Origin of the sequence: Arthrobacter sp. NPDC093128, from assembly GCF_040683875.1 — a bacterium.
Lineage (GTDB): Bacteria > Actinomycetota > Actinomycetes > Actinomycetales > Micrococcaceae > Arthrobacter.
In genome coordinates, this window is record NZ_JBFBEY010000013.1 from 112845 (window position 1) to 168934 (window position 56090).

A 56090-nucleotide genomic window follows, 5' to 3' on the forward strand; every position below is an offset into this window, starting at 1 on the left:
TGAGAGCGGGGTCTGACCGAAGCTGCCTTTGAAATTGGTGGCGAGGTAGCCGCTTATTATCAAGCCCATGCCCAGCGTAGCGATGAACCCGTGCACGTTCAGGCGGGCCACGATGAGCCCGTTCGCGAGGCCGATAACGGCAGCGGCACCCAACGTCAGCAGTACGCCGGGAAGGACGTTGCCCGGGTTGTTCGCCATCACGCCGGCGGCGATGAGGCTGGCCAGGCTGGTTACGTAGGGAACGGAGAGATCCAAGCTGCCGGCCAGGATGACCAGCGTCTGGCCTATTGCGATGAAGCCCAGGACGCTGGTTCCGGTCAGGATGCTCGAGATATTTCCCTGGCTGAAGAAATTCCGCCCGATCGTGCTGACGAGAACTGCACCGATGATTAGCGTCAGCAGCGCCACCAGGTAGACGATCTGGGTGGAGGACAGGCGCTCGACGAGGCTGCCGCGCTGTGTCATGGCCCTCCTTCCGGCGCAGTCCTGGCACCCGTTCCCAGCTGCAGGACGGCTTCCTCGGACGTTCCGGCCGGAAGCTCGCCGGCCAGACGCCCGTCGCGCATGACCAGGATCCGGTCGGACATGCCGATCACCTCCGGCAGTTCGCTGGAGACCATCAGGATGGCCTTGCCTTCGGCTGCGAGCTTGCGCATCAACCGGTACACCGCAACCTTGGCTCCCACATCTATTCCGCGGGTTGGTTCATCCAGCAGGACCAGGCGGGGGCGGATGGCCAGCCATTTGGCGAGGACCACTTTTTGCTGGTTCCCGCCCGAAAGGTACTGCACCTCCTGGTCCAGGTCCCGGGCGACTACTTCCAGGGAGGAAAACACCACCGGGATCTCGGTTCTTACCGCGCCTGTGCGGCGCGGGAAAACTGATCTGATCACGCTTAGCGCGTTATCCAGAATGGACTGGTTCAGGCTCAGGCCCTCAGCCTTGCGGTCTTCGGTGATGAGGGCCATGCCCGCCCGGACGCCGTCCCGCGGCGACTTTGGCAGCAGCTCCCGGCCTTCCACCTTCATCGACCCGCGGTCAAAGGGGGCGGCGCCGAAGATGGCGTGAAGCAGTTCCGTCCGGCCGGAGCCCTGGAGGCCGGCCAGGCCGACAATCTCACCCGGCTGAACGCTGAAGCTAATCCCGTCCAGTTGGCCGTTTCCGGCACCCTGCAACTTCAGGATCGGCTGTGCGGGGAGCTCAGAACCTTCAGCGCCAGGGCCCTCAGCGTCGCTGCCTGCCCGGGGCAGCTTCTCCGGGAAGAAGGCTGAGATGGGCCGGCCCACCATCAGCCGGACCAGACGTGCATCGTCGAGTTCAGAGGCGGGGCCGGTGCTGACCACCCGGCCGTCCTTCAGGACGGTGATGACGTCGCACAGGTCGAAGAGTTCCCGGAGCCGGTGGGAGACGTAGAGGATGGCAGTCCCACGTTCCCGGAGGCGTGACACGATCTGGTAGAGGAGTTCAACTTCGGCGCCGGCCAACGCGGCGGTGGGCTCGTCCATGGAGATGATCCGGGCGTCATAGCTGACCGCCTTCGCAATCTCCACGACCTGCTGCTCAGCCACGGTCAGGCTCCGCACCTGAGTCGTGGGCCGAATGGCGGTGATCCCGAGCGACTCCAGCAACTCCGCCGTTTTCGCGTTCATCATGGCCTTGTTCACCAGAAGTCCGCGGCGCGGTTCCCGGCCCAGGTAGATGTTCTCCGCCACTGTACGGTCGGGAAGCAGGTTGAACTCCTGAAACACCGATGACAGCCCGGCTTCGTGGGCCTTGGTAGGGTGGCTGAAATTCACTTCCTGGCCGTCCAGGAGCACCGTTCCGGCATCCGGCTGGTATACGCCCGCAAGCACCTTCATCAGGGTGGACTTTCCGGCGCCGTTTTCACCCACGAGCCCGTGCACCTGGCTCCGGTGAAGGCTAAGGTGGGCGTCTTCCAACACGGGAATGCCGAAGAAACTTTTGGTCAGTCCGCGGACTTCCAGAAGGGGCGGGGGCGTCGCGGAACCCTGATGAAGCCCACCGGAAACAGACGCCGCGCCAGTCCCGTTGTGGTTCTCCATCGATTCGCCCACGACTAACTGTTACAGGGGCGATTCCGTTCCGTCAAGGGATAAGCGATTGCTCACTACTGGAGGCTATTCGGCCGGGTTTTTCCTATGCCGCGACGTCCTTCAGGTACGTCCTGATGCCGTCGACCACCAGTTGATGGTCGTCGTCGGAGGACAGCCCGGATGCCGTCACTGCGGCGACGACGCCTGTGCCTCGGACGCGGATAGGGAAAGACCCTCCGGCCAGCGTGTAGTCCTCCGGCGCGAGCCAGCCGCCCTGGGTGGGGTCGTAGTCCGTGAACTGCTCTGTGAGCAGCGCCGTGCTGTGCTCAAAGCGCAGGGCGGCGGCCGACTTGCGGCGGATCCATTCCTCCTGGTCGGCCGTGGCTCCGGGCAGGACGCAGCGGAAGAGCACGATGTTGTGCCGGCGGATATCAATGGCAACAGCATGGCCCTCGGTGATTGCGCGGTTGGCGATCAGCGAGCCGAGCCGCCAGGCATCGTGGTGGTCGAAGCTCGCGAAAACGAGCTCTTCCTCGTGCTGCTTCAGTTCAGCGAGGCGGGCAGAATCAGTCATTTCGCGCCAACTCCGTGTCAGCTTCGTAGCTCAACCCGATCTGTCGGCGGATCTCATCCATGGCTGCCATGATGGCCACGCTCTCGCCCGGCGGCAGGATGGTCCCGGACGTGGCTCCAGCCCGGATCAGGCGCTCCAGCTCGGCGGACTGGAACTGCATCCCCCGGCTGTTCACCGGCTGATCAAAGCGCTCCACAACATTGCCATCAACGCCGTAAACGGTAAAGGGCACAGGGTTGTACCAAACGGATTCGATGTCGATCCACCCCTCCGTTCCGATGATGACAGCCCGATTCGCTCCTGCAGCGTCCATCTCACAGTCCACCAGGGCCTGCTGACCGCCGGCATAGTCAAAGATCGCCGCCGTCTGGCCGTCCACGCCTGTCGCCGTCATCGTGGCGCTCGCCTGGATGCGCTCCGGGGTGCCCAGGACGTCAAAGGCGAAAGAGATCGGGTAGATGCCGAGGTCCAGCAGCGCCCCGCCGCCCAACGCGGGGTCGTTCAGCCGGTGGGCAGGGTCCTTGGGCAGGCTCTGGTTGTGGCTGGCGACCACCTTCCGGACCTCGCCGATGGTGCCTTCCTGGATGATCTCGCGAAGACGGACCATGTGCGGGAGGAACCGCGTCCACATGGCCTCCAGCGCTACAAGGCCCTTGGACTCGGCCAGCTCAACAATCTCCTGCGCTTCGCGGGCGTTGATGGTGAATGCCTTCTCCACCAGGACGTGCTTGCCGGCGTTCAGCGCCAGCAGCGCATTCGCGTGGTGGAACGGATGCGGCGTGGCAATGTAAACGACGTCCACCTCCGGGTCCGCAACCAGGGCTTCATAGCTGTCATGCGCGGTGGGAATGCCGAACCTGTCGCCGAACGCCTTGCTCGATTCCAGGGTGCGCGAACCCACGGCCTGCACCGTGAATCCGTTCTCGTTCAGGTCCTGCGCTTGCAGCCCTGCGATGAAGCCGGTGCCGAGGATTCCCCAGCGGATGCTGCCGTCAGAAGTGCCAGTGTTGGGGTTGGTCACGTACTTAGTCCTTTGTATTTTCGGAATCGCTGAGCGGGTACGCGACGTACGCGAACCGGGTGGAATCGGGCGACCAGCTGTTGACGTTGAGCGTACCTTGGCCGCCGAACAGTGGCCATGTGTGCAGTGGCGTTGTCCAGTCATCGGTCGAGACAAGCACGACGCCGACCGGCAGGTCCGCGGGGTGGCCCACCGTGCCGCCGGGGAAGCGGATGTAGGTGGCCAGCTGTCCGTCGGGGGACAGGTGCGGGAACCAGTCGACGGTGTCGGATTCGAGGAGCCGCTCGAAGCTTCCTCCGTCCACTTGGATACGGGCGAGTTGGGCGTGGCCGGGTGCCGACGTAAAGGACTCCGTGTTCAAGTAGAGCCATTTCCCATCGGGCGAATATTCGGGCCCGTCGCAGTGGCCGGCGCCGACGTCGACGGCGGCGGTAGCGCCGCCGTCGGACGCTATGGTCATCAGGCGACCGGGCTGCGTGAAGTCGCCCGCCTCGATGCCCACGTACGCCAGCTGGGATCCGTCCGGGCTGACGCCGTGGAGGAAGTGGAAAGTGCCGTCGTCGTCGGTGATGCGCTTGGCCGGTCCGCCGTCCAACAACGCACGGTAGATGTGGCCGTCATTCGCAGACAGGAAGATGCCGGCGCCGTCGGGTGCCAGGACGTGATCGTTGTTGAGGCCGGGGATGCCGCTTAGCCGGACTTCCGTGGGCCCGCCCTCGGACACGTCCAGCGTCCACAGCTTCCCATCCCCGTTGAGGACGAGTGACGAACCGTCGAGGGTCCAGTTCGGTGCCTCGAGGAGGACGTCATCCGTCCTGTACACCAGCTGCGACTCTCCGGTGACGGACGCAATCCAGACCTCGCAGCGCTGGCCGGGCTGTAGCTCGCGGATCACTCCTGTGCCTCGCCGGACTCGGAGGACAGTTCCTTGATCCGGAGGTTCCGCCACCGGCACTGCGCGCCCTTGCCCCAGCGGGCTTCCCCGAACATAGCGTCGTTGTCGTGCACCTCAAGGGCGATATGGCCACGCGCGCCGAGCACTCCCAGGACAGCCTCGGCGTTGTAGTTGGGCGACTGCAGAGTCGCCGTATCCAGTTCGGCGATCTTGAGGCCGTTGACCCAGGTGGTGATGACGGGCAGTGCCCCGATGCAGCGGATCCGGAGCTCGTTCCAGTCATCCCAGCGCCACACTTTGAGGAAATCCCCGACGTCGGCCGCATAGCTCAGGCGCGCACGCTTCTCTTCCGTGACGGGTTCCACGGAGGTGTCCGGGTTGTCGGCGATCAGCCCGGTTGGTCGGCCGTCCGCGTCCAGGGCGACGTCGGTAGCGAACGGCACTGCCGAGAAGCTCGCCAGTCCATTGCCGAAGAATCCGCCGATTCCGCCGGAAGGCCTGTGGTCCACCAGGACCTGGAAGCCTTCCCACGTATCCGGCCGGCGCCGGATCATCACGCCCGTGTCGGCCGGCCAATCGGGGCGCATTTCCAGCACAAGCTCAAAATCGCCGTACGCCTGCTCGCTCACCAGGTAGCCGCCGTAGCCGCTGCCGGGGGAGTCCTGTTCGCCCACCAGCACGCCATCTTCCACGAACCATTTCGCCGGGTGCTGTTCGGGTTCCACAGGCCGCGCCAAGCCCCGGCTGTCGAACAGCTCAAGGATGCTCGGACCGCCGGGGTATTCCGTCCCGTAGACCCGGGGCACGGCCCGCCACCCGGTCAGGGAGGTACCGTCGAACAGCGGGACGAACCCGCCGTCGTCGTGTTTTTGGGTTTCAGGCATGTACTAGTCCTTGCTGCTGAAGGCGGCGTCGAAGCTGGTCTGCGATGCGGGGAAGTCGAACTTCTTCAGGGCGGCGAGGGCTTCGGGGGCGCCGTGGAGGCGGTCCATGCCGGCGTCTTCCCATTCCACGGAGATGGGGCCGTTGTAGCCGATCGCGGTGAGGGCGCGGAAGGACGATTCCCAGGGGACGTCGCCGCGGCCTGCTGAGACGAAGTCCCAGCCGCGGCGCGGGTCGCCCCAGGGCAGGTGGGAGCCGAGGACGGTGTTCCGGCCGGTGGGGCGGAGCTTGGTGTCCTTGCAGTCCACGTGGTAGATCCGGTCCTTGAAGTCCCAGATGAAGGAGACAGGGTCGATGCCCTGCCACATGAAGTGGGACGGGTCCCAGTTCAGGCCGAACGCGGGACGGTGTCCGATCGCTTCGAGGGTGCGGACCGTAGTCCAGTAGTCGTAGGCGATCTCGGAGGGGTGGACTTCGTGGGCGAAGCGGACGCCGCATTCGTCAAAGACGTCCAGGATGGGGTTCCAGCGGTCCGCGAAGTCCTGGTAGCCGGCCTCGATGACTTTTTCCGGGACGGGCGGGAACATCGCGACGTATTGCCAGATGGAGGAGCCGGTGAACCCGACGACGGTGTCCACGCCGAGGGCTTTGGCGAGCCGGGCGGTGTGCTTCATTTCCTCCGCGGCGCGGGCGCGGACGCCTTCGGGGTCGCCGTCGCCCCAGACCTTGGACCCGACGATCGCTTCGTGCCGGAAGTCGATGGGGTCATCGCAGACGGCCTGGCCCTTGAGGTGGTTGGAGATGGCCCAGACCTTCAGGTTGTACTTCTCCAGGATGGCGAGTTTGGCTTCGACGTAGCCGGGTTCGTCCCAACGCCAGGCGTCCAGGTGGTCCCCGGAAACGGCGATCTCGAGGCCGTCGTAGCCCCAGCCGGACGCCAGCCTGGCGACTTCCTCGAACGGGAGGTCGGCCCACTGGCCGGTGAACAGGGTGTACGGGCGGGGCATGTCAGGCTCCTTCGGTGGTGGTGCTGGTGGAAGTGTTCAGTTGGATCAGTGAGCTTTTGGCGGCCGCAGACTCCTCGACGGCGGCCAGGACGTGCTGGACGTTGAGACCGTCCTCGAACGACGGCGACGGTGCCTGCCCGGCGCTGATGGCCGTCAGGAAGTCACGGATCTGGTGTGTGAAAGTGTGCTCCCAGCCGATGATGTGGCCTTGCGGCCACCAGGCTTCCAGATAGGGGTGTTCGGGTTCGTTGACCAGGATCCGGCGGAAGCCCTGCTCCCGGACAGGCACGGTGGCATCCAGGAAACCGAGCTCGTTCAACGCCTCAAGGTCGAACAGGATGGTGCCCTTGTCGCCGTAGATTTCCAGCTTGAGGGAGTTCTTCTGGCCAGTTGCCACGCGGGATACTTCCACGGAGGCGATGGCCCCGGAGGCGAGCGTCAGCGTGGCCCAGGCGGCGTCGTCGACCGTTACATCCTCCAGGCCGTTCGGGCCGGGGCGGCGGTCCACGAAGGTGTGCAGCCGGCCCGTGACTTCGGTGACCGTGCCGTCCAGGAGGTAGAGGACCTGGTCGATGGCGTGGGAGGCGATGTCGCCGAGCGCGCCGGATCCGGCGGTTTCCTTGCGAAGGCGCCAGGTCATGGGGGACTCGGCGTCGGAGAGCCAGTCCTGCAGGTACGCGGCCCGGACGTGCCGGACCGTCCCGAGCCGGCCTTCGGCGATGAGCTCCTTCGCGAGGGCAAGGGCGGGGACGCGGCGGTAGTTGAACCCGATCATGGACTGTACGCCCTTGGCACGGGCCGCCGCGGCGGCTTCGGTCATGGCCTCGGCCTCGGCCAGCGTATTGGCCAACGGCTTTTCCACGAGGACGTGCTTGCCGGCTTCGAGGGCGGCGATGGCGATCTCGGCGTGCATCCAGCCCGGGGCGCAGATATCGACGATATGGATGTCGTCCCGGTCCAGGACCGAGCGCCAGTCAGTGGCGGACTCCGCCCAGCCGTACTTCTTCGCGGACGCAGTGACCTGCACGGCGTCCCGGCCCACGAGCACTTTCTGCTCGAAGGCCGGAACGTCGAAGTAGGATGCGACATTCCGCCAGGCGTTCGAGTGGGCCTTGCCCATAAACGCATAGCCGATCATCGCCACGCCCAGGGGAGAGTTGTCCGGGTTGGTGCCGTCCGTGCTTTCGGGGGAGTTCATGTGCGTGATTCCTAGAGTGTGGAAGCGGTGGGGTCCCAGTCCTCGGGGAGGGCCGGGGACGCGGGGGCGGAGCTTTCGACGTTAACAAAGGCACCGGATTCCACTGACTCGGAGATCGAGACCATGGTGTCCAGCACATGGTAGGCGAGGTTGCCGGTCGCGCGGTGCGGGACTCCGGCCCGGATGGAACGGGCCATGTCCAGCACACCCATGCCGCGGCCGTTGGACGGGCCGGTGGCGGGGATGACCGTCCAGTCTTCGTCGCCGGCGCGCCAGAGCCTGATGTCGCCGTCGAAATGGTTGGGATCCGGGAGGGAGATCGTGGCTTCCGTTCCGGTGATCTCCACGAAGCCCATCCGCTGCCGGGGCGACTCGAACGAAAAGACGCTGTGCGAGGACTGGCCTCCCTCGAACTGGGCCATGGCGCTGATATGGGTGGGGACGTCCACGGTGAACTCCTCGCCCAGCTTGGGGCCGGAACCGATCACCCGGACCTCCTTGGCTTTGGAGCCGATGGCCGCGACGCGGCGCACGGACCCGAACGTCTGCACCAGTGCGGTGAGGTAGTACGGGCCCATGTCGAACAGGGGTCCCGCACCGTACTGGAAGAGGAACGCCGGATTCGGGTGCCAGGATTCCGGGCCGGGGGTCTGGAATGTGGTCATCGCCGTCAGCGGGGCGCCGATGTCGCCCCGCTCAATCAGCCGCCGCGCGGTCTGCAGCCCGGCGCCCAGGAATGTATCCGGTGCGCAGCCGAGCCGGAGCCCCGCGGCGTCCGCTGCCTTCAGGAGCCCCAGCCCCGAGTCGCGGTCCAGCGAGAACGGCTTTTCGGTCCACACGTGCTTGCCGGCGTTGACGGCGGCGGTGGCCACCTCCACGTGCGCGGCCGGGATGGTGAGGTTGACGATGATTTCGACGTCGGGATGGTTCAGGGCCAGGTCCACGCCGCCGGACTCGGCGATACCGTATTCTTTCGCGCGGGCGGCTGCGGAGTCCTCGAAGAGGTCGGCTATGACGTGGACCTTCAGGTCCGGGAAGACCGTGAGGTTGTCCAGGTACTGCTTGCTGATGTTGCCTGCGCCGATGACGGCGACGCCCACCGGGCCCCGGCGGGAAGTTGTTGCCTCGCTCATGCCCGGGCTCCTTCGCTTGCTTCGGCGTTCAGGAAGGCCAGGCTCTGGGTGATGCCGTCGAAGATGTCGCCGGAGTAGTCGTCGAATTCCACGACGCCCACTTCCAGGGATTTCGCGGCGCCGATGACGTCCCATACGGCGATCTTGCCCTGCCCGGCGGGCTGCTGTGCCTTGGTGTCGGTGTTCAGCGGGCCGTCCTTGATGTGGATGAACTTCACCCGGTCACCCAGTTTTGTCAGGATGTCGACAGGGTCCTGGCCGCCGACGGCAACCCAGTAGGTGTCCACTTCCAGCACCAGCTCCGGGTCCAGGAGATCGGCGAAGTATTCCAGTGCCGTGCGGCCCTCGATGGTGGACTCCAACTCCCAGGCGTGGTTGTGGTAACCGACGCGGATGCCGTATTCGGCGCCCTTCTTTGCTGCGGCGTTGAGCTTGGCGGCGGTGTCCTGGATGTCTTCGGCTTTCTGCCAGTGCTCGGCGGGCAGGTACGGGTCGATGACCGTGCTGATGCCGAGTTCCTTCGCGGCGGCGAAGATTTCGTCCTGGTCCTGGCTGAGCAGGGGAGCGTGGCCGGACGGGGCGGTGAGGCCGTTCTCCTTCAGCGCGGCGCCGAGCTCCTTGGCCGTGGCCACGAAGTTGTAGGGTTCAACCTGGGTAAAGCCGATCTCAGCCACCTTCCGGATGGTGCCGGGCAGGTCCGCCTGGATGGCATTGCGCAGGGTGTAGAGCTGGAGTGAGTAAGACATTTCGTTCCTTTGCGGGAGTTGGTGTTCTCGAAAATCTGTCGGGGCCTAGCGGCCGGCGAGGGATCCGCCGATGCCGCCGACGCTGAAGTATTTGTTCAGGGTGGCGAAGACGATGACGGGCGGGAGCATCATGATCACGGCGAGGGCCATGACTCCGGACCAGTCGGTGTTGTTTTGCTGGAAGAAGGACTGCACGCCCATGGGGAGGGTGAAGATCTCGTTCGAGCGGAGGAACACGATGGCTACGAGGTAGTCGTTCCAGGCCAGCAGGAAGGCGAAGATCGCGGTGGAGAGGATGCCGGGCAGGGAGTTGCGCAGGACGACTTTGGTGAAGGACCCGAAGACGGAGCAGCCGTCGATCCAGGAGGCCTCTTCGAGGCTGATGGGGATGGAGTCGAAGTAGGCGGCCATCATCCAGGTGGCCACCGTCATGGTGGAGCCGACGTAGATGATGGTCAGGCCCATCAGGTTGTCCACCAGTCCCATCGCTGCGAAAAGGATAAACAGCGGGACGACCGAGGTGATGATGGGCAGGGACTGCATGACGAACAGGAGCAGGGAGTAACCGGAGACTGCCTTGCTGCGGCCGCGGGAGAGGACGTAGCCGGCCGGGGCTGCGACCGCGACGGAAACCACCACGGTGGAGAGGGTGGTGATGAGGCTGTTCTGCAGCCAGGTGGCCGCCAGTGTCTTGGAGAAGACGTTGCTGAGGTTCTCGAACGTCAGTCCGGTAGCGGTGCTGTTTGGGCCGGGGGTGAAGGCGAGCACCACGGTGACCATGATCGGTACGAGGACGATCGCGGTGATGACCAGGATCAGCACGAACCGCCACCACTGACCGCGGTGGCCGGCTTCGGAGAGGACGCGCTTGTTCTTGGCCGGGCCGGTGACGCCGAGGGCGGCGCCTGTTTCGGGGTGGGCGTGGAGTACTGCGCTCATTATTCGACGCTCGACTTTCGGATCTGGCGGTACAGGACGACCGATACGACAACCAGGGTGATGGTCATGAGGAAGGCGATGGCTACGCCGGGGCCGGTCGCGAAGTCCTGGAAGACGGTGCGGTAGGCCAGGACCACCAGGGAGGTGGTGGCGTCAACAGGTCCGCCGCCGGTGAGCAGGTAGATGGTGGGGAAGTCGTTGACGCAGAAGATCGTCATGAGGATCCAGCTGATGTAGGTGGACCGGGCGATCAGCGGCAGGGTGATCTGGCTGAACTGCTGGAAGCGGGTGGCGCCGTCCATGCTGGCGGCCTCGTAGACGGTGGTGTCCACGGAGGCCAGGGCAGCCGAGATCATCATCATCATGAAGGGGAAGCTGACCCAGACCTTGAAGATCATCACGGTGACGGCGGCAAGGGTGGGATCTGCAAGGAACAGTGGGGTGCCCAGGCCGAGGTTGCGGAAGATTGACGGGATGAGGCTGTCCGGGGTGGCGACGAGCCAGTTCCACGCGGTGGACGAGACCACGATCGGCACCACCCAGGGCAGGAGCAGCAGGACCTTGAAGGTGCCGCCTGCCGGGATCCTGGTGCGCAGCAGCAACGCCAGCCCGAGGCCGACGGCCCAGGAACCGAAGACACCGACGATGGTGAAGAGAAGCGTGAACTGGGCTGCCTTCCAGAACGCCGGCGAGGCCAGCACGCTTTGGAAGTTTTCGATGCCGACGAAGTCACCGGTTTGGATCAGGTTTCCGTCGTGGGTGGCTTGGATGCCGGCCTGGAAGAGCGGGTAGCCGTGGATCAGGACGAGCAGGACGACCGAGGGCAGCAGGAGCCAGAAGAACGTCCGGCTGGCCTGCGCCGAGAGCTTGCTCTTGCGGTTCAAGGTCTTGGGGACGGGCCCGCCCCCGGACCCGCCGGGGGCAAGCCCCTTGCGGGCCCGGGCGAGGCCGGACGGTGCTGTGGTGGACGACATTCCGGCCGCCTACTTCTTCAGGACGGACTTGAGGCCGGACTCAAAAGCCTGCAGGGCGGACTTGGCATCTGTCTTGCCGGTGAGGATGGTCTGGGTGAACTGGTTCAGGGCCTGGCCGCCGTCCAGGGCAGCGAGGTCGGCGCTGAGGGCCGTGCCCCGGGAAGCGAAGGTCTTGGCGATGGGCACGTATTCCTTGACGATCTTCACGTTGTTGGGGTCGGAGGTAAATTCGGGCATCTCGGTGATGGACTTGAACACCGGCAGGGCGTTCATGAGCTTCTGCTTCCACAGTTCCTTCAACTGGCCCAGGTAGTAGACCACGAACGCTTCGGAGGCTTCCTGCGACGGCGTGTTGGTGTACATCATGATGTTGTTCGGGAAGATCAGCGCGGCCTTGTCCCCGTGCGGACCGGCAATCGGGCTTGCCACCACGATGTCGCCGGACGTATCGCCCACGCGCTCGGGAACCCCCAGCGTCAACATGCCGTACGCGGCCTTGCCGTCCTTCCACTGGGCGTTGAGGTTGTCGGTGGTGTAGCTGACGGCGGCAGGATCGACGATGCCATTGGAGACCAGCTCAAGCATGAACTCGACGGCCTCCACGTTGCGGTCGTTCATGACATCGAGCTGGCCGTCATTGCTGAAGACGCCGCCGCCGTTGTTGAGCATCATCATGATCATCAGGTGGTTGCCGATGTTGTTGCCGGCCCCGGAGCCGGTGGCGAAGCCAACGGCTCCGACGGTCTTGAGCTTCTTGCCCGCCTCAAGGAGGCTGGCCCAGTCCGTGGGGACCTCGACGCCGGCCTTCTCGAACAGGGACTTGCGGTACCAGAGCGGCCGGATGTCCAACTGCCACGGCACTGCCACGTAGCCCTTGTCCGTCTTGAAGGGCTCTACGACGCCGGGGAGGAAGTCGTCGAACTGGCCGTTCTTCTTGAGTGCTTCCATCACCTTGTCGGCGTAGGCAATCTGGCCCTGCTCCTCGAACTGGAATGCCTGGAAGCCGCCGCCGGTGGACACCGCGGGGCCGGTCTTGGAGGCGATGGCCGAGGAGAACGTCTGGTAGAAGTTGTTCCACTGGATGAGCTGGTAGCTGGCCTTGCTGTTGGCCCCGGAGAAGCCTTCCACGATCTTCTTGGCGGCGTCGTTGTAGGCGGGGGTTGCCCACGGCATGTCCCAGAACTTGATGGTTCCAGCCGCACTTCCACCGCCCTGTGAGGCGGAGCCGCCGCCGCAGGCGGCCAGGAGGGGAACGGAGGCCGCGGCTGCGGCGAAGCCCAGGAATCCCCGGCGGGAGAATGCGGAAGATGCGATGGAGGGTTTAGTAGACACGATGGTTCCTTTCAGGGTCCGGAGTGACTGAATGCCCGGGCCCTTCTCGACAATGAGTGGATTGTGACTCTGAAACTGGAAATGCTGGCGGAACGGTGAGGCTTTCTAGTCGTTGAGTTGGCTGAGGAGTGACATGACCGTGGTGAACTGCGCCAGGTCGCTGGCGGGGTTCCCGGAGGCAAGAAGCGAGTGGACCCTCGACCAGCTGGTCCGGTGGGATGATTCGTAGAGTGTGGGAAGCGTCGTCGCTCCTTCTGCCGTCACCGCCCGGACGTCGGCCGGCCAGGCTGCTTCGGGGTCCGGCAGTACGACGTCGGCGCGGCCTGTAGATGTAAGGATCGAGACGGTGGCGGTTGCAGGCAGCGCCGAGGTGAGGATGCCCTGAAGGGCGACTGGCACTCCGCCGGCCAGGACACCGGACACCGTGTACCCGTTCCCGTTGCGCTGGACCATCCGCAGGTTATCCGCTTCAATGCCGCATTGCACGAGGACGGCGAACTGTTCCGCGAGCAGGTGCAGGGGGTCCGTGCCGGGCGCGGCCACAGCAACCGAGTCAAGCAGGACGGCGTCCTTGAGGGCCTCGGCGATTACGCCGTGGACGTTCCCGCTGGCCGGGGCCAGCGCTACGTTTCCGGCCCACTTCCGGTCAAGCACAACTACCGCGCGTGCGGTATCTGCGACGCCGGCAAGTTCGGCAGGATCTTCGGCCACCGGGGCCGAAACCACAACACCCCTGGCACCGCCGCGGATTGCAGCGGCCGCCCGCCCCGTCCAGCCGGCATGACCGGCGACGGCGATGACATCCGGCGCGGTCGTTGCGGGACGAAAGGACACTGGAAGGGAAGCGACGACGGCGGACACGGCACCGGCTGCTTCCGCCTGCGGATCCGCATACGCGGACAGCTGAGTGGTCATGCGTTGATCTCCTCGTCTGCAGGTGATTCGTCGGCGATGCTTGCGTGAACGAAGCCGGCGTCAACGCTGCGGGCGGCGGCCTCGGCGATCGCCAGTGCGAACTCGAGGTCATGAATAAGCGTTTCCGCGGACGGCGGCTGGCCTGTCCCGCTGGCCAGTTCCGCCAGTTTGCGCCACTCGCCCTCGTAGCCGTTGTGGCTGAACGGACCCAGGACGGTGGCGTGTCCGGCCTTCCGGATCCGGGCGGTAGCCGAACCGGCGTGGACGTAGGACGGGGTGAAGTCGATTTGCAGGGCGGCGTCGTCGCCGATGGCCTCGAACACCCAGGACGGTTCCCAGGTCCCGTTCATCGCGGCGCGGAGCTCGATGGCCACGTTTCCGGCCCGCAGCGAGATGACGTAGCCGAACGGCCGGACGATTTCAGCGTGCAGGACTTCCACCGCCGCAAAGTCAGGGGTGAAGCGGCGGACCAGCGGAAGATCGTGGATGGCCAGGCCCATCACTCCGCCGGTGAGCATGGCCTTGATGACCTCGGGGTCGGTCGGTTCCCTGCCAGGCAGGGGACCACGGCCCACGATTTCGGTGGCGAAATCCTCGAAGCGGGGGTTCGGCGGAAGGACGATCGAGGAGCGGACGGTGTGGACCTGCTCCGGCAGGTCACCCCAGGCCTGCTCCACCGCGAGCCAGCCGGGATCGAACGTGTGCATGGCGCCGACGATGATCGGAACGCCGGTTTCGGCGGAAACGGCTGAGATTCCGGCGGCCTCTTCACCGGTCATGGCGAACGGCTTTTCGCACAGTACGGCTTTCTTTCCGGCCCGGCAGCTGGCTATGACCTGTGCTGCGTGGAACTGGTGCGGGCTGCAGATGGCGACGATGTCCACAGCCGGGTCAGCGAGGAGCTCTTCCATGCTGGTGCTGAACTTCGCACCAACCCTGCCTGCCACCGCTTCCGCGACCGCAGGGTCAACGTCCATGATGTGGCGGACTTCGAGGATGTTTCCCAACCGTGCGAGTGACGGCAGATGGATGGCCTGGGTAACGGGTCCGGCGCCCAGGATGCCGACGCCGAGAACGGCCGGTGCTGCCTGTGGGTGGCTCGACAAGTTGCTTACCTCTTTGTAATAGCTGGAGCGTGAATTCCCGGTGCCTGACTTCAGGTGACACCGCTCACACATCAAGCTAGAACTACTTTTGTCGATCGTCAAGCAAAAGTTGAAAAGTTATCGACAATCTTTCGATGGCGTGACACGCATAAGAGCTTCGTGCTATCACTGACTCATGAGTCCAACGTCTGGAAAAGAGCCCGGAACCGAGCCCGGAACCGACACTGCTGCCGACGGTGCCGGAAATCTTTCCCGGGCCGGCGATCTCTTCCAGCTCCTCCGTGACGGCAGGGCCCGCACCCGCGCCGAACTGGCCCTGACCACCGGCCTTGCCCGTTCCACAGTTGCCGCTCGCATTGACGCGCTGATCTCTTCCGGGCTGGTGGGACCTGCCGGGGAGGCAAGCTCCAGCGGCGGCCGGCCGCCGTCGCGCTTTGCCTTCAATCCGGCCGCCCGCGCTGTCCTGGCAGTCGACGTCGGCGCCACGCACGTGATCGTTGCCGTCACCGACCTGGGCGGCAATGTCCTCACCGAGCACCGCCTCGTCCAGGACGTTGCCGACGGTCCGGAAGCCGTCCTTGGCCGGGTGGTCGAGGAAGGCAAGATGCTCCTCAGCGAGGCCGGCCGGACTCCGTCAGACCTTGCGGGCATCGGGATCGGGCTGCCCGGCCCCGTGGAGCACGCCACCGGGATGCCGGTGAAGCCGCCCATCATGCCCGGCTGGGACGGGTTCGACGTGGTCCGCTACGTCCAGCGCTCGCTGCCGGTCCCGGTGCTGGTGGACAACGACGTCAACATCATGGCCCTCGGCGAACGCACGGCGTACTGGCCGGAACACAACAACTTCCTGTTCATCAAGGTGGCCACCGGCATCGGCGCGGGCATCATCAGCAGCGGGGAACTGCAGCGCGGCGCCAACGGAACCGCGGGCGACCTTGGCCATGTGCGGGTTCCGCGCGGCGATGAAGTCCTGTGCCGCTGCGGCAACTACGGCTGCCTCGAAGCACTGGCGTCCGGTCCTGCCGTGGCGCGGGAACTGGCCCGGCAGGGACTGGCTGCCGAGAAGGGCGGCGATGTCCTGCGGCTGGTCGCCGAGGGCAACCTCCAGGCGATCCAGGCGCTGCGCCAGGCCGGCCGCGATGTTGGGGACGTGCTCGCAACAGTGGTCAACCTGCTCAACCCGTCCGTGATTGTGATCGGCGGAAGCCTGGGCCAGGCCGGTGAGCACCTGATGGCTGGCGTCCGGGAAGTCGTTTACCGGCGGTCCCTGCCGCTGGCCACGTCACACCTGCGGATAGCGCTCTCGATGGCCGGGGACCAGGCGGCCATCCTGGGTGCCAGCCAGATGGTCACGCAGCATGTGCTGTCTCCCGCCGTGATAGAAGCCACCCTGCAGGCAACGGGATAAGGCCCGTCATGCGGCTGCGGGCGTGATAGCAATGAATTGATGACACCGATTTCCAGCTCCCGCACCAAACCGCAGCCCGCCTCATGACGGCGAATATCCTTGCCAGGATGCCGCGCGGCTGGATCCTGCTGGCGAGCATCGGACTCATCGCGCTGAACATGCGCGGCCCGTTCGTGGCTGTGGCCCCCGTGGTCGGCCCGATGCAGCAGGACCTCGGGTTCTCGCCCGTGGAACTGGGCCTGCTGACCGGCATTCCGGTGCTGTGCTTTTCCCTGGCGGCGCCGCTCGCCTCGTTCGCGGGCCGGAAATTCGGCGCCGAATTCGCCATCATGCTCACCCTGCTCGGGGTTCTGGCCGGTGTTATTGTCCGCTCGGCCGGTAACGGCGCCCTGGTGCTGGTCGGAACGGTCATCATCGGCGTGGCCATCACCATCGGCAACATCGCTGTCCCGCTGATCATCCGCCGTGACTTTTCACCGCGGCGCCAAGGCACGGCCATGGGCATCTACACGGCTGCCCTGAACATCGGCTCCTTCCTCACCTCCGTGGTTACCGCGCCGCTGGCCGAGCTTGCCGGGTGGCGCCTGGCCCTCGCGGCCAGCGGGCTCTTCGCCGTGGCCGCGACGGTTTTTTGGGTGATGTCCGTGGGACGCAATGCCTTCGTTCCGGCCGCCGTCGATGATTCCAATCCCCGGCCGGCCGGCGGACGGCCCGCCTCCCGCTGGATCACGGCCGGGCTGACAGCGGGCTTTGCGGGGCAGGCCTTCTCCTACTACGGCGTCACGGCCTGGCTGCCGACCTTCCTCATCGACGAACTCGGCATGGCGCCCTCCGCCGCCGGCGCCGGGTCCTCCCTCTTCCAGATTCTCGCCATTGTGGGCGGCCTTGGGGTGCCGATGGTGGCCCGGTTCGCCAGTACGACGGCGGTCGCGGTCACCCTGGGCACGATGTGGCTGACAGTTCCCCTTGGCCTGCTGCTGGCCCCGGAGCTGTGGTGGCTCTGGTCCTCCGTGGGCGGCGCGGCGCAGGGCGGCGGCATAACCCTCATTTTCATTGCCATCATCAAGCTGGCACGCGACCAGGCGTCCGCCGGCCGGATGTCCGCCATCGTCCAGGGCGTGGGGTACTCGGTTGGCGCTGCCGCCCCGACCCTCCTGGGCTATGTCCACGGGCTTTCCGGGTCCTGGACCAACCCGATGCTGCTGATCCTCGGCTCGGTGGCGGCGTTCTTCCTGGGCACGACGCTCTCCGTGCGGAAGGTGCCGAAGACCCGCTGACGCGTCCCGCCGTCGTCGCACTTTCACCGCCCCGGCGCCCCCGGCGCGAACGGACATTTGAGCCCCAACAAAAAGCGCGAACGGACAGTTGAGGCCCTTGTCTGAGGGCCTCAACTGTCCGTTCGCGCTTACTGGTGGTTCCGCTGCCGGGCGGCCGCCCCGGATTTCGGGGTGCCTGTTGCGGACGGCGTGGCCGCCCGGCAAACGGAAACTCTTGCGATTCCTAGGCGGCGACGAGCTCTGCGTCCTCCACCGGTCCGTCGGAACCGTCGCGTGCTTCGTGCAGGAAGCGGGCGTACGCGGGGAGGGTCAGGAACGTGGGGAACGCGTCGGCCAGGGTGACTTCCTCGAAGATGTCCCGCGCGTCGGCGAAGCGGTCGCCTTCGAAGCGTTCGAGTTTCGTGAATTCCTGGTCAAGCATGTCCTCCACCCACTCGCGGGTGATGATTTCGCCCTGGTCCGTGATGGCGTGGGAGTAGATCCACTGCCAGATCTGCGAGCGGGAGATCTCCGCGGTGGCGGCGTCCTCCATCAGGTTGTGGATGGCCACGGCACCGTTGCCGCGCAGCCAGGATTCGATGTAGCGGATGCCCACCTCGATGTTGTTCCGGATGCCCGTTTCGGTGATGGTGCCGGTGGTGGCGGCGATGTCCAGCAGCGCACGGTCATCCGGGGTGACGTCCTCGCGGAGGCGGTCCAGCTGGTTCGGCCGGTCGCCAAGGACGCCGTCGAACACCTCGCGGCACACCGGAACCAGGTCCGGGTGCGCAACCCAGGAACCGTCGAAACCGTCGCCGGCCTCGCGGGTCTTGTCCGCGCGGACCTTCTCGAACGCGATGGCGTTGGCTGCCTCGTCCTTGCGGTTGGGGACAGCTGCGGCCATGCCGCCGATGGCCATGGCGCCGCGCTTGTGGCAGGCGCGGACCAGCTGTTCGGTGTAGGCGCGCATGAACGGGGCCGTCATGGTCACCTGCACACGGTCCGGGAGGACGAAGCGGGGGCCGCGGGTGCGGAAGTTCTTGATCATGGAGAAGATGTAGTCCCAGCGGCCGGCGTTCAGGCCCGAGGCGTGGTCGCGCAGTTCGTAGAGGATCTCTTCCATCTCGAAGGAGGCCGTGATGGTCTCGATCAGCACCGTGGCGCGGATGGTGCCCTGCGGGATGCCGAGCAGGTCCTGGGCCAGGATGAAGATGTCGTTCCACAGGCGTGCTTCGAGGTGGTTTTCGATCTTCGGCAGGTAGAAGTACGGGCCCTTGCCCTGGGCCAGCAGGCGGCGGGCGTTGTGGAAGAAGTACAGGCCGAAGTCCACGATGCCGCCGGCGATCGGTTCGCCGTCGATGAGCATGTGCTTTTCGGGCAGGTGCCAGCCGCGGGGGCGGACCACGATGGTGGGCAGTTCGCCGGCCGGGCGGAGCTTGTACTCCTTGCCCTCCGGCGAGGTGAAATCGATCCGGCGTTCCAGCGCGTCCGTGAGGTTCAGCTGGCCCTGGATGACGTTCCGCCACGACGGTGTGGAGGAGTCTTCCATGTCGGCCAGCCACACCTTGGCGCCGGAGTTCAGCGCGTTGATGGTCATCTTCTTGTCCACCGGACCGGTGATCTCCACGCGGCGGTCCTCCAGGCCCGGAGCCGGCGGAGCGACGCGCCAGTTCGGATCAGTGCGGACGGATTCGGTCTCGCGGAGGAACCGCGGGTCCTGCCCCTTGGCGATCTCGGCCCGCCGGTTGCGGCGGCCCTGGAGCAGCTCCTGCCGCCGCGCCGTGGTGGCCCGGTGCAGCTTGGCAACAAACGCCAAAGCATCCGGAGTAAGAACCTCGCCCTGCCGGCAAATCGGCTGCGCGGTCAGCGTGATCCCGTTGATAGTGAAGTTGTCAGTGAAGCTGTTCATTGGAGTTCTCCTGGTGCAGGGCCCAACTGGGTAGCAGTAAGTGTCGTTTTGAGCCTCCAAAACGACACTTACCGCTACTTACTTGGGGAAAATTTAGTGGAACTGGCCCTCTTCGGTCGATCCGACCAGTGCGAGGGTGGATGCGTTCGGGTTGAGCGCAGTGGCGATGTCGTCGAAGTAGCCGGTGCCGACTTCGCGCTGGTGCTTGGTCGCGGTGTAGCCGCGGGACTCGGAGGCGAATTCCTTTTCCTGGAGCTCGACGTAGGCGCTCATACCTTCACGGGCGTAACCGTGGGCGAGGTCGAACATCGAGTAGTTCAGGGCGTGGAAGCCGGCCAGGGTGATGAACTGGAACGTGAAGCCCATGGCGCCGAGTTCACGCTGGAACTTCGCGATCGTGGCGTCATCCAGGTGCTTGCGCCAGTTGAACGACGGCGAGCAGTTGTAGGAGAGCATCTGGTCCGGGAAGTCGGCCTTGACGGCCTCGGCGAACTTGCGGGCCAGCTCCAGGTCCGGGGTGCCCGTTTCCATCCAGATGAGGTCGGAATACGGGGCGTAGGCCTTGGCACGGGCGATGCAGGGTTCGATGCCGTTGCGGACCTTGTAGAACCCCTCCGCCGTGCGCTCTCCTGTGACGAATTCCTGGTCGCGGGGATCGACGTCGGAGGTGATCAGGGTTGCCGCCTCGGCGTCGGTGCGGGCGATGACCACCGACGGGGTGCCGGCGACGTCGGCGGCCAGGCGGGCCGCGTTCAGGGTGCGGACGTGCTGCTGGGTGGGGATCAGCACCTTGCCGCCGAGGTGGCCGCACTTCTTCTCCGAAGCGAGCTGGTCCTCCCAGTGAACGCCCGCGGCGCCGGCCTGGATCATGGATTTCATGAGCTCGTAGGCGTTCAGCGGTCCGCCGAAGCCTGCCTCGGCGTCGGCAACGATCGGCACCATCCAGTCCTCAACGGTCTGGATGCCCTCGGAGAATTCGATCTGGTCGGCGCGGAGCAGGGCGTTGTTGATGCGGCGGACCACGGTGGGAACCGAGTTGGCCGGGTACAGCGACTGGTCCGGGTAGGTGTGGCCCGAGTTGTTGGCGTCGGCCGCAACCTGCCAGCCGGACAGGTAGATGGCGCGGAGGCCGGCCTTGACCTGCTGCACGGCCTGGTTGCCGGTGAGGGCGCCGAGTGCGTTGGTGTAGCCGCCGGTCTTGTGCTCTTCGGTCAGCTGCTTCCACAGCTTCTCGGAGCCGCGGCGGGCCAGCGTGTGCTCTTCGGAGACGCGGCCGCGGAGCCGGACGACGTCCGTTGCCTTGTAGTCACGGGTCACACCTTCCCAGCGGGGGTTGGCGGCCCACTCGAGCTCCAGTGCGGCGGCCTGCTCTTCGGGCGTCTGCTGGGTGGGCTCAAATGCTGCAGTCATCTTTGTCTCCTTGTTTGTGCTCCGGGTTGTCCGGGCCGACCCCGTCCTGCGCCTTTGCAGTGGGGGCCGGCCCGGACCGGTGCGGTGTTTCTTTCCGTGAGATCTACTTTTCAGCACTTTGAATAGGGTTACTAGATGAAAACCATGGAAAGAAGTGCACTTCTTCCCGTATGCTCAATAAATGTCCCCTACAAGCTGGAACCGCAAAGCCGCCACACCGCCGTCGTCCCCTGGCGCCCCCGAAGTGGACGTCATCAGCCTGGGCCGCCGCGTGCGGCACCTGCGCAAAGCGGCGGGCATGACACTCGATGACCTGAGTGCCGCCGTCGGGACCGCACCGAGCCAGCTGAGCCTGATCGAGAACGGTAAGCGTGAACCGAAACTGGGGCTGCTTCAGCTGCTTGCGACGGCACTCAGCGTGACCATTGACCAGCTGCTCGGGGCGGAGCCGCCAAACCGGCGCGCAGCGCTGGAGATCGAGCTGGAACGGTACCAGCGCAGCCCTATCTACGAGTCCCTCAACCTGCCGAAAATCCGCATCAGTTCGCGGCTCCCGATGGATGTTTTGGAGTCCATGGTGGGCCTGCAGCACGAGCTGGAGCGCAAACTCAATGAGCAGGTGGCGACGCCCGAAGAGGCCCGCCGCGCCAACGCTGAGCTGCGGGCCATGATGCGCGAGCGGAACAACTACTTCCCGGAGTACGAGGCCGAGGCGCAGAAGGTCCTGGCCTCGGTAGGACACACCAGCGGTCCGCTGTCGCATCACGTCATCGCGGACATTGCCGGTCACCTGGGGTTCACCCTCCACCACGTGGGAGACCTGCCGCATTCCACCCGTTCGGTGACGGATCTGAAGAACCACCGAATTTACCTGACGCAGAACCAGCGCTCGGACCACGACCCCCGGTCGGTACTCCTGCAGGCGCTGGGCCACTACGTGCTGGGCCACCAGACCCCCAACAACTACGGGGATTTCCTGATGCAGCGCGTCGCCACCAACTATTTCGCGGCAGCGCTGATGCTCCCGGAGCAGGCCACCGTGGACTTCCTGCAGAAAGCCAAGCAAGCCAAGGAAATCGCCGTGGAGGACGTCCGGGACGCTTTTGCCGTGTCCTATGAAACGGCCGCCCACCGGTTCACTAACCTGGCCACCCAGCACCTGGACATCCGCACCCACTTCCAGAAGACCCATAAGAGCGGCATCATCTACAAGGCCTACGAGAACGACGGCGTGACGTTCCCGCAGGACCACACCGGCGCCATCGAGGGCCAGCCGTCGTGCAAATACTGGACCAGCCGCATGGTGTTCGACGTGGCGGACAAGTTCAGTGCGTACAACCAGTACACGGACACCCCTGCGGGGACGTACTGGTGCACGGCCCGGACCGAACGCTCGGCGAACGGCGAGTTCTCGCTGTCCGTCGGGGTTCCGTACGCGCAGGTGAAATGGTTCCGCGGGCGGGAAACCACCGAGCGGTCAAAGTCCACGTGCCCTGACGAGAACTGCTGCCGCCGTCCGCCTGCTTCGCTGACGTCGGAATGGGCGGGCAACGCCTGGCCGTCCGCCCGGGCGCACTCCCACCTGCTGGCCGCCATGCCGCCGGGTGCTTTCCCGGGCGTGGACGAGACCGAGGTGTATTCGTTCCTGCAGGCGCACTCCGGGAGCTGAACGCTCTCTCACTTCCTGCGGTGTTTCCCGAAACGCTCTCTCACTTCCTTGGGGATAGTGAGAGAGCGTTGCGGTTACCCGTGGAGTTCCCGGTAGGCATCAGCGGCTGCCGGGTGCAACGGCAGGCCGGCGGTGTTGATCAGCGACTCCGGGCTCAGGAACTGGACCCCCAGGCTGGAGCGGGGGATCAGTTCCTCGGCGTGCCCCACCAGCAGTTCGACGGTCCTCTTCACGGTCCTCCCGTCCAGGTCGTTCCGGCACAGGAGGAGATTCGCCACCCCCACCGTCCAGACTGCGGGAATGCCCTCGTAGCTGCCCTCAGGGATCAGCACACGGTCGTAGTAGGGGCCATAGCGGGTCCGTGTGGACGGAATCAACGCCGAGAGGTCCAGGAATGCCAGGGCGGCCTCCTTGTTGCTCTCAGCGATCGCGGCCGTTGGCACACCGCCGGACCAGAACAGGGCGTCCACTGATCCGTCCTGCAGGGCTGCCAGGCCATCGTTGAGCCCGAGGTTCAGCACGGTCACTGTCTTTTCGGTGGCGGCAGCGGAGGCAGTGCCAACTGCAGCGGACCCCAGCCCGGCAGCCTCGATCAGGCGAGGAGTGGTCAACGAGGTCCCGGAACCGGGCTCGCCGACAGCCACTGTCCTCCCGGCCAGTCCGGCGAGGTCGCGGATGCCGCTGCCTTTCCGCACAACGCAGTGCACGTAATTCTCGTACACCCTTCCGAGGGCCGTGACTCCGGCGCCCGACGTGCCATGTGTTGCCAGCTGCTGGGCGGCGGCATCGGCCAGCGCGACGGCGAACGTGGCCTGCCCCGTCAGCAGCTGACCCAGGTTATCCAGGCTGCCTCCGGTGGTCAGGGCCACCGCATGGTCTGCCACGCCATGACGCTGGAGGGACTCCGCCAGCAGCGTGGCGAACTCCAGATAAAACCCTCCCGGCTCACCCCCGGCCACGGTCACCGTGCCCGGGCGGTCCTCGGGAGTGCAGGCGCTGAGGGCCGGCAAAAGCAGTCCCGCCAGCCCGGCAGCAAGCCCGGCCTTGAGGGCGGTCCGCCTCGGCGGAAGGCCTCCGGACATCATGCCGGGCATGCAAGGCGTTCCAGTCATGCAGGGCTCTCCTTACCCGGCCGGGTGACGGCCCGCGGAAACTCGATGCGTGCGGTCAGTCCGTGCGGCGAGGCATCCGCCAGCAGCAGGCGGCCTCCGTTGGCTCCCGCCAGTTTGTCCACGATCGTCATGCCCAGGCCGTTGCCGCGGATCTCCCGGTGCTGCGGGGAACGCCAGAACCGGCTTGTGGCAGCAGCACGTTCCGCAGCGGAAAGCCCGGGGCCGTCGTCGGAGATTTCGACGGCGACCGCGTCCGGGCGGACCCTGACTGCCACCGAGATGCGGGCAGGAGCTGCGTATTTGATGGCGTTGTTGATCAGTTCCCCCACCATCTGGGCCAGTTCGGCGGCGTTGCAGGCGATGTGCACCGCCGGGTCCGGCGGACCGCCCAGCAGGATCGATGAGCCGCTGCGCCGTGCCGCAGGTCCTGCCCGTTCGGTTTCTTCCTGCAGGACAGGGTAGGGATCAACCACCGCCGGGAGCCCCCGGGAAGGGGTCCCCAGCGGCCCTCCGGCAGAGTCTTCGAAGACCCTGTGCTCGGCCGTGGCCAGCCGCAATACCCCGTCCAGGATCTCTTCCACACGTTCCAGTTCCGCCAGTACTCCGGCTGCGGCCTTGTGCTCCCGGGCTGTTTGCAGTTCAAGCTGCAGTAAGTCGACCCTCAACCGCAGGGCGCCCACGGGATTGCGCAGCTGATGGGATGTGTCGGCAATCAGTTGGCGTTGGGACTCGATGCTGTCGCTGACCGTCCGCGCCATTCTGGTGAAGGAACGGCTCAGTTCCCGCAGCTCCGGTGGACCGTCCTCGGGAAGCTGGCCGGTCCTGCCTGTTGCCTCAAGCTCCGTAACCGCCGAATTCAGGCGGTGCACGGGACGCAGCACCCACCTGGTCACGCGGGCGGCGCCGAGGAGGAGCACCGCGGTGAGGGCGGCGGCAGCGACTCCGACAAGGAGCCACCGCTCCCGCAGCTTCTGCCGGGCTGCCTCCAGGTTGACGTCCAGGAGGGCCTCGCCAAGTACCTGGCTTGCGCTGCCGAAGGAGCGTGAAATCACCTCAGAACCGGTTCCGAACGGCTGAAGCGGAGCGAGCGTGGTGTCGTTAAGGTTCAGGTTCGCCCTGGCCAGCGCATCGCGGACGTCTGCCCTCTCTTCGCTCAGGCCGCCCGAGCGCAGCGTGCCTGCCTGGAGGCGGATCAGCACCCCCTCCCCGTACAGTTCCGAGTATCTGTCCATCTCGGTCTGCAACTGCGTGGCGTCTCCTCCGTCCGTGGCGGCGTCGAACGCCACCTGCGCGAGGCGGTTGAGGGCGGCAGCCCGGTTGATCTGGAGTTCCTGGGTAAGCTCCCGGCTGGCCGACGTCAGGATGGCGGTGGAGGCGAAGATGACGATGAGGACGGACAGGATGCTCAGGACACCGAGGACTCGCAGCTTCACGCAGGACCCGCCTCGACCCGATAGCCCACGCCGCGGACGTTGATGATGAAGCCCGGCATCTGGAGTTTCGCCCGCAGGCCTGTCAGGTGCACGTCGAGGGATCGGGAGGAGGCAAGGAACGCATCGCCCCACAGCGCGTCCAGGATCTGCTCCCGGGTGACCACCGAACCCGCGTGGCTTGCCAGGAGCGCGAGCAGGTCGAACTCCGTGGCGGTCAACGGCAGGACCCGGGGACCGATCGCGGCCACACGCCGTTCGAGGTCCACCTCGAGTTCGCCCAGCACGATGGTCCGCTGCCTGGTGTCCTTTGCACGGCCTGCCCGCCGGGTGACGGCTTCGATGCGGGCGAGGAGCTCAACCAGTTTCACCGGCTTGACGAGGTAGTCATCGGCTCCGGACCGCAGCCCCAGCACCACGCTGCGCTCGTCGTCGCGGGCTGTAAGGATCAGGATCGGGACGGGTGTGACCTGGCGGAGCTTGCGCAGGACGTCGAGGCCGTCCATGTCGGGAAGGCCCAGATCGAGCAGGATCACCTCATAGCGCCGGTGTTCCAGGAGCGCGTCGGCTCCGCGGGCAACCCGGGAGGCCGTGTGTCCGGCGGAAACCACGGCTGCGTCGAGGGCGGACGCCATGGCGTCGTCGTCCTCGACGATGAGCACATCCATGGCCTGTTTCCTGTTCCGTATGAGCGGTGTTTTCTTCCCCGGCCCGCCTTTGGAGATTACCCCGTGTACGGGCGAAACCTAAGGAAGTGTTAGGACTTCCCCTCAGGCGTTGGCTGTGCGGTGGATCACGAATAGCTTGGATGGAGTCCCCGGCTTTCCGGGGACTGCCGATGTCGAGGAGGAACCATGAGCAATGTTGCCGTGGACAGCACGAAAGTACGCCCGGAACGGCTGCCGGTAGCGGCGCCGTCAAGGAAGGTTCAGCGATGAGCACCCAGCAAACCGAAGTCCAGAGCGAGTCAGCCCAGACCCGCCGGGCCGTGAGCAACATCCTCAAGGGCTCGGCCGGCAACCTCGTGGAATGGTACGACCTCTACGTCTACACGGTCTTTGCCGCCTACTTCCAGTCCCACTTCTTCAACTCCAAGGACGAGCTGCAGGCCGGCCTTGAGGCGATGGCAGTGTTCTCGACGTCGTTCCTGATGCGCCCCATCGGCGCCTGGTTCTTCGGCCGATACGCGGACCGTAAAGGCCGCAAGGCCGCGCTGACGCTCAGCGTGACGATGATGTCCGCGGGGTCCTTCGCCATCGCGCTCCTGCCCACTACGCAGCAGGTCGGCGTCTGGGCCTTGGTGCTCCTGATCCTGATCCGCCTGGTCCAGGGCTTCTCCGTGGGCGGCGAATACGGCACCAGTGCCACGTACATGTCCGAGGCCGCCACGTCCAAGCGCCGCGGCTTCTTCTCCAGCTTCCAGTACGTCACCCTGATCGGCGGCCAGATGATGGCCTTGCTGGTCCTGGTCATCCTGCAGAACTTCATGCCCAAGAGCGACCTGACCGAGTGGGGCTGGCGTATCCCGTTCGCCATCGGCGGCGTGGCTGCGCTGGTTGTCCTGTGGCTGCGGCGCTCCATGGAGGAAACCGTCTCCGACGAACAGGTTGCGGCCGCCAAGACGCCCGTCGCCGCCGGCGAAGCCCAGCCGGGCACCATGAGGCTGCTGTTCACGCAGTACTGGAAGCCCCTGCTGATCTGCATCGGCGTCACTCTCGGCGGCACCGTGGCGTTCTACACGTACACCAACTTCATCCTGAAGTTCATGAACGATACGTCCGGCATCGCCAAGACCGACACCTCGGTGATCAACTTCTGGGCGCTGTTCATCTTCATGCTGCTCCAGCCTGTGTACGGCATCATCTCGGACAAGGTGGGCCGCAAGCCGCTGTTGCTGTGGTTCGGCATCACCGGCGTGCTCTTCACCTGGCCGCTGCTCTCCACCCTGTCCAACACCAAGGACCCGTTCACCGCGTTCCTGCTCATGATGGGCGGCCTCCTGATCGTTGGCGGCTACACCTCCATCAACGCCCTCGTGAAGGCCGAGTTGTTCCCCGCCTCCATCCGAGCCCTCGGCGTGGGGCTGGGCTACGCGATTGCCAACTCACTCTTCGGCGGTACGGTTCCGCTGCTCGGCGCGGCCTTCCAGAAGGCCGAGCGGGTGGACCTGTTCTTCACCTACGTCACCGTCGCCATCGCCATCTCGCTGGTGGTCTACATCTTCGCCCTGCGGAACAAGAAGGCCACGCACCTGGACTGCGAACAGGGCGATGCCTGGTCGCAGTCCCGCAAGGATGACGATAAGGACAAGGACCTCGTGGACGTCTAGCGTTCAGGGGCAGAGGCTCCCAGGAGGGTACGACGGCGGGTGGCCGCCCGCCGTCGTACGCTCACCGCACCAGTACGCTCTCTCAGATCCTGCAACAAAAACCCGGACGCTCTCTCACTTTCTTGTGGAAAGTGAGAGAGCGTCTTTGGTTTTCCTGCATTAAGTGAGAGAGCGTCCTGGTGGGAGGGGGTCGCAGGAATGCCCGACGTCGTTGTTTGGAAATCCTGGGAAGCGCCCTAAGGTGCGCGGACTATATTGGCCCTGTCAGCCCATCAACGTGATCGCGGGAGTGTGCACTCATGGCCAAGGAACTTGCAACGCAGCTCATCGAACAGCTCCAGGCTGCCGGTGTGCAGCGGATTTACGGGATCGTGGGGGACAGCCTCAACCCGATCGTCGACGCCGTCCGTAAGACGGGCGGTGCCCAGCACGGCGGAATCGACTGGATCCATGTCCGGCACGAGGAGGCCGCCGCGTTCGCTGCCGCGGCGGAAGCCCAGCTGACCGGCCGCCTCGCCGTCTGCGCCGGGTCCTGCGGCCCGGGCAACCTGCACCTGATCAACGGGCTGTACGACGCGAACCGCTCAGGGGCACCTGTCCTGGCCATCGCCTCACACATCCCCAGCAAGCAGATCGGCAGCGGCTTCTTCCAGGAAACCCATCCGGACCGGCTCTTCAACGAATGCTCGGTGTACTCGGAGCTGGTCAGCACGGCAGAGCAGGCGCCCCGCGTCATGCACAGCGCGATCCAGCACGCCGTCGGACTCGGGGGAGTCGCCGTCGTTACTCTCCCGGGCGATATCGCCGGTCTGGACGCAACCGGCGAGACGCCGCTGCCCGCGACGTTCCGGCGCGCAACCCTCGTCCCGGACGCCTTGAGCGTCCGGGAGCTCGCCGATGCCATCAACGCGGCCGACAAGGTTGCCATCTTTGCCGGGGCAGGAACGCAGGGCGCCCACGACGAAGTCGTCGCCCTCGCGGAAGTGATCGGCGCCCCGATCGGCCACACGCTGCGGGGCAAGGACTTCATGCAGTATGACAACCCGTACGACATCGGGATGACCGGGCTGCTCGGCTACGGCGCCGCGGCCGAGGGGATCGAGGATGCGGACCTGCTGATCCTGCTCGGCACCGATTTTCCCTATGACCAGTTCCTCCCCGGAACCCGCACCGCCCAGGTGGACCGTGCCGCCCACAAGCTGGGCCGGCGGACCGACGTCGACATCGCCGTCCATGGCGACGTGCTGCCAACCCTCACCGCGCTGAAGCCACTGCTGGCTCCAAAGAAGAGCCGCCGCTTCCTCAACCAGATGCTCAAGAAGCACGACAGGCTCATGAACAAGGCTGTGGGCGCCTACACGCGCAAGGTGGAAAAGAAGCAGCCGATCCACCCGGAGTACGCGGCCTCGATCCTGGACCAGGTGGCCGCGGAGGACGCTGTCTTCACTGCTGACACCGGCATGTGCAACGTCTGGACCGCGCGCTACATCAACCCTCTTGGCACGCGCCGGCTGATCGGCTCGTACCTGCACGGCTCCATGGCCAACGCCCTGCCGCACGCGATCGGCGCGCAGCTGGCCTACCCCGGACGGCAGGTCATTTCCGTCTCGGGCGACGGCGGGCTGTCCATGCTGCTCGGCGAGCTCATCACCGTGGCTGCCCACCGTCTGCCCGTGAACGTGGTGGTCTTCAACAACTCCACGCTGGGCATGGTCAAACTCGAGATGCTCGTGGACGGGCTGCCGGATTTCGGCGTGGACGTGCCCGACGCCGACTACTCGGCCGTGGCCCGTGCCCTCGGCTTCCACGCCGTCCGCGTCACCGATCCGGCCGGGATTGAGGAGGCTTACCGGGAGGCCTTCGCGCATCCCGGACCGTCGCTGGTGGAACTCATCACGGATCCCAAGGCGCTGTCCATCCCGCCGAAGATCACCGGGTCGCAGGTCCTCGGCTTCGCGACCGCCATGTCCAAAGTGGTCCTGAACCGCGGCGCCGGCGAAGCCGTGAGCATGGCCCGCAGCAACCTGCGGAACATCCCGCGGCGTTAGGGGACCAATGCGGCAGGTGCCCAAGGACGACGGCGCTACCGCCCGCCGTCGTACGCTTCCGCCCGTCTCTTCGCTTCCGGCGGCGGCAGCCGGCCGCTACGGCCCGCGGCGTTCGGCCGCAAGCAGCGCCGCGGTTTTTGCGATGAGTCCGTACGGTACCGGTTTGTCCAACGGGAATTTGAGCGTTCCCTTGGCTGACCGGTACGGGGCGATCTCAGCCTGGAAGTCCGCGTCCCCGGCCGGCACGGGGTACACGGAAACATGGTGCGCCCACCCCGCGAAATACACCACGTACTTGCCCTCCAGGGTGACGGTGGGGATGCCGTAGCTGATCATCTCGCCGGACTGCGGCACCGCGGCGTGGCACCTGCTCCGGATTTCCTGGAGGATGCCCTTCACTTCGGCAGGGAAGGACGCGATGTACTCGTCAACGCTGTTGAAGTGCTGGGCCATCTTGTGTTCCTCCGACATGTCACGAGGATACGCCCGTGAAGGAAGTGCGGGAGCGTTGGCGAAAACGTTGCGAATGCTGAGAGAGCGCCGGAGGGGTGAGACCAAAACGACCGCAAACCGTGACCCTACGGGCATCGTCCTGCCGCGGGCAGGCTGGTTGACTGAAGGGAGACGGGCGGATTCCCGCCACATGCCGGCAAGGCAGGTCCAAGGGGGAGAAAATGAAGACATTCCGTGTGGCCAGGATCGCGACGGCCGGTGCCCTGGTGGCCCTCACCGCATGTTCTGCGTCGGCTCCGGAACTGCTGAAGGCCGACGGCGTGGAGCGGGTTTCGGTGGACCGGGCGGCTTATGCCGCCGAACTGCGCTCCTTCCGGGCCTCCGCCCTGGGCCTCGGCGGGGCCCTGCTGGCCGACGGCGGCGACGGCTCCAACGGGAACGTGGTGTCCTCACCCGGGAGCCTGCTGATTGCGCTTGCGATGCTTCGCTCCGGCGCGTCGGGCGAGACTGCGGCGGAGATGGACAGCGTCCTGCAACTTCCCCTGGAGAACCGCGATGAGGCCATGAACGCTGTTCTCAGCTCGCTCGAGAAGTTCGACGGCGACCCCGGCGGAGTGGATGAGGACAACCCGCCGCGGAAACCTGTCATGCACGCCGCCAACGGGCTGTTCGTGGACAAGGGCGTGCCCACCGGCGAGTCGTTCCTGGACACGCTCGCCCGGCACTACGGAACCGGCGTGTATCCCGTGGACTTCAGTGATGAGGGTGCAACGAAGCCCGCCATCGATGCGTGGGTCAACCGGAACACGGGCGGCCGGATCAAGGAAGCCCCCGCAAAGTACGATCCCGACAACACATTCAGCCTGCTCAATTCCCTGTACTTCGCGTCCGCCTGGAGGACGCCGTTTGACCCGAATGACACCTCGGACCTGCCCTTCACAACAGCCGCCGGCGAGGAAATCGAGGCGCCGGCGATGCATAACGAGCTGCAGATGAAGTACGCGGAACGGGCTGGCTGGCAGGGCGTGGACCTTCCCTACGCCGACGGCTTTGTCATGCGGCTGGTCCTCCCGGACGCGGGAGCCGCTGCCGGATCCCGCCCCGCCTCAGCGGCTTTCGACGCAGCCAAGGTTACGGAAATCGCGGACACCTTCGACACGGCCGCGCTTGAAACAGTGCAGATCCAGCTGCCCCGCTGGGACCACAAATGCAGCTTCGACCTGCGGAAGGTGTTTGAATCGCTCGGCCTGCAGAAGACCCTCAACACCACCGAGGACTTCAACAACATCCAGCCCAAGATGATGATCACCCAGGCGGCACAGGCTGCCAACATCACTGTCGCTGAAAAGGGCACCATCGCCGCCGCTGTCACCCAGATCAACGGTATGGCCACCAGCGCCCCGCCGCAGCCCGAGCGGACCATCGACTTCGACCGGCCGTTCCACTATCAGATCGTGCACGTGGAAACCGGCCTGCCGCTGTTCATGGGAACGGTGGCCGACCCCCGCTCCTGACCGGGACGCTCGCTCAGATTGTGAGAGAGCGACCCGGTTTTTCGTGCGAAACGTGAGAGAGCGACCCGGTTTTTCGTGCGAAACGTGAGAGAGCGTCCGGGTGGGCGGGCAGGTTAGCGCGGGCCGCCCTGCCACAGGGCGTCGAACGGGGCGCCGGAGACCATACGGTTGCGGATGCCGGCGGTCACAAACGCCTTCGCCGTGCGGGCAGCCTCGAGCGGGGTCGCGCCCTTGGCCAGCTCGGCCGTCACCGCCGCAGCCAGGGAACAGCCGGCACCTGAGACGGCCACTTCGCCCACCTTGGGGGCGGACAGGACTTCCAGGGTGTCGCCGTCGTAATAGACGTCGACGGCGTCGGGTCCGGCAAGGCGCACGCCGCCCTTGGCCAGCACCGCGGCGCCGCTCAGCTCATGGATGCGGATGGCCGCAGCCTTGAGGGACTCGACGTCGGTGATCTCCAGGCCGGACAGCGACTCCGCCTCGAAGTGGTTGGGCGTGACAAACGTGGCCAGCGGCAGGATCTGCGCCTTGAGCGCCTGGTCCGTATCCAGTGCGTGACCGGGCTCCTGGCCCTTGCAGATGAGCACCGGGTCCAGCACCACGTTGGTGAACCCGCCGGAGGCCAGCGCGGAGGAAACGGTCGAAATGGTGGCCGGGCTGCCCAGCATGCCGATCTTCACGGTGTCCAGCACGGACGGTGCGCCTGAAGCGGCACCGTATGCCGCCGTCGTCGCCTCCAGCTGGTCCGCAATGACCTGCTGGTCCACGGGGACAAAGCGGTGGTTCCAGTTGTCGTTCGGGTTGAAGGACACGATGCAGGTCAGGTTTGCGATGCCGAAGACGCCAAGTTCTTGGAAGGTCTTCAGGTCGGCTTGCGCTCCGGCACCGCCGGTCGCCTCGGACCCGGCAATGGTGAGGGCAACGGAAGGATACGTCTCAACAGCGTCAGAAGTCATCCACCCATCCTGCCACCGCGCCCAAACAGGCCGCATTGTGCGTATGGCCAATATGGACAAACCCGGTGGTCCACGGACAGCACGCTGCGGTACAGGTCCTCCACCTGGACCCACGCACAAGAACTGAACGTGTTCAAATTTCCGGCTGATCCCGCGGCCGGTGGCCGCGCCGCGTCGGGTGGTGCGAGAATGGAAAACGGTTCCGGCGGAAGCAGTGCGCGGGAGCCTCTCCCAGTGCTAATACAGCCGGCTGCTGCAGCGATCTCCTCGCGACTTTCCGGGCAGCCGAGCGAACCACTCCGAATGGATCACCCATGACTACCGCCAAGACGTTTCCCGCCCCTGCGGCCCCGAAATTCGCCTCGATTGGTTCCCCCTACTTCGGCATCATGCTGGCCCTCATGGCCGTGGTGCTGATCCTGTCCAACATCGGGGCGTCCAAAGGCGTGGCGATCGGTCCGATCATCACGGACGGCGGCTTCTTCCTCTTCCCGCTGGCCTACATCCTGGGTGACGTCATCAGCGAGGTCTACGGGTTCAAGGTGGCGCGCAAGGCCATCATCACCACGTTTGCCCTGTCCGTGTTCGCCTCCATCTGCTACTGGGTGATCATCGCCCTGCCCGGCTTCGACGACGAGTTCGGTACCTCCAAGCAGGCCGCACTCGAGGGCGCGCTGGGCCCGGTCCCGCAGATTGTGCTGGCCTCGCTGCTGGCGTTCCTTGCCGGGCAGACCATCAACTCCTGGATCCTGGTGAAGATGAAGGCGCGCACGGGCGAAAAGTCCCTGTGGGCGCGGATCATGAGTTCCTCGGTGGCCGGCGAATTCGTGGACACGCTGATCTTCTGCAGCATTGCGGCGTCGGTCATCGGCATCACGGACTCCGGCACATTCGTGAACTACGTGCTGGTGGGCTTCCTCTACAAGACCCTGGTGGAGTTCCTCTTCGTCCCGCTGACCGCCCTGGCCATCGGCTGGATCAAGAAGCGCGAACCGAGCTACGGGGCGTAAGCGCCGCAAAGCGGCGGCGGGCGTCGCGGCGTTACACAGTCACGATGAATTTGCCGAGCACGTGGCCCTGTTCGCTTTTCGCGTGCGCGGCCGCGATATTGTCCAAGGAAAAGGTTTCCTCGACCGGAAGGCGAAACTTTCCCTGCTCGAATAGCTCAGCCGCTTGGGCGCGTGCTTGCGGCGCACGGTCCGGGCCTATCCCGCCAGTGAGCCGAACGCCATACTCGGCGGCCCGGTTGTCGGCGGTGGTGATAACCCTGGCGGCACTGCCCGTGAGCTCAATGAGCTCCGGCAGGATCCCGGAGCCCACCGCGTCGAGGGCGACATCGACTCCGCTCGGGGCAACCTCCCGCACACGGTCAACGAGGCCGGGGCCGTACGTCGTCGGGATCGCACCGAGGGAGCGCAGATACTCGTGATGCCCTTCACTGGCCGTACCGATCACAGTGGCTTCGGCGGCGAGGGCGAATTGGACGGCGGACAGGCCCACACCGCCAGCGGCTCCATTGACAAGGAGAGTCTGACCGGTCTCCAGGGGCAACACGTTCAACGCCCGGCGCGCCGTTTCGGTCGACATCGGATACCCGGCAGCCTCTTCGAAGGAGAGACTCTCCGGTTTCTTCGCCCACTCGGCCAGCACGGCGTACTGGGCCGCCGCACCGGTGGAGGAGGCGCTGATGGGGACGCTGCCGAAGACCTCGTCGCCGACGGCGGTTCCCTTCACACCGTCGCCGACCTCGTCCACGATTCCGGATGCATCCAGGCCCACTCCGGCAGGAAAACTCATCGGCATGACGGCTGCCAGTGCCCCGCGTCGAATCTTCCAGTCGAAGCTATTGACGCCTGCCGCACGAACGGCCACACGGATCTGGCCAGGCCCGGCGTGCGGTTCCTCCACGTCGACTACCTTGAGGACCTCCGGCCCGCCATACTCGGTGAATTGGACAGCTTTCATGGCAGTCTCCCCTTCTGAGTTTGCGGCACGGTTGCTTTCCTCATCATGCCAACGACCCTTGCCCGGGGCAAGGAGTGGCGGAGCCATCAGCTACCCAGCAGGCCTAGACGTTGGGGCCCTTCTCGTAATGCTAGACGCACCCCCTGAGCACGGGCCTGCCTACTGCCACCGCTTCCGGCTCGTGAGGATCTGCTCGACGAATCCGCCGAGGGTGTCCTCATCGGCAAAATCAGAATGGATGCCTAGAGGAGTAGTAGCGGCCCAAGGTCTCGGCCTTGAAGTCGAAGAAGTTGCCGGCTTCGATGGCCAGCCGGGCGTCCTCCACCAGCTTCACCACGAAGCGCTCGTTGTGGATGGAGATCAGCGTGGCCGAGACCATCTCCTTGGCCTTGAACAGGTGGTGGATGTAGGCCCGGGAGTAGTTCAGGCAGGCATAGCAGTCGCAGCCTTCCTGCAGCGGGCCGAAGTCGCGCTTGTACTTGGCGCCGGACAGGTTGAACCGTCCGTCCGGGGTGTAGAACGCAGAGTTGCGGGCCACCCGGGTGGGGGAGACGCAGTCGAAGGTGTCCGCGCCGTTCTCGATCGCGGTGAAAATGTCGTCCGGTTCGGAGATGCCCAGCAGGTGCCGCGGCTTGTTCTCCGGCAGTTCCTCGTTACACCACCGAACGATGGTGCCCAGGTTCTCCTTCTCCAGCGCCCCGCCGATGCCGAAGCCGTCGAAGTTCATGGCGCCAAGGTCCCGGCAGGCCTTGCGGCGCAGGTCCTCGTACTGCGCGCCCTGGATCACGCCGAACAGCGCCTGGTAGGGCTTGCCCGCCCGCTCGGCGGTAAGCCTGAAGTGCTCGGTGATGCAGCGTTCGGCCCAGCGGCGGGTGCGTTCCAGCGACTCCTCCTGGTAGCCGCGGGAGTTCTGCAGCGTGGTCAGCTCGTCGAAGGCGAACATGATGTCGGCCCCGATCTGGTGCTGGACGTTCATGGAGATCTCGGGGCTGAAACGGTGCCGGTCGCCGTTGAGGTGGCTCTTGAACCACACGCCATCCTCGTCCACGTGGGCCAGCCGCTCCTTGCCCGGCGCCACGGCATCATCAGGGCCCGACGAATCAACGGACTTCATGTCGATGACCTTCTTGAACCCGGAGCCCAGGCTCATCACCTGGAAGCCGCCGGAGTCCGTGAAGGTGGGCCCGGACCAGTTCATGAAGGCGCCCAGCCCGCCGGCCTCGTCCAGGATGTCCGCCCCCGGCTGGAGGTACAGGTGGTAGGCGTTGGCCAGGACCGCCTGCGCGCCCAGCTCGGCGATGGATTCGGGCAACACGGACTTCACCGTGGCCTTGGTGCCGACGGCGATGAACGCCGGCGTCCGGATCTCGCCGTGCGGGGTGCTGATGGTGCCGGTCCGGCCCAGGAATTCCCCGCCGTTGGCGGCCACCTGCTCCGGCGTCGGCGAGCACGTCTCACTCAGGCGCTTGCCTACGGCGAAGGAAAACTCGGACTGCAGGGCTGCGGCCTCCGGCTCGAACGAGAGCGAAGGTTCAGTATTGGCTGGCACGGTTCAAGTGTGCCAGCTTCCGGTGGCGAAACTTAGCCGGCCGTCAGTGCACGGGGTCCGATGTGGGGTAGTTCTCAGCCCGCCAACTGTCCCAGCCGCTGCGGATATCCTCCAGCCGGTGTGCCCCCAGATCGTAGGTGGAGACGATCACCATCGACCCGCCGTCGGGCCTGACCTCGGCGATGGGCGGCTGGTCGGCGACGATCAGCAGGCCGTCGCCGTGTTCGGCGTAGCTGTGCACGGTGAGCCCCACCTGGTGGTTGGTGCGGTACCAGACCTTGCCCGAGATCTTCTCGCCGGTGGCGAGGGTCAGCGAGAACGGCTCACCGGGCGCGGGGATGTCCCGGAGTCCCAGCTTGTCGATCGCGGAGCCGTCCCCGCCGGGAACTGAAAAGAAGGCTGTGCGGCGCTTGCCGTGCGGGTGGTGCTCCAGGGCGAAGCGGAGCTGCTGGAGGAACGTCAGCCAGCTTTGGGTGATGTCCTCGTCCCAGGCGGCCCACTCGGAATTGTGGTCCAGGGCTGCCCGGGTCACGCTGACCTGGGTGCCGGTGGAAACGGGTTTCAGGGCGAACTCATCCCCGCCGTCCACAGTGAGGCTGGTGTGGTCAGGGCCTTCAACCACGGTGTCCTTGAAATAGATTTCGTTGATTTCGGCGGCCAGGTCCTCGGCCTCCCAGCCGTGCCACTGGGCAACCTTGGCCGGTTCACGCAGCATTGTCCAAACCTGCTGCGCATCGGAATTAATCACAACGCTCAGTTTGTTCGTCATGGGGTGAATCTACAACGCCCGGCGCCGCCGGGGTAGGGCCAAACGGGTGGTGCCTCGCCTCAGGCCCGGACGGACTCGAGTTCGTTGGCGATCCGGCGCTCCAGCTCCTTCAACCCGATGGTTTCCGAGCCGCCGTGCGCCCGCAGGAACATCAGGGCCTCAAGCCGCAGCAGCCGCCATTCGCGTTCGGCATCCGGGTTCGAGTTGTCGATGGCCCGGAAAATTTCCTTGTCGTACAGGTTGGGTTCGTTCAGGGAGCGCTGCCGGATCTTGGCGTTGATGCGGGACTTGAACGGGTCCGTTTCCATCGCATCGGGGGCGCGGAGGAGCTTTTCGTACACATCGGCACGGTCCTCTTTCCCGGTCTGCCGGCAGATGTAGCTGGACAGGGACAACGCCGCCTCGACGGACGTCCACCGGCCCGGGTTGCCGTCGAACGGCAGCACGTTGAGCAGGTCCGCGACGGCCAGGGCGCCCTCGGCATCCTTGAGGGTGACGAACAGTTCATTGGCCAGGTCACTGAGGTCCTTGAGGCAGCTCCCGGACTTGGTGTTGATGCCCTTGGCCAGCCGGTCGCTCAGCAGCATCACGCCCAGTGCGTCCGGGTGCGCTGCCGCGGCGGCCCCGACTACGGACTCCGGTGTTCCCGAAGGCTCCGGGATCAGCGCCAGTTCCTCCTCGCTCGGACCGGCGGCCGCGGACGTTGCCGGTGTTGTGGCCGGCCGGGGAGGCACGACGACGGCGGGAGCCGCCGGGGCGCCGCTTTCCCCGGCGGAGTCTGCCCGGGCGGCGGGGGGCTCAACGACCTGAAGCGAGGTGGCGGCGTCGGACTCTTCGGACACTGTGTCCCCACCGGAACGGGAGTCGTCACCGGTGGCGGGGCCGGTAGTGGCGGAGCCGGGCCCTGCCACCAGGACGGTTGACCCGGCCGCGATGCGCAGGACCCCGCCGCCGGTGAGGGTTGCGAGGACCACGGCCGGCGTGCCGAAATCGTCGTCCTCCACGAGGACGCTCTGGATTTCGGCGGACCGTTCGCCGTCGGGCAGGAGCAGGAGGTGGCCGGTCTGCAGAGAGCCAGCCTGGAGCTCACTGTAGTGCTGGGCGGCTGGGGGGTGGGTCATCGGGAGTCCTTAAGTTCTCTTGCGGTCCGCCCTACAGTCTACTAACGGGCCCGCCCGAAGTCGGGGACGCCCGGGTTCCTTCGAGCGTCCCCGCAGGCGCTACGGCACTGAAACCAGCACTGCAAGCGGCCCCCAGGCCCGCTGTCAGTGAAGGCGATACGGAGGGCTTAGCTGCCCACTCCAGCGAACGCGAGCGCCTGCCGGACAAGGACGCCGCGGCCGCCGCTGAATTCAAGCTGCACGTCCGGGCTCAGGACCTCTTCGGGCGTCATCCAGGTGAGCTCGAGCGCATCCTGGCGGGGCTCGCATTCGCCCGTGACCGGGATGATGTACGCCAGGGAAACAGCATGCTGGCGGTCATCGGTGAATCCCGTGTGGGACGGCGCCGGGAAGTACTCAGCCACGGTGAACGGCACCGGGCTGATGGGCAGCTGCGGGAACGCCAGCGGGCCGAGGTCCTTTTCCATGTGGCGGAGCAGGGCGGCGCGGATGGTCTCGCGGTAGAGGACGCGGCCGGACACGAGGGAACGGACCATGGTGCCGTCCTCGTCGGCCTGCAGCAGGGTACCGACTTCGTTCACGAACCCCAGGGGATCAAGGCGGACGGGTACGGCTTCCACGTAGACCATGGGAAGCCGGCCCCGGGCTTCGAAGAGGTCCTCATCGGACAGCCAGCCGGGATTCGGGTCAGGAGTGCGCACGTTCATGCTTAAGTTCTACCCCATCCCCGCCCGAACCCCGCGCCGCAACTTCACACGGCGGGGACGGATTCGATTGGTTCCCCTGCCGCGATCCTGGCCAGGACGGTCGGTTCGCGGCCCCGGCGCCGACAACAGGCCCCTCAGTGCCGGGCTGAAACCCAGAGCGCCGGGGCGTCGGCGCCCACCTCGTCGGGGTTGGCCACGTGCAGGGTCCGTCCGAAGGCCTCTTCCGTCATAGTGACCTGGTGGCCCGCAGCAGCCAGCCGGTCCCGCAGGGCGGACAGGTCGCCGGTGTACTCAAAGCCCAGGCCGGACCGGGCGTTGCCGTTTCCGGGGCGCACCATCAGCACGCCCCCGTTCTTTGCGGTGAAGTCAGCGGTTTCGTCGTCATCCGGGACCGGCCGGAGCCTGGCGCCCATCCTGCGCAGGGTCTGTGCGGCGGCCGCGGCGTCCGGAGTGAACCAGACCTCGACGACGGCGAGCGCCGGATCGGCGTCCGCGCTCTGGGTGCTGTGGGCGGCTTTGTCCGCGAAAAAACTGAAACCGTCTTCGCCCGTGATCCGGCAGGTGTCGCCGTGGTCTGCCGTGGTCAGCTCGGCCGGCGACGTCCCGTCTTCCACTCCGGACTCGTTGGTGCGCCGGGCGAACTCGGCGAGGTCACCCACTTCGACGCCGAACGCCGTCGTCCCGTCCCCTGCGGAGCCGGCCTCGGCGGCGTGCAGCGCCAGCCGGCCGGATCCGGCGTCGTACTCCTTCCAGGAACCGTCATCGACGGTCCGGATCATTCCCAGGTCGGTGAGCAGCCGCTCCCACTGGTCCAGGCGCGAGGTGAAATGGATGGGGCGGACACGCAGCATTGGATCTCCCGGGGTGAAGGCTGAAGAATTGTTGGTGACATGGCCATGATGCCACGCCTTGAATGAGGAGTCCCGTGGAGCAGAATGGTGCCATGGCCATGATGCCACGCCTTGAATGAGGAGTCCCGTGGAGCAGAATGGTGCCATGGCCATTGAACTCGAGGAACTTCTGCTGAAGGATGCCGCCGAATGGCGCACCTGGCTGGAACAGCACCATGCCACCAGCCCGGGCGTGTGGCTGGTGCTGCACAAGAAGGGCGGCAACACCACCGAACTGGACTACGAAGCCGCGTTGCAGGAGGCGCTGTGCTTCGGTTGGATCGACGGCCAGGGCAAACGGCGCGACGACGAAAGCTCCTTCCAGCGGATGACCCGCCGCGGGCCCAAGAGTGTCTGGTCGGCACGGAACGTGGACCGCATCGAAAAGCTTGAGGCCGCCGGCAGGATGACAGCGGCGGGCCGCGCCGCCGTCGACGCCGCCAAGGGGGACGGCCGCTGGGAGGCTGCGTACTCCGGACAGGCATCCGCGGAACTGCCGGAGGACCTGGCGGCCGCCATTGCGGCCGAACCGCGGGCGCAGGCCATGTTCGACGTGCTGACGTCGGTGAACCGCTACGCCCTGATCTACCGGACGAACTCGGTCAAGCAGGCAGCCACCCGGGAGCGCAAGATCAAGGGGTTCGTGGAGATGCTGGCGCGCGGCGAAACCCCGTACCCGCAGAAGAAGCGCCCCGCGGACTAGCCGGGTCGCACGGCGCATAGGCGCCCGCTGCCGGGCACCGCGGCGCCCGGCGCCCGTGCGTCAGTCCTGCCCGTTCGCGTCCATCGGGAAGGCCACGGCCTCGCCCACCACACGCAGGCAGAGCTCCATGCCCGGCCGCGCGATGGAGGCGTTCCAGTGCCGGATGGTGATCACTTCGCCGCCGCCGGGAAAACGGTGGTCCGGGATGGCGCCGGCTGCGAGTTCCGGCGGCACGGCCAGCTTGAGGCGCACGGTGGTTTCCGGGCCGAAGTAGTCCGTATCCACCACCACGCCGCGGATGGGCCCGTCCTCGGCGATGCGGATCTGCTCGGGACGCAGCATGAGCTGCACGCGGCCCTGGGCCGGAGGCCTGCGCACCGGAATGCCGCCGAGCGAACACGTTGCCAGTGAGCCTTCCATCCAGGCGTCCAGGATGACGGCGTCGCCCAGGAATTCCGCGGTGGCGCGGTCCGCGGGGCGTGTGTAGACCACAAACGGGTTGCCGATCTGGGCCAGCCTGCCGCCGCGCATCACGGCCACCTGGTCCGCGAAGGAGAGAGCCTCGGCCTGGTCATGTGTGACCAGGATGGTGGTCACGCCGGCTTCGTTGAGGACCTTGGCCACCGCCCGGCGGGTGGCCACGCGGAGGCCGGCGTCAAGAGCGGAAAACGGCTCGTCCAGCAACATGAGCTCCGGTTCGCGGGCCAGGGCGCGGGCCAGCGCCACGCGCTGCTGCTGCCCGCCGGAGAGCTGGTGCGGCCGGCGCTTGGCCATGGACGGATCCAGCGACACCATTTCCAGGAGTTCGCTGACCCGGGCGGCAACCTCCCGCCGTCCGCCGGACAACTTGCCGGCACTGAGGCCGAAGGAGATGTTCTGGCCCACGGTCAGGTGGGGGAAGAGGGCGCCGTCCTGCGCAACGTAACCTACGTGGCGTTTGTGCGCCGGCACCCAGGAACCGTCGCCGGCCACGGTGGCGCCGTTGAGCGAGATGCTGCCGGTGTCGGGATGTTCGAAGCCGGCGATCAGGCGCAGCAGCGTGGTTTTGCCTGAGCCTGACGGGCCCACGATCGCGGTGGTCCCGCCCTTGGCCACGGACAGGTTGACGCCCTTGAGGACCGCCTGAGAACCGAAGTTCTTGGTGACGGCCTCGATCCCGAGGTGGCTGTTTGTGCTGGGCGCCACGGACGGGGCTATCCGCGGTTCCGGAAGCCGGGAGGGGGCGTCACGGGCTGTGTAGGAATCGGTCACTGTCCGGCCACTTTCTTGGACTGCTGGAAGAGAAGGTAGGTCATGGGGGCGGAGATCAAGATCATCAGCAGCGCGTACGGCGCGGCGCCGGCGTAGTCGATCTCGCTGCTTTTGCTCCAGAATTCGGTGGCGAGGGTGCGCGTTCCGTTCGGGGAGAGCAGCAGCGTTGCCGTGAGTTCGTTGACGATGGCCAGGAACACCAGTGCGGCCCCGCCGGCCGCGGCCGGGGCGGTGAGGCGCAGCGTCACCCGGATGAAGGCCAGCAGCGGCGGCTTCCCCAGCGCCTGTGCGGCCTCGTCGAGTTCCTTGGGGGCTTGCGCCAGCCCGGCGCGGATATTGACCAGCGCCCGGGGCAGGAACAGCAGCACGTAGGCCGCGATGAGCAGCACAGTTGTCTGGTAGAACCCCGGGGCCACCCGGATGCTCACGGTGACGAAGGCCAGGCCCACCACGATGCCCGGCATGGAGCTGGTGACGTAGTTGGACAGTTCCAGTGCCTTGCTGAACCAGCTCGGGTGCCGCACGGCAAGGTATGCCATGGGGAAAGCCACCACGGTGGTAGCCAGGGCCCCGGTCAGCCCGTAGCCCAGGGTCTGCAGCAGTGCGGGGAGGAATTCGTCCGTCGCCCAGATGTCCGCTCCGCCCGCGAAGATCCAGCGGAGCACGAACGTCAGCGGAAGTCCGAACGCCAGGGCGGTGAGACCGGCCAGGAAGAGCTGCGCCGGGGCCTGGTAGGCATGCAGGGGCAGGCGGAGCGCCCTGGCCTGTGCTCCGGATCCCACCCGTGCGTAGCGGGCGGTGCCCCTGCCGCGCACCTCCACCACCAGCAGGATCAGGCAGAAGAACACCAGCACGCTGGCCAGCATGTTCCCGGCGGTGCCGTTGAACGTGGACTGGTACTGAACCATGATCGCGGTGGTGAAGGTATCGAAACGAATCATCGCAAACGCGCCGTATTCGGCCAGCAGGTGCAGCGCCACCAGCAGGGCGCCGCCGGTCATGGCGATGCGGAGCTGGGGGAGGACCACGCGGAAGAAGGTGCGCCAGGCGCCCAGGCCCAGCGACGCCGCGGACTGCTCGATGGCGGGGTCGAGCCTGCCGAGGGTGGCGGCCGCCGGGATGTACACCAGCGGAAAGTAGGACAGCGTGGCGATCAGGACGCCGGACCACAGGCCGCCCAGCGAAGGTATGGCGGAGACCCAGGCGTAGCTGTTCACGAAGGCGGGGATGGCCAGCGGGGCGGCCAGCAGCACAGCCCACCACTTGTGTCCGCGCAGCCCGGTCCGCTCCACCAGCCAGGCGCCCCCCACGCCCAGCGCCACACACAGGGGCACGGTGATCGCCATCAGCAGGAGCGTGTTGAGGAGCAGCTCGCCAACCCGTTCGCGGAAGATGAGTCCGACGGCGGCGTCCCACCCGGTGGCGGCCGTCATCACGATGACGTAGCCCAGGGGGATCAGGGAAAACAGGGCAATGAGGACAGCAATGACGGCTACCGCGGAAACGCCGAAAGGCGGGCGGGGGCGCTTGCCCCTACCCGCCGTCGTCGTGCTTCCGGAAGTTTCCGGCGCCGCTAGGTCAATTGGCACAGTTTTTCCATTGAGCACAGTGTTTCCATTTGGCACCGAGTTACAGGAGTCCTGCCTTGGTCATCATTTCGGAGACCTTCTGGGAATTCAGCTTGGCCGGATCCACGGTGGGGGCCTGCAGGTCCTTGATCGGAACCAGCTTTTCGTTGGCCGGGACCTCGGAGGCAATGGCGTATTCGAAGGAGGTGCCCTTCTGGAGGACTTCCTGGCCCTTCTTGCCGGTGATGAACTTCAGGAACGCCTGGGCAGCCGCAGCGTTTTTGGAGGACTTCAGCACACCGCCGCCGGAGACGGACACGAACGCGCCCGGATCCTGGTTCTTGAAGAAGTACGGCGTGACATTCTTCGAGTTTTCGCCGGTCTTGGCCTGGTCGCCGTAGTAGTAGTAGTGGTAAATCAGCGCGGCGTCGACTTCGCCGGCGTTGACAGCCTTCATGGCCGTGCTGTTGCCCTTGTAGGCCTTGAAGTTCTCCTTCATGCCCTTGAGCCATTCGTCCGTGGCGGCTTCGCCCTTGAGCTCAAGCAGTGCGGAAACGATCGCCTGGAAGTCTGCGCCGGACGGTGAAGCCGCCCACTTGCCCTTCCACTCCGGCTTGGCCAGGTCCAGCATCGACTTGGGCAGCTTGTCTTCGCTCAGCTTGGCCTTGTCGTAGACCAGGACCGTGGAGCGGGCCGCGATGCCGGTCCACTTGTTGGTGGAGGGGCGGAATTCGGCAGGCACCTGGTCGACGGTGCCCTTGTCCACGTCCGCGAAGAGTCCGGCGTTCTCAACCTGCGCCATTGCGGGTGAGTTTTCCGTCAGGAACACGTCGGCGGGTGAGGCAGCGCCTTCCTGGATGATCTGGTTGGACATTTCGGTGTCGTCGCCCTGGCGAAGGGTGACCTTGACGCCGGTCTCCGCGGTGAACGCGTCCACCCATTCCTTGGTCAGGCTTTCGTGCTGGGCGTTGTAGACCGTGATCTCGCCGGAAGCCTTGCCGTCGGCCGCAGCGGTGCTCGCTGCGGGGGTGGAGCTTCCGGAGCCGCAGGCGGCCAGGCCGAGGGCGGCAGTGGCGGCGAGTGCGATTCCCGCCAGCGCGTTGGTGCGGATCTTCATGGGGGCTTCTTTCTGGAAAAAAGTCTGGTGGACCGGAGCCCGTGTGAGGGGGAAGTTAGGGCATGCTCACTGCCAAAACTGTAGGTTAGCCAAACCTAAGGGACCAAGCCGGAGCAGGCTTAAGTGAGCAGGATCACATCAATTACAGAACTTTTACGTGACTTAATTCGTGCGGCCATTCGTGCGGGGCGCCGGGTCGTGGGGTGCATCCCCAACGGTGGCGGCGGCCTCCAGCACCATCCACGCCTGCAGCTGGGTGGAAAGTTCGACGGCGGCACCCGCCGGATATGCCCGGCTCGCCGGCGTCTCGGGGAACACCGAAAACACCAGCAGCGCCCCCTGACGGGCCAGCGGCTCCGCCGGGTCCACGGCGCGGCGGCCCTCCCAGAGCGCCTGTGCCGTGTCGATGACCAGGGCGGCCGCTATGGCCCGCGTCCGGTCGGGAAGCCGTCCGTCCGTTGCGGCCAGCGCAAGGTACCGGGTCAGGATCCCGGTGAACAGGCCGCCGTCGCCCGTTCCGTCGCAGCGGAGCACTGGTGCAGTCCGGCCGGATGCCAGGGTGGCGGGGCGCGTCAGGTGGCGGGCCACGGCGTCCACCAGCCCGGCTGCCCGGTCGAGGTTCGGCTGGCCGCCGAGTTCCAGCAGCGCGCCCAGGACCGGGCCCTGGTTGTAGGTGTAGATGGCGGCTTCCAGCACCACTTCGCCGTTGCTGCCGATCCGCAGCCCGTCCTGGTACATGCCGTGGGCGGGGTCGAACAGCTTGGCGTGGAGCCAGTCCACCAGGGCCTGGGCCTTGGCCGTGTTCCCGGTCCGGGCGTAGTAGAGCGCCACCGGTGCCGTGGCCGGTGTGTTCTTGAAGTCCCGTTTCGTGCTCCAGAACGTGCCGCCGCCCAGGTCATCCGTGGAGGCCGAATCGAACTGCAGCGTGAGGCTCTTCCGGATCCGTGCATGCCGGCGGCTGCCCGGCCTGCGCGTCGCTTCAGCGAGCTTCTCCAGGCGGAGCGTGGACAGTGCAAGCCAGGCCATGTCGTCGTAGTAGTTGTTGACGACGGTCAGGAAATTGCGCAGCCGGATGCCGGTGACCAGCCGCGACGCCAGCTGCCCGGCACTGGGGCGGTTCCCGCCGTCGAACCTGGCTCCGCGGGCGAGCTCGCGGCGTCCGGCGTCCACCAGGCAGTCCACGTAGTGGGCCTGCCACCAGTAGTGCCAGGGGCGGAGCAGGTTCTTCAGCCGGCCGGACGGCCGTTCGATCGCCGCGATATGCGTACCCGGGAGGAAGAACAGCCGCTGCCCGAACATCCGGGTCACGGACCGGGCGGCCTCGTCGGCGCGGGCGGACCAGTCGGCGGGTGCGGCGACGTCTGGGGAGGTCATGGTGCCAGCCTATCCGGGTGCCGTGCCGGGACGGCCCGCTGCTGTCCGAACGTGCGGTTTGGCCCCATTCCAGTTAACATTCATTAACTAGCGTTACGCCGGGGTTGGGTTCCACATCAAGGAGGATGGATGGACATCAAAGGTACTGTCGCGTTGATTACGGGCGGGGCCTCCGGGCTGGGCGCCGCAACAGCAGGGCGCCTGTTCGCCGCCGGGGCCTCGGTGGTGCTGGTGGACCTGCCGTCGTCCCGGGGCGAGGCAGCTGCCGCCGAACTGAACGCCCGGGCCGCGGAGCTGAACGTGCCGGCCGCCCCGTCCGCAGTCTTCGTCCCGGCGGACGTGACCAGCGAGGACCAGGTGCAGGCAGCCGTCGACGCCGCGGTTGCCCTTGGACCGCTGCGCATCGTGGTGAACTGCGCCGGCATCGCCACCCCCGGGAAGGTGCTGGGCCGCGACGGCGTGCTCCCGCTGGACACCTTCAACCGCGTCATCCAGATCAACCTCGTGGGCACCTTCAACGTGATCCGGCTCGCCGCGGCCGCCATGGCCGCCACCGAGCCCGCCGTGACCGAACTCGGGGGACCGGAGCGCGGCGTCATCATCATCACCGCCTCCGTCGCCGCGTTCGACGGCCAGATCGGCCAGCCCGCCTACGCCGCGTCCAAGGGGGCCGTGGCAGCCATGACCCTGCCGATCGCCCGCGAGCTGGCCCGTTCCCTGATCCGCGTGGTCACCATCGCGCCGGGCATCTTCGAAACGCCCATGATGGCAGGACTGCCCCAGGAGGCCCAGGATTCGCTGGGCCGGCAGGTGCCGCATCCCTCCCGGCTGGGCCGCCCGGCCGAATACGCCAGCCTGGCCGCGCACATCGTGGACAACGCCATGCTCAACGGCGAGACCATCCGCCTCGACGGTGCCATCCGGATGGGACCGAAGTGACGGCGGCGGCGGCCGCCGGGCAGCAGGCCCCGGCTGTGACCTCTGTGGATGCACTGCCCACGGCCGATTTCTTCGGGTTCGAATCGCTGCTCAGCGAACAGGAACAGCGGAAGCTGGCGGAGCTGAGGGAGTTCCTGGCTGCCGAAATCGCGCCGTTCGCCACCGAGTGGTGGAACAACGCCGAGTTTCCCGCCCACATCCTGCCCAAACTGGCGGCCCTCGAACTCAGCGCTCCCGCCCAGCGCGGTTACAGCCACCTGTTCGCGGGCCTGGTGATTGCCGAGATGACGCGGGTGGACACGTCCATCGCCACCTTTTTCCTGGTGCACCACGACCTCTTTGTGGAGTCGCTCTACGGGTTCGGCTCCGAGGAGCAGAAGGTCCGGCTGCTCGACGACGCCGCCAACCTCCGGACCACCGGCGCCTTCGCCCTCACCGAACCGGAACACGGCTCCGATGTGGCCGGCGGGATGGAAACGCGGGCACGCCGGGTTTCCGACCTGACCGGGGAAGCCGACGATTACTGGATCCTTAACGGCGCCAAGCGCTGGATCGGCAACGGGACGTTCTGCGACTACATGCTCGTGTGGGCGCGGGACGAGGCCGACGGCACCGTCCGGGGTTTCATCGTGGATGCGGCCCTCCCCGGCGTCAGTCGGAGCCGGATCGAACACAAGATTGCCCTGCGCACGGTGCAGAACGCGGATATCGTCTTCCGGGATGTGCGGGTGGCGGAGGCTGACCGTTTCGCCGGCATCGGGAGCTTCGAGGACACCAACGAACTGCTCCGCGGGTCCCGGATCTTGGTGGCCTGGCAGGCGGTGGGCCAGCAGCTGGCGGCGTTCGACGTCGCCCGGCAGCACGCCGTCGAACGTCAGCAGTTCGGGCGCCCGCTGGCCAAATTCCAGCTCATCCAGCAGCAGCTGGTCTCCATGCTCGGCAATGCCGTCGCGAGCATGGGCATGATGGTCCGGATCGCCCAGCTGCAGCAGGACGGTACGGCGGACATGGCGCAGGTGGCGCTGGCGAAGTCGTACACGAGCGCCCGGATGCGCGAAACGGTGGCTATGGGGCGGTCGATGCTGGGCGGCAACGGGATCGTCACGGACTACCGGATGGCGAAGATCTTCGCCGACGCCGAGGCCATCTACACCTATGAAGGTTCGTTCGAGATCAACACCCTGATCGTCGGCCGCGCCGTCACCGGGGTATCCGCGATCGTCTGAGCGCCTTCCGCGGCCGGGACCCGGCGCGAACTGGCAGCAGATGACCTCAAAACGTGAATTTGCGGGGATAGCTGCCAGTCCGCGCTCCGGGCGAGGGCCCTAAGCGTCCGTTCGCGCTCAGCCGGCGATCATCGGGTCCTTCTCGCCGGCCTCGATGCGGTAGTCCAGGCTGTTGTTCTTCACGGGCATGGGGCAGGTCCCGTACGGCGTGAAGGCGCTCGGGTAGTTGATGGCGCGGTTGAAGTCCAGGACCACCGATCCGTCCGGGCGGGGCCGGGCCGTGGACACCTTCCGCCACTCGTCCGTGGAGTCGCCGTTGGTTTCGTCGTGGAACGTGACAGTGAGGGCGCCGAGTTTCTCCTCCTCCGCCTGCAGGTGGAACTCGTGGTCCTTGCCGGGCAGGCGGAAGACCAGGTCGCCGACGGACCGATGCACGCCGTCCACCAGCGGGTTCGCGGTTCCGATGGGAACGTCCACCGGCTCGGGGTAGGGACGGAAGCTGGCCTCAACCACCAGGTCAGGTCGGTATTCGAAGGTGGGCACGCCGTCGAACTCCGTGAACACCGGCGACTGCGAATCCCGGGTGCGGATGGCGTACTTGTCCGCCCGCATCGCGAGTTCCACCACCACCTGCTTCCCGTCGGCGCCGCCGAACTGGACCCACATGAGCGACTCCTCGTCTGCCAGCGCGGCCGAGATGGTGCCGTCCACGGCTTCGCCGGTTTCCACCAGCGTCAGCCCGTCCGCCGCCCCGGCGGTGAGGAACGCCGTCGTGCCGTCCGTTGACCAGAGCCCGGGGGCGAGGTCGACGGCGGCGGGCTGGCTTTCCAGCCACTGGAACGACGTGAGCGTCAACCAGCCGTACTCGCCGGCCAGCGCCTTGTTGCGGTTGGCGCGGAAGCGGTTCCAGCGGTCCAGCTGGGCATCAGGGGCGGTGTTCATGGGTCCTCCAGGGCAATGGCGTACGGCCCACGGTACAACCGCATAAGGTCCCGCAACATTCCGTTCAGGTCCGGAGCGCGCCACCGGACTCCGGGTCCATTGCCGCCCGTCAGCCCAGCTGGTAGCGTCAAAACACGTTCCAGGCGAACGCGTGAGACAGAGTTGTCTACCCAACGGATTACGGAAGTGACCGTCATGAAAATAGCTGTCTTCGGCACCGGCTATTCCGGTCGAACGGTTGCGGCGGCCCTGGCGAAACTGGGGCACGAAGTGGTAATGGGAGCCGCGATCCCCAGGCCACGCTGGCCCGGCAGGACCCTAACGCCATGGGGACTCCGCCGTTTGCCCAGTGGCGTGCCCAGCACGTCGACGTGGCGCTCGCCGCCTATGCCGAAGCCGCCGCGGCAGCCGAGCTGGTGGTCAATATGACCAACGGTCTGGGCTCCCTCGACGCCCTGGCGGCGGCGGGAACGCGAAACCTGTCAGGCAAGATCCTGATGGACGTCGCCAACCCGCTCGATCCGTCGCAGGGCTTCCCGCCGTCGCTGAACCCGGTCAACACGGACAGCCTCGGCGAGCAGATCCAGCAGGCTTTCCCGGAGGCCAAGGTGGTGAAGACACTCAACACCATGAATGCAGGGCTGATGGTCAATCCCGGCCGTGTGGGCGGGGGAGACCACTCCGTGTTCGTCTCGGGCAACGACGCCGACGCGAAAAAAGCCGTGACGTCCCTGCTGCAGAGCCTCGGTCATCAGGACATCATCGACCTCGGCGATATCACCACTGCCCGGGGCCCTGAAATGATGCTGCCGGTCTGGATCCGGCTATGGGGCGCCCTGGGCACGCCCGACTTCAATTTCAAGATCGTCCGCTGAAAGGGCGGCCGGGCATGGACGCGGTCCTCACCGTCCTGGCTTGCCTGGCGCTCATTGCCGGGTTCACCCTGGCCGGGATGTCCGTCCTTAAGCGCGGCGGGAACCCCAAGGGAGCCACGGGAACGCTGGGGAGTGCGCTGGGCATGATCGACCCCGCCACCGGCGCCCCCACCCGTGAGGAGGCGGCCGCCGCCCGCGAAGAGCTGAAGCAGCGGCGGCACGAGTCCACCCAGTCCGGGAAGGGCCCTGACCACAACGAGGCCTACACCGGAAAGATCACCATCCGGGCGGCCCGCCGCCCGGATGCGGCGCCCGGATTTCCGGCTGCGGCGCCCACTCAAACAGGGGCGGCAGCCGACGTCAAGGGCACGGACACTATCTGAGACGGATTCCCACGCCGCAACGGGGCCGGGTAATATCCCATAGGAACAAGTAACCCGGCTCACAGTATCCAGCGCAGTGTACGAGCCAAGTCCGAACCCTCGAAAGATAGTTTCCATGGCTGACACTGCAGTAAATCCAGGCACCCATCTCGCAGGCGCAGACCTCGCCAGCGCCGATCTTGCGTCCGAACTCCGGGCCGATGTCCGGCGCGTCTCCACGCTGCTGGGCGAATCGCTGGTCCGCCAGCACGGTCCCGAGCTCCTTAACCTCGTGGAGCAGGTACGGCTGCTGACCAAGGAATCCAAGGAAGCTGCCCGCGGCGGCGCGGATGCCACCGGCCCCTGGAGCTCGCACGACGTCGTTGCCCAGGTCCGCGAGCTGCTCGGCTCCCTGCCCATTGACCAGGCCACCGACCTGGTCCGTGCCTTTGCGTTCTACTTCCACCTGGCCAACGCCGCCGAGCAGGTCCACCGGGTCCGCGGGCTGCGGACCCGCCAGGAAAAGGACGGCTGGCTGGCGAAGGCCGTGGAGGAGATTTCCGGCCAGGCCGGTCCGGCCGTGCTTCAGCAAGTGGTCAACGAACTCGACGTCCGCCCGATTTTTACGGCCCACCCTACGGAGGCCTCGCGCCGCTCGGTGCTGGACAAGATCCGCCGGCTTTCCGATGTGCTGGCAGTCTCCACCGAGGAGGGCACCTCGGCCCGCCGCCGCCAGGACCGCCAGCTCGCCGAGGTCATCGACCAGATGTGGCAGACCGACGAACTCCGCCAGGTCCGGCCCACCCCGGTGGATGAGGCCCGCAACGCCATCTACTACCTCAACAGCATCCTCACCGATGCCATGCCCGAAATGCTGTCGGACCTGTCCGCGCTGCTGGGCGAACACGGCGTCACCCTGCCGTCGCAGAAGGCCCCCATCCGCTTCGGTTCCTGGATCGGTGGCGACCGCGACGGCAACCCCAACGTCACCGCAGCCGTCACCCGCGAGATCCTCCAGATCCAGAACCAGCACGCCGTCCGCATCAGCATCGCGATGATCGACGAGCTCATCTCCATCCTCTCCAACTCCACGGCGCTGGCCGGGGCGGACCAGGAACTGCTGGACTCGATCGACGCGGACCTCAAGAACCTTCCGGGCCTGGACCGCCGGGTGCTGGAACTCAACGCCCAGGAGCCCTACCGGCTCAAGCTCACCTGCATCAAGGCCAAGCTCCTCAACACGGCCAAGCGGGTGGCAGCAGGCTCGTCCCACCAGCCGGGCCGCGACTACACGTCCACTGCCGGGCTCCTCGCCGAGCTTGGCCTGCTGGAGACGTCCCTGCGCAACCACCACGCCGGGCTGGCAGCCGACGGTGCCCTGGCCCGCGTGCGCCGAGCCATCGCCTCCTTCGGCCTGCACCTTGCCACCCTGGACATCCGCGAACACGCCGACCACCACCATGACGCCGTCGGGCAGCTCATGGACCGCCTCGGCGGCCCCGGGGTGCAGTATTCCGAACTCAGCCGCGCCGAGCGCCTCGAGGTGCTGGGCGCGGAGCTGGGCTCCCGCCGTCCGCTGTCCGGCCACCCGATCAAGCTCGACGGCGTCGCTGACGGCACGTACGACGTCTTCCGTGAGATCCGCCGGGCTCTTAAGACCTATGGCCCGGACGTCATCGAGACGTACATCATTTCGATGACCCGCGGTGCCGACGACGTCCTGGCCGCCGCGGTGCTGGCCCGCGAGGCCGGCCTCATCAGCCTCTTCGGTGAAGCGCCGTATGCCAAGATCGGCTTTGCCCCGCTGCTGGAAACAGTCGAGGAGCTGCGGGCATCCGCCGAGATCGTCGACCAGTTGCTGTCCGATCCGTCCTACCGGGAACTGGTCCGGCTCCGCGGCGACGTGCAGGAAATTATGCTCGGCTACTCGGACTCCAACAAGGAATCCGGTGTGATGACCAGCCAGTGGGAAATCCACAAGACCCAGCGGAAGCTGCGGGACATCGCGGCCAAGCATGGCGTCCGGGTGCGGCTGTTCCACGGCCGCGGCGGTTCCGTGGGCCGCGGCGGCGGGCCCACCTACGATGCCATCATGGCCCAGCCCAACGGCGTCCTCGAAGGTGAAATCAAGTTCACCGAGCAGGGCGAAGTCATCTCGGACAAGTACTCGTTGCCGGAGCTGGCACGCGAAAACCTCGAGCTTTCGCTCGCGGCCGTGATGCAGGGTTCCGCCCTGCACCGCACCCCGCGCACGTCCGAGGATGAGCGCGAGCGCTACGGCCACGTCATGGAGACCATCTCCGACGCCGCCTTCGCCCGCTACCGCTCGCTGATCGACGACCCGGACTTGCCGGCCTACTTCCTGGCGTCCACTCCGGTGGAACAGCTCGGATCCCTCAACATCGGCTCGCGTCCGTCCAAGCGCCCGGACTCCGGCGCAGGGCTGGGCGGCCTGCGCGCCATTCCGTGGGTGTTCGGCTGGACCCAGTCGCGGCAGATCGTGCCGGGCTGGTTCGGCGTTGGCTCCGGCCTGAAGGCCGCGCGGGAAGCCGGCAACACGGCACAGCTCGTGGAAATGATGGACCGCTGGCACTTCTTCCGCTCGGTGGTGTCCAACGTGGAAATGACGCTGGCCAAGACGGACATGGACATTGCCGGCTACTACGTCTCCACCCTGGTTCCCGAAGAGCTGCACCACCTGTTCCGGGCCATCCGGGACGAATACGACCTCACCGTCGCGGAGATCCAGAACCTCACCGGCGAGCACGTGCTCCTCGATGCGCAGCCCACCCTGAAGCGGTCCCTGGAGATCCGCGACCAGTACCTGGACCCCATCAGCTACCTGCAGGTGGAACTCATGCGGCGCATCCGCGCCGAGGGTGAGGGCGTAACCAATTCGGAGATCAGCGAGCGCCTCCAGCGGGCCATGCTCATCACCGTCAACGGCGTAGCCGCCGGCCTCCGCAACACGGGATAGCCTCCAGCGTCCAACCATCGACGCTCTCTCACTTCCTGCGTGTTTTCCCCATACGCTCTCGCACCTCCTGCGTGTTTTCCTCAGACGCTCTCTCACTTCCTGCGTGTTTTCCCCATACGCGCTCTCACCTATGAGAGCGCGTATGGGTTTCCGGCGCGAAAAGTGAGAGAGCGTCTGGGGTTTGGGGCGCAAAAGGTGAGAGAGCGTTTGGGTTTTGGGCGCAGGAAGTGAGAGAGCGTCCGGAGGGCGGTCAGGCTTCCTCCACGCCGCCTCCGTAAGGCACCACGATGGTACGGCGGGGAGTGCCGCCGTCGGAATAGGGGAGCGTCCGGACCGGAACCCCGTAGAGCGCTGAAAGCGCGTGGTCGGTGAGCAGGTCCGCGGCCCGGCCGGTCCGTGCCCCGCCACGGCCCAGGAGGACTGCCCTGTCCGCCAGGTACAGGGCATGGTCGGGATGGTGGGTGCTGAGCAGCAGGGCCATGCCGCCGGACATCAGCTCGCGCAGCAGGGACAGGACGCGTACCTGATTCTTGAGGTCGAGGCCGGTGGCGGGCTCGTCCAGCACCAGCACGGGACAGCCGGCGGCAATGGCCCGTGCTATCAGGACCAGTTGCTGCTCGCCGCCGCTCAAGGTGGGGAAGCGGCGGTCGCGTAGCCCGGCCACGCCCACCCGCTCCATCGCCTCCGAAGCAGCGGCCCGGTCCGAGGCTCCCGGCGTCCGGAAGATTCCGACCTCCCGGGCCCGGCCCATCAGGACCATGTCCAGGGCGCTGTAGCCGAACGCACTGCCGTGGGCCTGAGGAACGTACCCCGCGCCGTCGGCCCGGCGGACCGTTCCTTCCGCAGGCTCCAGCAGCCCGGCCGCGCAGCGGACCAGCGTGGTCTTGCCGCTTCCGTTGGGTCCCAGCACCGCGGTGGCGCTGCCAGGCAGGACCCTGAAGCTGACGTCCCGGAAAACCCAGTCCTGCCGGCTGTAGCCGAATCCCACGCCGTCGAGCTCAAGCACTTTCCCAGATCCTCTCCCGGTTCCGGCGCAGCAGCAGGAAGAACACGGGGGCGCCGATCAGGGCGGTGAGGACACCGAGCGGGATCTCGCCGGCGGTCGCGGTGCGGGCCACGGTGTCCACCAGGACAATGTAGGCGCCGCCCAGGAGGAAGGACACGGGCAGCAGCACACGGTGGTCCGGACCCACCCACATCCGCGCCAGGTGCGGTACCACCAGGCCGACCCAGCTGACCGCGCCGCTGACTGCGACCGCCCCGGCCACAATGAGTGCCACCGCCACCAGCACCACCCACCGCAGCGGACGGGGTTTGACGCCCAGCGCCGCCGCGTCCTCGTCGCCGAGGGACAGCACGTTGATCCGCCAGCGCAGCAGCAGAAGCACGACGGCGCCGCCCACCACGGGTATCAGCGCCACCGCGACCTTCGCGAAAGTAGCCGTGGCCACGCTGCCGAGGAGCCAGAAGACGATCGCCGGAAGGGTGGTGTTGGGGTCCGCGATGTAGGTCACCAGTGCCACCAGGGCCGAGAAGAACGAGCCCGTGACCACGCCGCCGAGCACGATCATCAGCATGGGTGTTCCGCCCCGGCCCGAGGTAATCAGGAACAGCAGTCCGAGCGCCACGAGGCCGAAGAGAAACGAACCCGTGACCAGCAGGAAGGATCCCAGCCCGAGCAGCAGGGCCAGGGCGCCGCCGAAGGACGCTCCCGCGGAGACTCCGATGATCTCCGGGCTGACCAGCGGGTTGCGGAAAATGGCCTGCAGGGCGGCGCCGCCGATGGCCAGCCCGCCGCCCACCAGCAGGGCGAGCAGGATACGCGGCAGCCGGACCAGCAGGACCACGTTCTGTTCCGTCTGGCTCGCCTCGAGGGGGACCGGCACCAGCTGCGCGGTGAGGATCTGGACAACGTGCCAGAGCGGAACATTGAAGCGGCCCACGGCCAGCGCCATGAGCCCGACGGCGGTCAGCAGCACGGCGGCGACGGCGATCGGCCCCACAACGGCGGTTTTTCCGCGGCCCTGCCGCCGTGCGGCCCGGCCGGCAGGCGGGCCACGGCGGTTCAGTCGCGCTGAGCTGGCCTCATGCAGCATTGAATTGGTGGTAGTTGGCGGAGTCGCTGTTCTCAGCGATCCAGAGAATCCTGTCCAGCTCCTTGTCGGTGGGCTCGTGGTTGTAGAGGAACTGGAAGTATTCGCTGGCTTTGCCGCGCAGCCCGGAGTGTTCCTGCGGGAAGGCGATATCGGACAGCCAATGCCACATGAGCGGCGATTCCTGGCCCGGCGGATCCCAGCGGTACCCTCCGAGCGGCACTTTGTAGACGCGCCGCGAACGGACAGCCGAGATGTTCCGCCACACCGGGTCCGAGTAGATGTCCTGCGGCATTGCCTGGTCGAAGTTGCCCAGGAGGATGACTTCTGGATCCCAGCTGAGGACCTGTTCCACGTCCAGGCCCACCATTCCGGTGCCGGGCAGCGGGTCCGGGCCGGTGGCAGGGTTGGTTCCGCCCACCAGCTTGATGTAGAAGTCGTTGTAGGTGTTCGCGGCGGCGGCTTTCAGCCCGCCGGTGAACCGGTTGAAGTACAGAATGCCGGGTCGCGCGGATTCACGCCCCGCCGCGGCCTCTTTAATCCCGGCGAGCTCCTTGTCGCTGTGTTCCTTGATTTCGGTGGCCCGTTCCGGCTTGCCCAGCATCGCAGCGAACATCGCGATCCAGGCGTCCACGTCCTCCTGCCTGCCGGTGTTCTTGAGTCCGAGCACGGTCAGGCCGGCATTCTCCAGGGGCTCGACCAGCTGGGAGTCGGACCACTGCACCACGACGTCGGGGTCCAGGGCCCGCACGCTCTCCACATTGGGGGTGAAGTCCTGGGTCGCGATTTCGTGCGGCAGCTCCAGCGCCTGGGGGAACATGGTCCCCATGATGCCGTCACGCATCGCCACCCATGATGCGTTGTGCATGGCGCTCAGGTGCTCGGCGCTGCGGTCCACGGCCACCAGCAGCGAAGCCGCCGGCATGGGAATGGTCACCACCCTCGTCACCGGCTTGGCGAACGTGAGGGTCTTGCCGCGCTGGTCTGTAATGCTGATGGGCCCTGCACTGGCGGAGCCGGGGGAACCGCTCCCGGAAGCTCCGGGGGACGCAGCCGGCGGGGCGCCGGCGGCCCCGCATCCGGCGAGGAGGGCTGCCGAGCCGCCCGCCACAATAACCTGGAGCACGGTGCGGCGGTTCAGGTCGTCGACTCGCATGGATTGACCCCCTGTGCGTAGGTTCTTCACAGGATCCGCCCGAAGGCCGAGGCTGTCAACGGCAAAGGAGTGCCGGCCCCCTTGTCGACGCAGGGGGCCGGTGCTACGTTCAAAGAACCTTTTGCAGAAGGTGGCCAGATGATGGTTGTCGACGGTGCCCAGTTGTTTGTCCGGTATGCCTACCCGCCCAATTCCCGGGGCAGCTGCGGGCCTCCGGACAGTGACGCGCTGCTGCA

Annotated in this window: 50 protein-coding genes (2 of these 50 cut by a window edge); 14 read left to right on the forward strand and 36 right to left on the reverse strand. The window is 66.4% G+C overall.

The window, feature by feature from the left end:
* The 15 genes from AB0N24_RS16495 to AB0N24_RS16565 all read right to left on the reverse strand — a co-directional run.
* Window positions 1-465, reverse strand: partial view of an ABC transporter permease gene (locus AB0N24_RS16495; RefSeq protein ID WP_364126397.1) — the start only. It extends 573 nt beyond the left edge of the window; only the first 465 of its 1038 coding nucleotides appear in the window; the start codon lies at window positions 463-465; its stop codon lies off the left edge, out of view.
* Window positions 462-2063: a sugar ABC transporter ATP-binding protein gene (locus tag AB0N24_RS16500; RefSeq protein ID WP_364126579.1), complete on the reverse strand. Its 1602-nt coding sequence runs from the start codon at window positions 2061-2063 to the stop codon at window positions 462-464. Before AB0N24_RS16500 ends, AB0N24_RS16495 begins: the two co-directional genes overlap by 4 nt.
* A 94-nt stretch (window positions 2064-2157) precedes the next feature.
* Window positions 2158-2628 (reverse strand): heme-degrading domain-containing protein, encoded by a 471-nt coding sequence (locus tag AB0N24_RS16505; RefSeq protein WP_364126400.1) that lies wholly within the window; start codon window positions 2626-2628, stop codon window positions 2158-2160.
* Window positions 2621-3649 carry a Gfo/Idh/MocA family oxidoreductase gene (locus AB0N24_RS16510; protein WP_364126403.1) on the reverse strand — a complete coding sequence of 343 codons (1029 nt, stop codon included), beginning with the start codon at window positions 3647-3649 and terminating at the stop codon, window positions 2621-2623. The genes AB0N24_RS16505 and AB0N24_RS16510 overlap by 8 nt, the downstream gene beginning before the upstream one ends.
* 4 nt (window positions 3650-3653) lie before the next feature.
* Complete coding sequence (locus AB0N24_RS16515; RefSeq protein ID WP_364126405.1) at window positions 3654-4544, reverse strand: biopolymer transporter Tol; 891 nt, start codon at window positions 4542-4544, stop codon at window positions 3654-3656.
* Complete coding sequence (locus AB0N24_RS16520) at window positions 4541-5428, reverse strand: DUF1080 domain-containing protein (protein ID WP_364126408.1); 888 nt, start codon at window positions 5426-5428, stop codon at window positions 4541-4543. Before AB0N24_RS16520 ends, AB0N24_RS16515 begins: the two co-directional genes overlap by 4 nt.
* 3 nt (window positions 5429-5431) lie before the next feature.
* Window positions 5432-6433: a sugar phosphate isomerase/epimerase family protein gene (locus tag AB0N24_RS16525; RefSeq protein WP_364126410.1), complete on the reverse strand. Its 1002-nt coding sequence runs from the start codon at window positions 6431-6433 to the stop codon at window positions 5432-5434.
* 1 nt (window position 6434) lies between these two features.
* Window positions 6435-7631 (reverse strand): Gfo/Idh/MocA family oxidoreductase, encoded by a 1197-nt coding sequence (locus tag AB0N24_RS16530; protein WP_364126413.1) that lies wholly within the window; start codon window positions 7629-7631, stop codon window positions 6435-6437.
* 11 nt (window positions 7632-7642) lie between these two features.
* A complete protein-coding gene (locus tag AB0N24_RS16535; RefSeq protein ID WP_364126416.1) occupies window positions 7643-8764 on the reverse strand; it encodes a Gfo/Idh/MocA family oxidoreductase in 1122 nt (373 codons plus the stop codon).
* The gene (locus tag AB0N24_RS16540; protein ID WP_364126419.1) at window positions 8761-9510 is read right to left on the reverse strand and encodes a sugar phosphate isomerase/epimerase; all 750 of its coding nucleotides are present in this window, start codon (window positions 9508-9510) and stop codon (window positions 8761-8763) included. The genes AB0N24_RS16535 and AB0N24_RS16540 overlap by 4 nt, the downstream gene beginning before the upstream one ends.
* Before the next feature lie 45 nt (window positions 9511-9555).
* Window positions 9556-10449 carry a carbohydrate ABC transporter permease gene (locus tag AB0N24_RS16545; RefSeq protein ID WP_364126421.1) on the reverse strand — a complete coding sequence of 298 codons (894 nt, stop codon included), beginning with the start codon at window positions 10447-10449 and terminating at the stop codon, window positions 9556-9558.
* Window positions 10449-11423 carry a sugar ABC transporter permease gene (locus AB0N24_RS16550; protein ID WP_364126424.1) on the reverse strand — a complete coding sequence of 325 codons (975 nt, stop codon included), beginning with the start codon at window positions 11421-11423 and terminating at the stop codon, window positions 10449-10451. The genes AB0N24_RS16545 and AB0N24_RS16550 overlap by 1 nt, the downstream gene beginning before the upstream one ends.
* Before the next feature lie 9 nt (window positions 11424-11432).
* On the reverse strand, window positions 11433-12755 hold the full coding sequence (locus AB0N24_RS16555; RefSeq protein WP_364126427.1) for an extracellular solute-binding protein: 1323 nt from the start codon (window positions 12753-12755) through the stop codon (window positions 11433-11435).
* A 105-nt stretch (window positions 12756-12860) separates the two neighbouring features.
* A complete protein-coding gene (locus AB0N24_RS16560) occupies window positions 12861-13670 on the reverse strand; it encodes a hypothetical protein (protein ID WP_364126430.1) in 810 nt (269 codons plus the stop codon).
* Window positions 13667-14776: a Gfo/Idh/MocA family oxidoreductase gene (locus AB0N24_RS16565; protein WP_364126433.1), complete on the reverse strand. Its 1110-nt coding sequence runs from the start codon at window positions 14774-14776 to the stop codon at window positions 13667-13669. The genes AB0N24_RS16560 and AB0N24_RS16565 overlap by 4 nt, the downstream gene beginning before the upstream one ends.
* A gap of 175 nt (window positions 14777-14951) precedes the next feature.
* Here AB0N24_RS16565 and AB0N24_RS16570 point away from each other — a divergent pair, with 175 nt between their 5' ends.
* Window positions 14952-16184, forward strand: a complete 1233-nt coding sequence (locus AB0N24_RS16570) for an ROK family transcriptional regulator (RefSeq protein ID WP_364126435.1) — start codon at window positions 14952-14954, stop codon at window positions 16182-16184.
* An 83-nt stretch (window positions 16185-16267) separates the two neighbouring features.
* Window positions 16268-17461 carry an MFS transporter gene (locus AB0N24_RS16575; protein WP_364126438.1) on the forward strand — a complete coding sequence of 398 codons (1194 nt, stop codon included), beginning with the start codon at window positions 16268-16270 and terminating at the stop codon, window positions 17459-17461.
* 223 nt (window positions 17462-17684) lie between these two features.
* Here the strand turns inward: AB0N24_RS16575 and aceB are convergent, their stop codons facing one another.
* Together aceB and aceA are read right to left on the reverse strand one after the other, a co-directional pair.
* On the reverse strand, window positions 17685-19349 hold the full coding sequence (aceB, locus tag AB0N24_RS16580) for a malate synthase A (protein WP_364126441.1): 1665 nt from the start codon (window positions 19347-19349) through the stop codon (window positions 17685-17687).
* A gap of 93 nt (window positions 19350-19442) precedes the next feature.
* Window positions 19443-20759, reverse strand: coding sequence for an isocitrate lyase (gene aceA, locus AB0N24_RS16585; protein ID WP_364126444.1), 1317 nt, complete (start codon window positions 20757-20759; stop codon window positions 19443-19445).
* Window positions 20760-20940: 181 nt separating this feature from the next.
* On the opposite strand from aceA, the gene AB0N24_RS16590 reads away from it, so the two are divergent.
* Entirely contained in the window at window positions 20941-22428 is a 1488-nt protein-coding gene (locus AB0N24_RS16590; RefSeq protein WP_307047830.1) for a helix-turn-helix transcriptional regulator, read from the forward strand.
* Window positions 22429-22502: 74 nt separating this feature from the next.
* On the opposite strand, the gene AB0N24_RS16595 is transcribed toward AB0N24_RS16590, so the two are convergent.
* The 3 genes from AB0N24_RS16595 to AB0N24_RS16605 are packed head-to-tail and all read right to left on the reverse strand — an operon-like array spanning window position 22503 to window position 25638.
* Window positions 22503-23540 carry a TAXI family TRAP transporter solute-binding subunit gene (locus AB0N24_RS16595; RefSeq protein WP_364126447.1) on the reverse strand — a complete coding sequence of 346 codons (1038 nt, stop codon included), beginning with the start codon at window positions 23538-23540 and terminating at the stop codon, window positions 22503-22505.
* Entirely contained in the window at window positions 23537-24973 is a 1437-nt protein-coding gene (locus AB0N24_RS16600; RefSeq protein WP_364126450.1) for a HAMP domain-containing sensor histidine kinase, read from the reverse strand. Before AB0N24_RS16600 ends, AB0N24_RS16595 begins: the two co-directional genes overlap by 4 nt.
* Window positions 24970-25638, reverse strand: coding sequence for a response regulator transcription factor (locus AB0N24_RS16605; RefSeq protein ID WP_364126452.1), 669 nt, complete (start codon window positions 25636-25638; stop codon window positions 24970-24972). The genes AB0N24_RS16600 and AB0N24_RS16605 overlap by 4 nt, the downstream gene beginning before the upstream one ends.
* 266 nt (window positions 25639-25904) lie before the next feature.
* On the opposite strand from AB0N24_RS16605, the gene AB0N24_RS16610 reads away from it, so the two are divergent.
* The gene (locus AB0N24_RS16610; RefSeq protein ID WP_364126454.1) at window positions 25905-27299 is read left to right on the forward strand and encodes an MFS transporter; all 1395 of its coding nucleotides are present in this window, start codon (window positions 25905-25907) and stop codon (window positions 27297-27299) included.
* Between the two features lie 299 nt (window positions 27300-27598).
* Complete coding sequence (locus tag AB0N24_RS16615; protein ID WP_364126457.1) at window positions 27599-29347, forward strand: pyruvate dehydrogenase; 1749 nt, start codon at window positions 27599-27601, stop codon at window positions 29345-29347.
* A gap of 96 nt (window positions 29348-29443) precedes the next feature.
* On the opposite strand, the gene AB0N24_RS16620 is transcribed toward AB0N24_RS16615, so the two are convergent.
* On the reverse strand, window positions 29444-29818 hold the full coding sequence (locus AB0N24_RS16620; protein WP_364126460.1) for a DUF1801 domain-containing protein: 375 nt from the start codon (window positions 29816-29818) through the stop codon (window positions 29444-29446).
* Between the two features lie 203 nt (window positions 29819-30021).
* Between AB0N24_RS16620 and AB0N24_RS16625 the strand changes: the two genes are divergently transcribed.
* Window positions 30022-31314, forward strand: a complete 1293-nt coding sequence (locus AB0N24_RS16625) for a serpin family protein (protein ID WP_364126462.1) — start codon at window positions 30022-30024, stop codon at window positions 31312-31314.
* 113 nt (window positions 31315-31427) lie between these two features.
* Here the strand turns inward: AB0N24_RS16625 and AB0N24_RS16630 are convergent, their stop codons facing one another.
* Window positions 31428-32270 carry a hydroxymethylpyrimidine/phosphomethylpyrimidine kinase gene (locus AB0N24_RS16630; RefSeq protein ID WP_364126465.1) on the reverse strand — a complete coding sequence of 281 codons (843 nt, stop codon included), beginning with the start codon at window positions 32268-32270 and terminating at the stop codon, window positions 31428-31430.
* Window positions 32271-32584: 314 nt separating this feature from the next.
* Here AB0N24_RS16630 and AB0N24_RS16635 point away from each other — a divergent pair, with 314 nt between their 5' ends.
* The gene (locus AB0N24_RS16635; protein WP_364126467.1) at window positions 32585-33280 is read left to right on the forward strand and encodes a queuosine precursor transporter; all 696 of its coding nucleotides are present in this window, start codon (window positions 32585-32587) and stop codon (window positions 33278-33280) included.
* Between the two features lie 31 nt (window positions 33281-33311).
* Here AB0N24_RS16635 and AB0N24_RS16640 read toward each other — a convergent pair whose 3' ends face one another.
* The 6 genes from AB0N24_RS16640 to AB0N24_RS16665 form a co-directional block, all read right to left on the reverse strand.
* Window positions 33312-34235, reverse strand: a complete 924-nt coding sequence (locus AB0N24_RS16640; protein WP_364126470.1) for an NADP-dependent oxidoreductase — start codon at window positions 34233-34235, stop codon at window positions 33312-33314.
* Between the two features lie 229 nt (window positions 34236-34464).
* Complete coding sequence (tgt, locus tag AB0N24_RS16645; RefSeq protein ID WP_364126472.1) at window positions 34465-35784, reverse strand: tRNA guanosine(34) transglycosylase Tgt; 1320 nt, start codon at window positions 35782-35784, stop codon at window positions 34465-34467.
* A gap of 43 nt (window positions 35785-35827) precedes the next feature.
* Complete coding sequence (locus AB0N24_RS16650) at window positions 35828-36553, reverse strand: SRPBCC domain-containing protein (RefSeq protein WP_364126475.1); 726 nt, start codon at window positions 36551-36553, stop codon at window positions 35828-35830.
* A 59-nt stretch (window positions 36554-36612) separates the two neighbouring features.
* Complete coding sequence (locus tag AB0N24_RS16655) at window positions 36613-37674, reverse strand: DUF6707 family protein (protein ID WP_364126477.1); 1062 nt, start codon at window positions 37672-37674, stop codon at window positions 36613-36615.
* 167 nt (window positions 37675-37841) lie between these two features.
* Window positions 37842-38381, reverse strand: a complete 540-nt coding sequence (locus tag AB0N24_RS16660; RefSeq protein ID WP_364126480.1) for an NUDIX hydrolase family protein — start codon at window positions 38379-38381, stop codon at window positions 37842-37844.
* Window positions 38382-38515: 134 nt separating this feature from the next.
* Window positions 38516-39232 (reverse strand): VOC family protein, encoded by a 717-nt coding sequence (locus AB0N24_RS16665; protein ID WP_364126483.1) that lies wholly within the window; start codon window positions 39230-39232, stop codon window positions 38516-38518.
* A 145-nt stretch (window positions 39233-39377) separates the two neighbouring features.
* Here AB0N24_RS16665 and AB0N24_RS16670 point away from each other — a divergent pair, with 145 nt between their 5' ends.
* Window positions 39378-39974 (forward strand): YdeI/OmpD-associated family protein, encoded by a 597-nt coding sequence (locus tag AB0N24_RS16670; protein WP_364126486.1) that lies wholly within the window; start codon window positions 39378-39380, stop codon window positions 39972-39974.
* A 60-nt stretch (window positions 39975-40034) separates the two neighbouring features.
* On the opposite strand, the gene AB0N24_RS16675 is transcribed toward AB0N24_RS16670, so the two are convergent.
* From AB0N24_RS16675 to AB0N24_RS16690, 4 genes are all read right to left on the reverse strand, one after another.
* The gene (locus AB0N24_RS16675; RefSeq protein WP_364126489.1) at window positions 40035-41225 is read right to left on the reverse strand and encodes an ABC transporter ATP-binding protein; all 1191 of its coding nucleotides are present in this window, start codon (window positions 41223-41225) and stop codon (window positions 40035-40037) included.
* Window positions 41222-42814, reverse strand: a complete 1593-nt coding sequence (locus AB0N24_RS16680; RefSeq protein ID WP_364126492.1) for an iron ABC transporter permease — start codon at window positions 42812-42814, stop codon at window positions 41222-41224. The genes AB0N24_RS16675 and AB0N24_RS16680 overlap by 4 nt, the downstream gene beginning before the upstream one ends.
* A 40-nt stretch (window positions 42815-42854) precedes the next feature.
* On the reverse strand, window positions 42855-43910 hold the full coding sequence (locus AB0N24_RS16685; protein ID WP_364126495.1) for an iron ABC transporter substrate-binding protein: 1056 nt from the start codon (window positions 43908-43910) through the stop codon (window positions 42855-42857).
* A gap of 162 nt (window positions 43911-44072) precedes the next feature.
* Window positions 44073-45284, reverse strand: a complete 1212-nt coding sequence (locus AB0N24_RS16690; protein ID WP_364126498.1) for a glycoside hydrolase family 76 protein — start codon at window positions 45282-45284, stop codon at window positions 44073-44075.
* A gap of 129 nt (window positions 45285-45413) precedes the next feature.
* Between AB0N24_RS16690 and AB0N24_RS16695 the strand changes: the two genes are divergently transcribed.
* Entirely contained in the window at window positions 45414-46223 is an 810-nt protein-coding gene (locus AB0N24_RS16695) for an SDR family NAD(P)-dependent oxidoreductase (RefSeq protein ID WP_364126501.1), read from the forward strand.
* A gap of 35 nt (window positions 46224-46258) precedes the next feature.
* On the forward strand, window positions 46259-47449 hold the full coding sequence (locus AB0N24_RS16700) for an acyl-CoA dehydrogenase family protein (RefSeq protein WP_364126582.1): 1191 nt from the start codon (window positions 46259-46261) through the stop codon (window positions 47447-47449).
* A gap of 117 nt (window positions 47450-47566) precedes the next feature.
* On the opposite strand, the gene AB0N24_RS16705 is transcribed toward AB0N24_RS16700, so the two are convergent.
* Window positions 47567-48391 carry a DUF1684 domain-containing protein gene (locus AB0N24_RS16705; RefSeq protein WP_364126503.1) on the reverse strand — a complete coding sequence of 275 codons (825 nt, stop codon included), beginning with the start codon at window positions 48389-48391 and terminating at the stop codon, window positions 47567-47569.
* A 326-nt stretch (window positions 48392-48717) separates the two neighbouring features.
* Between AB0N24_RS16705 and AB0N24_RS16710 the strand changes: the two genes are divergently transcribed.
* From AB0N24_RS16710 to ppc, 3 genes are all read left to right on the forward strand, one after another.
* Window positions 48718-49266: an NADP oxidoreductase gene (locus tag AB0N24_RS16710; protein ID WP_364126505.1), complete on the forward strand. Its 549-nt coding sequence runs from the start codon at window positions 48718-48720 to the stop codon at window positions 49264-49266.
* A gap of 14 nt (window positions 49267-49280) precedes the next feature.
* Window positions 49281-49649 (forward strand): hypothetical protein, encoded by a 369-nt coding sequence (locus AB0N24_RS16715; protein ID WP_364126508.1) that lies wholly within the window; start codon window positions 49281-49283, stop codon window positions 49647-49649.
* 115 nt (window positions 49650-49764) lie between these two features.
* Window positions 49765-52605, forward strand: a complete 2841-nt coding sequence (gene ppc, locus AB0N24_RS16720) for a phosphoenolpyruvate carboxylase (protein ID WP_364126510.1) — start codon at window positions 49765-49767, stop codon at window positions 52603-52605.
* 250 nt (window positions 52606-52855) lie between these two features.
* On the opposite strand, the gene AB0N24_RS16725 is transcribed toward ppc, so the two are convergent.
* Genes AB0N24_RS16725 through AB0N24_RS16735 form a run of 3 tightly spaced genes read right to left on the reverse strand, consistent with a single transcriptional unit; the run spans window position 52856 to window position 55854 of the window.
* Entirely contained in the window at window positions 52856-53611 is a 756-nt protein-coding gene (locus tag AB0N24_RS16725; RefSeq protein ID WP_364126513.1) for an ABC transporter ATP-binding protein, read from the reverse strand.
* Complete coding sequence (locus tag AB0N24_RS16730; protein ID WP_364126515.1) at window positions 53604-54701, reverse strand: iron ABC transporter permease; 1098 nt, start codon at window positions 54699-54701, stop codon at window positions 53604-53606. Before AB0N24_RS16730 ends, AB0N24_RS16725 begins: the two co-directional genes overlap by 8 nt.
* Window positions 54691-55854, reverse strand: coding sequence for an ABC transporter substrate-binding protein (locus AB0N24_RS16735; RefSeq protein WP_364126517.1), 1164 nt, complete (start codon window positions 55852-55854; stop codon window positions 54691-54693). The genes AB0N24_RS16730 and AB0N24_RS16735 overlap by 11 nt, the downstream gene beginning before the upstream one ends.
* Window positions 55855-55992: 138 nt before the next feature.
* Here AB0N24_RS16735 and AB0N24_RS16740 point away from each other — a divergent pair, with 138 nt between their 5' ends.
* Window positions 55993-56090, forward strand: partial view of a DUF6390 family protein gene (locus AB0N24_RS16740; protein WP_364126520.1) — the start only. 685 nt of this gene lie beyond the right edge of the window; only the first 98 of its 783 coding nucleotides appear in the window; the start codon lies at window positions 55993-55995; its stop codon lies off the right edge, out of view.

What these genes read in the sequence shown, in the direction of transcription:
- AB0N24_RS16500 (WP_364126579.1), bottom strand. Translation starts at nt 2,063, where the DNA reads ATGGAGAACCACAACGGGACTGGCGCGGCGTCTGTTTCCGGTGGGCTT.
- AB0N24_RS16505 (WP_364126400.1), bottom strand. Translation starts at nt 2,628, where the DNA reads ATGACTGATTCTGCCCGCCTCGCTGAACTGAAGCAGCACGAGGAAGAG.
- AB0N24_RS16520 (WP_364126408.1), bottom strand. Translation starts at nt 5,428, where the DNA reads ATGCCTGAAACCCAAAAACACGACGACGGCGGGTTCGTCCCGCTGTTC.
- AB0N24_RS16525 (WP_364126410.1), bottom strand. Translation starts at nt 6,433, where the DNA reads ATGCCCCGCCCGTACACCCTGTTCACCGGCCAGTGGGCCGACCTCCCG.
- AB0N24_RS16530 (WP_364126413.1), bottom strand. Translation starts at nt 7,631, where the DNA reads ATGAACTCCCCCGAAAGCACGGACGGCACCAACCCGGACAACTCTCCC.
- AB0N24_RS16535 (WP_364126416.1), bottom strand. Translation starts at nt 8,764, where the DNA reads ATGAGCGAGGCAACAACTTCCCGCCGGGGCCCGGTGGGCGTCGCCGTC.
- AB0N24_RS16540 (WP_364126419.1), bottom strand. Translation starts at nt 9,510, where the DNA reads ATGTCTTACTCACTCCAGCTCTACACCCTGCGCAATGCCATCCAGGCG.
- AB0N24_RS16545 (WP_364126421.1), bottom strand. Translation starts at nt 10,449, where the DNA reads ATGAGCGCAGTACTCCACGCCCACCCCGAAACAGGCGCCGCCCTCGGC.
- AB0N24_RS16550 (WP_364126424.1), bottom strand. Translation starts at nt 11,423, where the DNA reads ATGTCGTCCACCACAGCACCGTCCGGCCTCGCCCGGGCCCGCAAGGGG.
- AB0N24_RS16560 (WP_364126430.1), bottom strand. Translation starts at nt 13,670, where the DNA reads ATGACCACTCAGCTGTCCGCGTATGCGGATCCGCAGGCGGAAGCAGCC.
- AB0N24_RS16570 (WP_364126435.1), top strand. Translation starts at nt 14,952, where the DNA reads ATGAGTCCAACGTCTGGAAAAGAGCCCGGAACCGAGCCCGGAACCGAC.
- AB0N24_RS16575 (WP_364126438.1), top strand. Translation starts at nt 16,268, where the DNA reads ATGACGGCGAATATCCTTGCCAGGATGCCGCGCGGCTGGATCCTGCTG.
- aceB (WP_364126441.1), bottom strand. Translation starts at nt 19,349, where the DNA reads ATGAACAGCTTCACTGACAACTTCACTATCAACGGGATCACGCTGACC.
- aceA (WP_364126444.1), bottom strand. Translation starts at nt 20,759, where the DNA reads ATGACTGCAGCATTTGAGCCCACCCAGCAGACGCCCGAAGAGCAGGCC.
- AB0N24_RS16590 (WP_307047830.1), top strand. Translation starts at nt 20,941, where the DNA reads ATGTCCCCTACAAGCTGGAACCGCAAAGCCGCCACACCGCCGTCGTCC.
- AB0N24_RS16595 (WP_364126447.1), bottom strand. Translation starts at nt 23,540, where the DNA reads ATGACTGGAACGCCTTGCATGCCCGGCATGATGTCCGGAGGCCTTCCG.
- AB0N24_RS16605 (WP_364126452.1), bottom strand. Translation starts at nt 25,638, where the DNA reads ATGGATGTGCTCATCGTCGAGGACGACGACGCCATGGCGTCCGCCCTC.
- AB0N24_RS16610 (WP_364126454.1), top strand. Translation starts at nt 25,905, where the DNA reads ATGAGCACCCAGCAAACCGAAGTCCAGAGCGAGTCAGCCCAGACCCGC.
- AB0N24_RS16615 (WP_364126457.1), top strand. Translation starts at nt 27,599, where the DNA reads ATGGCCAAGGAACTTGCAACGCAGCTCATCGAACAGCTCCAGGCTGCC.
- AB0N24_RS16620 (WP_364126460.1), bottom strand. Translation starts at nt 29,818, where the DNA reads ATGTCGGAGGAACACAAGATGGCCCAGCACTTCAACAGCGTTGACGAG.
- AB0N24_RS16625 (WP_364126462.1), top strand. Translation starts at nt 30,022, where the DNA reads ATGAAGACATTCCGTGTGGCCAGGATCGCGACGGCCGGTGCCCTGGTG.
- AB0N24_RS16630 (WP_364126465.1), bottom strand. Translation starts at nt 32,270, where the DNA reads ATGACTTCTGACGCTGTTGAGACGTATCCTTCCGTTGCCCTCACCATT.
- AB0N24_RS16635 (WP_364126467.1), top strand. Translation starts at nt 32,585, where the DNA reads ATGACTACCGCCAAGACGTTTCCCGCCCCTGCGGCCCCGAAATTCGCC.
- AB0N24_RS16640 (WP_364126470.1), bottom strand. Translation starts at nt 34,235, where the DNA reads ATGAAAGCTGTCCAATTCACCGAGTATGGCGGGCCGGAGGTCCTCAAG.
- AB0N24_RS16650 (WP_364126475.1), bottom strand. Translation starts at nt 36,553, where the DNA reads ATGACGAACAAACTGAGCGTTGTGATTAATTCCGATGCGCAGCAGGTT.
- AB0N24_RS16655 (WP_364126477.1), bottom strand. Translation starts at nt 37,674, where the DNA reads ATGACCCACCCCCCAGCCGCCCAGCACTACAGTGAGCTCCAGGCTGGC.
- AB0N24_RS16660 (WP_364126480.1), bottom strand. Translation starts at nt 38,381, where the DNA reads ATGAACGTGCGCACTCCTGACCCGAATCCCGGCTGGCTGTCCGATGAG.
- AB0N24_RS16665 (WP_364126483.1), bottom strand. Translation starts at nt 39,232, where the DNA reads ATGCTGCGTGTCCGCCCCATCCATTTCACCTCGCGCCTGGACCAGTGG.
- AB0N24_RS16670 (WP_364126486.1), top strand. Translation starts at nt 39,378, where the DNA reads ATGGCCATTGAACTCGAGGAACTTCTGCTGAAGGATGCCGCCGAATGG.
- AB0N24_RS16685 (WP_364126495.1), bottom strand. Translation starts at nt 43,910, where the DNA reads ATGAAGATCCGCACCAACGCGCTGGCGGGAATCGCACTCGCCGCCACT.
- AB0N24_RS16690 (WP_364126498.1), bottom strand. Translation starts at nt 45,284, where the DNA reads ATGACCTCCCCAGACGTCGCCGCACCCGCCGACTGGTCCGCCCGCGCC.
- AB0N24_RS16695 (WP_364126501.1), top strand. Translation starts at nt 45,414, where the DNA reads ATGGACATCAAAGGTACTGTCGCGTTGATTACGGGCGGGGCCTCCGGG.
- AB0N24_RS16705 (WP_364126503.1), bottom strand. Translation starts at nt 48,391, where the DNA reads ATGAACACCGCCCCTGATGCCCAGCTGGACCGCTGGAACCGCTTCCGC.
- AB0N24_RS16710 (WP_364126505.1), top strand. Translation starts at nt 48,718, where the DNA reads ATGGGGACTCCGCCGTTTGCCCAGTGGCGTGCCCAGCACGTCGACGTG.
- AB0N24_RS16715 (WP_364126508.1), top strand. Translation starts at nt 49,281, where the DNA reads ATGGACGCGGTCCTCACCGTCCTGGCTTGCCTGGCGCTCATTGCCGGG.
- ppc (WP_364126510.1), top strand. Translation starts at nt 49,765, where the DNA reads ATGGCTGACACTGCAGTAAATCCAGGCACCCATCTCGCAGGCGCAGAC.
- AB0N24_RS16730 (WP_364126515.1), bottom strand. Translation starts at nt 54,701, where the DNA reads ATGCTGCATGAGGCCAGCTCAGCGCGACTGAACCGCCGTGGCCCGCCT.
- AB0N24_RS16735 (WP_364126517.1), bottom strand. Translation starts at nt 55,854, where the DNA reads ATGCGAGTCGACGACCTGAACCGCCGCACCGTGCTCCAGGTTATTGTG.